Below are 40483 nucleotides of genomic sequence, written 5' to 3' on the forward strand. Positions count from 1 at the left end.
CCACATAGGGAACCCAATCATCAAACAAGCTCCAGACATTGAGCTTTGTGTTGGTGAGCAGTCTATCCACCTGCTTGACGGCGTGCTTTCGCTCAAGGCCGCTGGCCAAAGAGAGGCCATTGCCAATGGCATGGATGGCCAATGACCCCGACTCAATAACCCCGTGGGTTGCATTGGCGAGCGACAAGACACGCTTGGCATGCATGTCCTGTCCGAATATGTCATCAATGTGGTTAAGAATTATTTCGTGGTTAAGCATGGAGGCTGTCTGCTCGCTATTAGCTGGTCAAGAACGGAGATCATACCTCAGAAGCCTTGCCATGCCTTGCTCATATGAGGGGATGGCTAAGGGTCTTGGCCATTGGTTTGGCCTTTTTTGGTATCAATGCCCCGATATTTTATTTTCTATTGGTAGGATTGGTTATCCCTGTCGGTATTTCCGTTCGATTACACCAATTGAAAGAAAAAAGCCTGGTGGTGATCCCCAAAGAACTGTCTCAATGGACGGTCTATGTGCAGGGCATCCCGGTACAGGAAAACCGCAGTGTATTGACTAACCCCTGTTTTGCTATTCAAACACACCTGCAAGCATTTTTCTTTCGGGCCTTTATGGTTAAAGGGCTGATTCAGGGGGCTACATTGTTGATGCTGATTGCGCAACTTTTCCGCACCACTAATCCGTGGATCTTACCCATCGGCCTATTTGTTGCGGTGTGGCTAGTTCTTAAGTGTATTGATACAGGAAAAATATTGGTCGCTGTGGCACGCCAAACATGGTCACTGGAAGAAGTAACCAGCGAGACCGGCACCAGTTGGTATCGTGCAGGGTTCAGCAAACAACAGCAACCGACAACAGCATTAGAGAGATTGTTAGCGCTCTAGGTTTGGATGAGCCGCATTTATTTAGAGCAAGGCTACCACTTAAAAGATAAACCGATTTTTTATTTTTCAGATACCAATTAAAGAGAGTGTTATGATAAAAATGATAAAAAACTTAGGTGCATTAGGCCTAACATTTATATTAGTATTCTATAGCTATGATGCATCATCAAACACAGCACCTTATAACTTCAAATGGGGTGATAGTTATGAGGATGTTAGGAATAAGCCAATTTATTCATTAGAAGTTAGTGATATTCAATATACTGATAAAGACCCTAATTCAATAACAGCCACCATAGATACCTTAGAGCTAGGTATATCAGACTATGACAGTTTTGAATTATTCTTTGACAAAATTAAAGGGTTAAAAGGATTAGTGCTTGAAAAAAAATTCAGTGATGAAAGAGGAAAGGATAATGGAGCACTGCCGTTATCATTATATAATAAAGAGGTCAGCATCATGGATAAAATTTATGGGCAACCGATCACTAAAGAAGAGTTTATGGCAGATAAAAATAAATTTAGCCAAAGCCTTATGGATTGCATTGAAATGCAAAAGTCCTTGTCTATGAAGGAATTAGACCCTAATGATGCAAAAGAGTGTTCAAAGTGGCAGCGTAGTTATAAAAAAGGTCGCTTAATTGTGCTTCTTTACATTGAACCTAGCAGTATAATAAAGCAATATATCTATAAGTAAAAAAGGTGATTATATGATGTCAAAATCTTTAAGATTAACGTTAATTGCCGTTATAGCAATGTTTGGAAGCTATAAACTAGCAATAGGTGCAGATCTCTATCCTACTCAATACGCAGAGATTATCATTAGTCATCAGCGAGCGGTATCGGCATTACATGCAAATGATTTAAATGCTGCAAAATCCTTTATTACTGGCCGAGATTATATATATCGCACTCGCGAAATCAGGGGGGAAGAGTCTTGGGGAGAGCTACGGTATCGTGCAGCCAAAATAATAGCAACTGCTTATGAAAAGGGAGAGGATATTCCCAAAGATGTTTTATGGCTTGCTTTTGTTTCATTATTTAAAGCTAAAGAAGGTTTACCTGACCATCCAGAAATCATGTTAGAGTATATGCATAAAGCGGTTGCAATGCTAATAGCAGACCCCCAGTTACTCGATAATATTGATTCAAAGTATGTTAGCACTTCATTTACTGAGGACGAACTTCAGAAATATGCAATATGGCAATACTTAAGTGATGGGGGTGAAATAGACTGGAAACAAAAAGAAAAACAAAAAGAAAATTATAATGATGACTATACTATTGCCGGGGTAAATTATCGCATATGGAATATTCGCTTCAGGAAAACACTCTGGAATCGTGGGGATGTATACCTCAAGGGAAAGGAGTATGTTTACAATACAGTTCACCAGTCATTACAGCCACAAATCGCTTGCGTCGCACAACATAAAGGATGGAAGCTTACGCTACCAGATGGATATAATTTCCAGGACAATTATCTCGACACCGGTTTTAATATGAGCACCTGCTCTCTGAATGAATAAAAAATAGTATTTAATTTAATCATTCTTTATCCCAAGATTATTAGCCAGTGAAATCTGGCTAACTCCCTTTTCATTATTAAACAGGTAAATAGATTCGTTTCAATGGAACAAGGAGTTTCGTTTCAATATCAATCTGGTCGTAATTTTCTACTGGAATTTTGCTGGATGAGCGACTTTTTTCTTCCTGTCGATAAACGGAATTTGAAGCTAGTTTTATACCCAAAATTATTCGAGTTGCATGTAGGCCGCAAGGGAGCGACAAGTCGCTCAGGAACTGATTTGAACAGCGCTTGCCCTGCCCGACAGGGTGAACCTCATAAATGAGGTTCATTAATCCCCAGCATAGATAACTATATGGCTGGAGTGACAGAGCACAGCAAACACTCAAGTAATTTCAAGTATGCCGGGTATACTCAACAAACCCATAAGCCCCACTAATTTGAGTCGATGGGCAAAATCCCCCACTCCGTGCATCATATCGTTGGTGATTATCTCTGCGTACAGGTATTATTTTGCGATATACATTCCAAATAATTGCGTGTGCGCTGCTGCTAAATTTTTAGGGATCACCATGAACAACAATGAACAGCTCTTTCTTAATGAGCTGGATAACAAATTCTGGAAGGCCGCCGACAAGCTGCGCGCCAATATGGATGCCGCCAACTACAAGCATGTGGTGCTGGGGCTAATTTTCCTTAAGTATGTTTCTGATGCCTTTGAGGCCCGCCAGCAGGAGTTGCTCAAGTTGTTCCGCGAACAGGGCAACCCGGACAATATCTACACCATACAGCGTGACGATTACGCCTCTGATGAGGAATATGCGCAAGCATTGTGTGATGAGCTGGAAGTTGAAGACTATTACAGCGAAAAGAACGTGTTCTGGGTGCCAAAAGCGGCACGTTGGGAGACGCTGAAAAACAAAGCGGCACTGCCTATTGGGGCTGTGTTGTGGGCTGATGACGCTGGGCAGGACGTGAAGCTGCGCTCGGTTTCCTGGCTGATTGATAACGCGCTGGATGAGATCGAAAAGACCAACCCGAAACTGAAAGGCATTCTTAACCGCATCGGTCAGTACCAACTGGGTAATGAGGTGTTAATTGGCCTGATTAACACCTTCTCGGATGCTAACTTTAGCAACCCGGAATATAACGGCGAAAAACTGCCGCTTAAAAGCAAAGATATTCTCGGCCACGTTTACGAGTATTTCCTCGGTCAGTTTGCCTTGGCTGAGGGCAAGCAGGGTGGCCAATACTACACGCCAAAAAGCATCGTTACCCTGATTGTTGAAATGCTCCAGCCGTATAAAGGCCGGGTATACGACCCGGCGATGGGTTCCGGCGGTTTCTTTGTCTCCAGCGATCGTTTTATTGAGGAGCACGCGGGCGAGCAACACTACAATGCCGCCGAGCAGAAACGCAATATTTCGGTCTACGGCCAGGAGTCCAACCCGACCACCTGGAAGCTGGCGGCGATGAATATGGCGATCCGCGGTATCGATTTTAACTTTGGCAAAAAGAACGCCGATACCCTGTTAGACGATCAGCACCCGGATCTGCGTGCCGATTTTGTGATGGCCAACCCGCCGTTCAATATGAAGGAGTGGTGGAACGCCAAGCTGGAAAACGATGTGCGCTGGCAATATGGCATTCCGCCGCAGGGCAACGCCAACTTTGCCTGGATGCAGCATATGATCCATCACCTAGCCCCCAAAGGCTCGATGGCGCTGCTGTTAGCCAATGGCTCGATGAGTTCCAACACCAATAACGAAGGGGAGATCCGTAAGGCACTGCTGGAAGCTGATCTGGTGGAGTGCATGGTGGCATTGCCGGGGCAGTTATTTACCAATACCCAAATCCCGGCCTGCATCTGGTTGCTGACCAAAGATAAATCTGGCGGCAACGGCAAAGCACACCGCAAAGGCGAAGTGCTGTTTATTGATGCACGCCAGATTGGTTTTATGAAAGACCGGGTACTGCGCGATTTTACTAAAGAAGATATTGCCAAAATCGCCGATACCTTCCATGCCTGGCAGCAGGATAAAGAGTATCAGGACGAAGCCGGTTTCTGCTTTGCCGCTACGCTGGATGATATTAAGAAACATGATTATGTCCTGACGCCGGGGCGCTATGTGGGTGCTGCCGAGCAGGAAGAAGATAGCGAACCCTTTGCTGAGAAGATGGCCCGTTTAACCGAGCAGCTAAAAGTGCAACTGGCAGAAAGCGCAGAGCTGGAAAAGCAGATTAAGACGAATCTGGGGGGGCTGGGTTATGGGTTCTGAACAGTTTCCTTCTCACTGGCAAGTGCTACCAATAGCAGAAACTGTCGATGCACTGATCGATTACAGAGGAAAAACTCCGAAAAAAACGAATAGTGGCATCCCTTTGGTCACTGCAAAGATAGTTAAAGGTGGAACTGTTCTACCTGCTACAGAGTATATCGCAGAAGAAGATTATGATTCTTGGATGGTTCGAGGTTTTCCTCAGGCGGGAGATGTCGTAGTCACAACAGAAGCACCGTTAGGTGAGGTAGCTCAGCTTGATGACCCCAACGTAGCCCTTGCACAACGTATTGTTACTCTTCGAGGCGCAAAAGGACTCTTACTAAATGATTATCTAAGATATGTTATGCAGGGCTCATACGTTCAAAGCCAAATGGAATCGCGTGCCACTGGTTCTACAGTCAAAGGAATTAAACAGAGTGAGCTCCGGAAAGTACTTTTACCCATTCCGTCATTACAAGAACAAAGTGCTATAGCCTCTTGTTTAAAATATTTAGATAAAAAAATCCAACTAAACCAACAAGTCAACCAAACCCTCGAGCAAATGGCGCAAGCGCTATTTAAAAGCTGGTTTGTGGATTTTGAACCGGTAAAAGCCAAAATTACCGTTCTGGAAGCTGGCGGCACAGTAGAAGACGCCACGTTGGCGGCTATGACAGCGATTTCTGGCAAAGATACCTCTGCCTTAGCCGTTTTTGCCCGTGCACAGCCGGAACAATATGCTGAACTCAAAGCCACCGCAGAGTTATTTCCGGCTGCCATGCAGGGGAGTGAGTTGGGGGAGATTCCAAAGGGGTGGGAAGTTAGTTCTCTAGCAAAAAGAATTAAGTTAGTTGGTGGTGGGACACCTAAACGCTCGGAGCCTAACTACTGGGGAGGTGATATTTGTTGGTACTCAGTAAAAGACGCTCCAAGTGAAAGCGATATATTTGTAATCGACACTACCGAAAAAATCACCCCAGAAGGCTTAGCTAAAAGCTCGACCAAACTTCTGCCCATCGGTACAACAATAATTTCGGCCAGAGGAACTGTGGGTAAACTTGCACTGACAGCTGTAGAAACAGCCATGAACCAATCCTGCTATGGAATATCGGGAGGCAAGTACTCAGGACCTTTTCTAACATACCTAAAAGTTAAACAGTGCATCGACGTATTGAAGAGAAACACACATGGGGCGGTATTTGACACAATAACTACAAATACCTTTGATACAGTCAATATGCTTACTGCCCATGATGTAATCAATAGTGAATTTGAAAAATGCATCACGCCATTATTTGATGCAATTAAAGTTAATTTAATAAGTAATTCAGCTCTAAAACAACTCCGCGATACCCTGCTCCCCAAACTGCTTTCCGGTGAAATAACCTTGCCGGAAGCAGAGCAGGCTATAAACGAGGTGGAGCATGTATAAAGTTGATCAACCTACTAACAGCCTTCATTCGCTTCAGGAGGTATCTTTTAGTAGCCTGGGCTATACAGAGCGTAATCACCTGCAAGAGTGGCTGGCTAAAAACCCGCAGTCACTCACCCGAGAGAGTGATGATGAATTGCTGATTATCCAGAAAGAATTCGCCGGATTTGACGATACCAAAGAACGCCTCGATCTATTAGCGATCGATAAGAAAGGCAATTTGGTGATTATCGAAAACAAACTCGATGATTCAGGACGAGACGTGGTGTGGCAGGCACTGAAATATGCGGGTTATTGCGCTAATCTGCGTAAAGAGCAACTTATTGAAATATTTCAGCTTTATCTTGATAAAACGGAGCCAGAAGAAACACGCCCGGCAGCCGAAGTGATGGCGGAATTCCTGGAATATGAAAGTCTGGATGAAGTCATGATCAATCAGGCCCGCACTCAACGCGTAATGATGGTCGCTGCCACTTTTCGTAAAGAAGTCACCAACACGGCTCTCTGGTTGATGCAGTTTGGTATTCGAGCCCAATGCTTCAAAGTCACACCATACCGCTTCAATGAGGATGTATTTATTGATATCCGTCAGGTGATCCCAACACCAGAAGCTGAATCCTATATGATCGGCATGGCGCAGAAAGAAGCAGAAGAACAATCCACCAGCGGTGAACTAAAAAGCCGCCATCATATGCGCAAAGCATTCTGGACGCAGATGCTGGAGAAGCTCAGGCATAGTTCTTGTTCATTGTATAACAATATCAGCCCATCAACTGACCACTGGCTAAGTGCAGGTTCGGGTATTAGCGGTGTCTCTTACAACCTGATTTTCAGCAAAAAAGAGATACGTGTTGAGTTGTGGATTGCCAAATTCTCAGCTGAAAGTAATACCTTTGCTTACAACTGGCTTTATGAACATCGACAGTCAATCGAAAATACCTTTGGTCATGCACTTCTCTGGCAGCCTCTGCCAGGTAAAAAGTCTTGTCGAATTAGTTATGCAAAACCAATATCCAGCTTTGATCAGACGAACTGGCCGGAAATGATTGATTGGCTGCTGAAAAATATGACCGCATTTGAAAAAGCGATAGATCAGTTTATTACACCACTGAACATAGCGCTTAAAGAAGTATCGAACACACAGGAAGAAATCGAAGTGACTGACACCAAGGAAGCATAATGCTGAGCGAAGACGCGTTGGAACAACAATGCCTAACCTGGTTTGCCGAAACCGGCTGGGAAGTTCATCATGGCCCGGATATTGCGCCGGACGGCAGCGACCCGCAGCGCGGCTCTTATCATGATGTTTTCCTGCGTGGGATACTGACAGATAGCCTACGCACGATTAACCGACACTTGCACGCCGACGTCTTCGATCAGGTTATCTCCAAGGTCACTCACGCACAAAGCCCCGATTTGGTGGTCAGTAATCAAGCCTTCCACCATCTTCTGCTGGAAGGTGTGCCGGTGGAATATAAGAAAGGCGATAACGTTATTCACGATCACGCCTTCTTAATCGACTTTGCACATCCGGCCAATAACCGCTTTATGGTGGTTAACCAAATGACTATCACCGGCGCTAAACAGCCACGCCGCCCAGATGTTATCTGCTTTATCAACGGCCTACCGATAGCGGTAATAGAACTTAAAAGTCCGACGGAGGTTAACGCCGATATCTGGGCAGCATTCAACCAACTGCAAACCTATAAAAACGAACTCAGCGATCTGTTTATCTGTAATGAAGCGCTGGTGGTGAGTGATGGTTACCATGCCCGTATTGGCTCCCTTACCGCCGATCAAGAACGCTTTATGCCCTGGAAAACCCTAAGCCACGAGAACGACAAACCGTTGCTGGAATGGCAACTGGAAACCCTGGTAAAAGGTTTCTTCAACCGCGAATTGCTGCTTGATTACCTACGTTACTTCATTCTGTTTGAACGTGACGGCAAACATCTGATTAAAAAAATTGCCGCCTATCACCAGTTCCACGCGGTGCGTGAAGCGGTACGCGCCACCATCGTGGCGGCCACCGGTAAACATCTGGCACTGCACAGCAACATTCATCCCGGCAGCAAAAAAGCCGGGGTGGTGTGGCATACCCAAGGCTCCGGCAAAAGCATCTCGATGTGTTGCTATGCCGGTAAATTGTTGCAGCAGGCGGAAATGGATAACCCGACCATTGTGGTGGTCACCGATCGCAACGATCTGGATGGCCAACTGTTTACCACCTTCTGCCAGGCGCAGGATCTGCTTAAGCAGTTGCCAGAGCAGGCGGATGATCGTGAAAAGCTGCGTGAACTGCTCAACGCCCGCGAGTCTGGCGGCATTATCTTTACCACGGTGCAGAAGTTTACCCCGGAAAAGGGCGAGAAAGCACACCCGGCGCTTAACCTGCGCGGCAATATCGTGGTGATTTCCGACGAAGCCCACCGCAGCCAATATGGGCTCAACGCCACGCTGGATCGGGAAACCGGCGAATACAAATACGGTTATGCCAAGCATATGCGCGATGCGTTGCCGAACGCCTGCTTTATGGGTTTTACCGGCACACCGGTTTCTGCTGAAGATAAAGACACCCGCGCGGTATTTGGTGATTACGTCTCGATTTACGATATTCAGGATGCGGTGGACGACGGCGCAACGGTGCCGATCTTCTACGAATCCCGCCTCGCCAGGCTTGATCTCAACCATGAAGAACTGGAAGCCCTATCCGACCAGGTGGATGAACTGGTGGAAGATGAAGAGACCGAGCAGCAGGAGAAAACCAAAGGGGAGTGGAGCCGCCTGGAAAAACTGGTGGGTTCGACACCACGCCTGAAGCAGGTGGCAGAGGACTTAATCAAACACTTTGAGGCGCGCAACGCCACCATCAGCGGTAAAGCGATGGTGGTTGCCATGAGCCGGGATATCTGCGTGCGGCTTTACAAAGCGCTGGTGGATCTGCGCCCAGAATGGCATAGCGATGACGTTGAGAAAGGTGAGATCAAAATCATCATGACCGGTTCCGCCTCTGATAAAGCCCATTTGCAACCGCATATCTACAATAAGCAGACTAAAAAACGTTTGGAAGCGCGCTTTAAGGATGTGAATGATCCGCTGAAGATCGTGATTGTGCGCGATATGTGGCTGACCGGTTTCGATGCCCCTTGCTGCCACACCATGTATATCGACAAACCGATGCGTGGCCATAACCTGATGCAGGCTATCGCCCGCGTGAACCGGGTGTTTAAAGATAAACCGGGTGGGCTGGTGGTGGATTACATCGGCATTGCCAATGAGCTCAAGCTGGCACTCAAAACCTATACCGATTCGAAAGGCAAAGGGCAAACCACCATCAATACGCATGAAGCCTTCGCGCTATTGCTGGAAAAGCTGGACATCATTCATGGCATGTTTGCCAAAACCGCTACTTCACCGGGCTTTGACTATGCTGGCTTTGAAACTAACCCAACACCACTGTTGATTGGGGCGGCAAACCATATTCTAAGCCTGGATGAGGGCAAAAAGCGTTTCTCTGATACCGTTCTGGCGATGACCAAAGCTTGGTCGCTGTGCAGTACGCTGGATGAAGCCGAGCCGCTGAAGAGAGAGATCGCCTTTCTGTGTGCGATCAAAGTGGCAATCACCAAGTTTGGTACCCCCGATAAAAAACTCAGCGAAGCAGAAAAGAACTCGGTGCTGAGCCGCATTCTGGATAATGCTGTCGTTGCCAATGGCGTGGACGATGTGTTTGCTATGGCCGGTTTGGATAAGCCGAATATCGGCTTGTTGTCTGATGAGTTTTTGCAGGAAGTACGTGATATGCCCTACCGTAATCTGGCGGTGGAGTTGCTGCAAAAATTGCTTAACGATGGTATCTACGCTCGCAGCCAGAATAATGTGGTACAGACAAAAAAATACTCTGAACGTCTTCAAGCGGTACTCAACCGTTATAACAGCCGAGCCATTGAAACCGCACAAGTGATCGAAGAGTTGATCCAAATGGCGAAAGAGTTCCAGGCAGCGATGGCGCGAGATGAAGCGCTGGGGCTAAACCCGGATGAGATCGCCTTTTATGATGCGCTGGCAGAAAATGAAAGCGCAGTGCGTGAACTGGGTGACGAGGTGCTGAAAAAACTGGCGATAGAAGTAACCGAGAAATTACGTAAATCCACTACCGTCGACTGGCAGGTGCGCGAGAGCGTGCGGGCACGGTTGCGGATATTGGTGCGCCAGACGCTGCGCAAGTATAAGTATCCACCGGATAAAACCGCCGGGGCGGTGGAACTGATCCTCAAACAAGCAGAAGTGGTGTCGAATAGCTGGACGCTGTGACTGGAGCAGGACAGTATTAATAACCTGAATATCGGCTGGTTTTTCATTGTGTTCAGTAATATTTGTCCGGTGAGTCAGAAGGTCCAGGTTATCACCGAGCAGAATTGGTACGTTGAGTCGTCGTATTAATGAAAACTTTCAGACTCTGGAAAAAGTATTGTCGAGTTGGCGGCTTGGTAGAAGAACAAGGAGGTGTAAATGATAACTTTATCACCGGAAAGACTATTGAATTTTTTGGAACAATGGCAGCAGGTGAGACCCCCTGCTTTATTCCAAAATAAGCCAGCAATTAAACCTTTGGCTCCAGGCAAGTTAGCTGCATTTTGTAGTCTGTGGCAGCATTACCAACCTTTAGCTGCACAGAATGCGCTTTTTTTTGACCCTTGGGATATCGCTGGATTGGCACGTAAAGAAGTTCAAAATACAACCGTGCTGGCTTGGTTACTCAATCCTCTGGGTAGCCATGGCTTCGGGGACATCATGCTAAATACACTGATGGCTGAACTTTCGTTACGCTCTGCTGGCCAGCTACCTGCATATTACGGTGAATACTGTCGCGTTAACGTTGAAGTCTGCCCTTCGGGAGATACCAGTAATCGGGTTGATCTGGTTGTGGATGCTCATACGTTTTATCTGCTGGTGGAAGTTAAAATTGATGCAGCCGAACAATATGAACAGCTAAGCCGTTATGCGCAGGAGGCTAACATTTGTGCAGGCCAACGACCTTGGGCCGTTTTATTTCTGACGCCGCATGGCTGTGTGGGTTCTACTATTGGGGAATCAACAGAAAAAAATAGACATCTGTCCCTTTCTTGGTACGAATTATCACGGCTTCTATGGCCGGTACTACGGGGGTATCGGCAAGATATTCAATATAAATCTCCACAGCGTCACATGGCTGAGCAGTCAGCTACGTGTTTTATTCGTCGTATGATGCAGTTTTAAGGAGCCGTTCATGGAACAAAATAACGAAGCAGGTAAACTATTGCTGTTACAGCTAAAAACAGTCAATGAAGCAGCTGCCTATCTTGAACAGGTCATTATCCCTGAGTTTTGGCGGGGACTTGATGCATGTACCAATGCTTTTACCTGTCAATATGACTGGAAATATGATTGTAACATTGAAAATGAAGATATGTGGCTTGCACCGAAGTCGTGGCAACTCGATGAGCAGACAAAGAATTGGAGCCTCAGGTTTGAAAGCAAATGTACTGACGAGAGTAGTGATCATGATTATTTATTTGCTGTGATGACTGGCGTTGGTACACAGCCGGGAGAATGGGGGTTTGTATCCCGCATCAATATGGCCGAGTGCGGTGGCAGCCGCAAAGCAAATACTGCGATAAAATCCATTGATAATGATTTTATTGCTCGCATGCATGAGCTCGACTTCCGCTATCTAGGCAAAGGGGAATTCTTTTTACCGGTGAAGTTTGATTCAACTTTGTTAAGTGAAACGTGGATGACTTATGGGGAGTTCCCTGAACAGGATGATGCTTTTGAGCCATTACGGGTTGCATTAGAGAAATTGCGTTCAGCGGCTCCTATTCTGGATGATTTCATGAAAGCGTTGGCGAGTAAGCTATCTCAGTCATAACGGTACAGCGCAAATCACGCAGCTAAATAACCGGATTTACGCGGCACAATCACCGCAATTGATGCTTGAAATCGTCGATGGCAAGGTACTGAGAGGGAGCTATCTAAATTGAATCTTTGGGGTGTTACTTGATTGGGTCGTGCCAAGACATCGTGTGCCTAAAGTCGTGCCCTATAGCCTTACCGTGGTAACCAATCCGTTTCAGTACCTGATTGATACTCGCTTCACTCATCGGCTTTGTAATGTCGTTACGACCCGGAAAAACCAAGTTGTAACGGCCAGTCACCACTTGATTTGGGTATAACTGAGTTGACCTCGATAGAGCTCGTGACAGAAAAATTCAGTTGTATCAGGGAGTATAAAGGATAGAAATAGAATTCAGTAGAGTCTGGTTTACTTCAAAATGGTCCCTACAGGATTCGAATAGAAGCCTTAAACCCATTGTTATTACTAGTTTTTCATCTGTTCGAAAAACGCAGGAGCCCCCAATTAGGCCCCCAAACGTATTCCGCTGGGATTATGAGCTTAAGAGAAGCTCAGTTAAACCAAATAATTCTACCTCATCGACCTTTCCAACAACATTCCCTGGACTGCGCAGGGCGATTTTTATCATCTTGTCGATGAACCGGATTTGAACCTATTGTGCCTCACTACGGAAATGGAATATGCAAATGGCATAACTCGCGCCCTCGAAGCTTATGATTCTGGCACCCTGCCACCCTCAGCCAGTTCTCATTACGCTCGCGCCAAAACCGATACTCTAAATGCAGAACCTTTGGCCTGCTTCGCTTTTTGTACATGGTACGCAGCTGTACATCATCTTTTTCCCAGGGAAGGTAAACCGCCGGAGACAACAATCCTACGCCCGCCAATGTATTGGTCCATAATGTCTCGTGACTTGACACTTTTGGTTTTTTTACCCTTTGCCGTTACTTTCTTGTTTTTGCTGGATTTGCTTTTTGCAGCGATTCTTTTCTTGGCATGAGCAAGCAGAATAAGCCGCCCTGACATCAAACTCTGTCTCGAATCATCTGCAGCATCATAGCCATTCACGATGGTCACTATTTCTTTTTCAATTTCCGATAACGTTTTTTCAGCAACAAATTTTTCTATCACAGCAGAGTATTTTTTATCTAACTGTTGAGTTATCGCCCATTGATAGGAAATCGCGGTTATACAGTTTTTCTTGGAAGGGCTACTGCTGATGGAAAAAGTGCTTCGTCCCTCTGGGTGGACTTTACTTACATGCTTTTCTAATCTTTTCGCGTCCTTGAGAGAGACGTTACATACTGGACATTTACAGCTTTGAGGGTCAACCAGCGATGCTTCTACTAAGGGCTTAGCAAGATGAGCTGCCATCTTCCAGCCATGATTGGCTAGCAAATGACTGGACAGAACCGTCAGCTCGACTGCGGTATTACACAGACCACAGATGATTTTTTCCATATCCTATCCTCCCCCTCAAACGCTGGATGCTTCATGGCTTTTTGCCATGAAGATATTTATCACCGCAGAACAGAAAATCGAACTCGAACACCTACATGACTCCAACAGGGATAAGCACGTTTGTGATCGTATAAATGCAATTCTTCTCGCTTCTGAAGTCTCGCATTGATGTAGCTTACCGGTTCTGTATCACGCAGAAACGGTTAATCAGTGAAGGTATTCTCTAGTAAATGAAGCAGTACGCGCAAACGTTCATCCGCTATTCAGGCAGGCGCATCAGCAACGACTTTAACCATGCATAACGTTCCATGAGATAAGGTTGATCTTACCCACGAACAATGGACACACGGCTAAGCGAGGTTTTGGTTTTCAAATTGTTCCGGGCTAAGACCACCACAGGCACTGTGGCGACGCCAGCGATTGTAATCGCACTCGATATAATTAAACACGGTTGTTTGCATTATTTCCCGGCTGGCAAAGTGCTCGCCGTGGATACACTCCACTTTTAGTGAGTGGAAGAAGCTTTCAACACAGGCATTGTCGTAACAACAGCCTTTTGCGCTCATACTGCCACGCAGATTATGGCGTTTCAGTAAGGCCTGGTAATCCGCTGAACAGTACTGGCTGCCTCTGTCTGTATGAACAATGACATTTTCCGGGCGTTTACGCCGCCACAACGCCATTTGCAACGCATCGCACGCCAGTTGTGCCGTCATCCGCGAGGACATCGACCAGCCGATGACGGCTCGCGACCACAGGTCAATCACCACCGCCAGGTAAAGCCAGCCTTCATCTGTACGCAAGTAGGTAATGTCACCCGCCCATTTCTGATTCGGCCCACAGGCGGTAAAGTCTTGTTTCAACAGGTTTTCTGACACCGGCAAACCATGCTCACGGTAACTGACCGGCCTGAACCGGCGCGAGGCCTTTGCGCGCAGCCCCTGACGACGTAGGCTAGCGGCGATGGTTTTGACGTTGTACGCTGGAAGCTCATCAGTAAGACGTGGCGCACCATACCGCTGTTTTGCGTCACTGAATGCCTTTCCAACGGCCTCATCGCAGACAAGACGGAACTGCTGACGCGGGGTTATCTGATGATGACGTAGACGCCAGGCATACCAGCCACTGCGGGCGACACGGAGCACCCGACACATGGCTTTGATGCTGAACTCAGCCTGATGTTTTTCGATAAAGACATACTTCATTTCAGGCGCTTCGCGAAGTATGTCGCGGCCTTTTGGAGAATAGCCAACTCTTCATCACGTTCGGCTAATTGGCGCTTTAAGCGGGCATTTTCAGTAGCAAGAGTCTGTTCACGCTCAGAAGCAGATAGGTTTTGCTGTTGCTTAGTACGCCAAGCGTAGATTTGCGATTCATACAGACCGAGTTCTCGCGCAGCGGCGGCCACCCCAATACGTTGGGCGAGCTTAAGTGCTTCGTCACGAAAGGCGGGCGTATGTTGTTTACGGGGCTTGTTTTTCGTTGTTGATGTTTTAGTCATGAGTCACCTCTAGGTTAAGAGTTTACTCACTTAGTGCCGTGTCCACTATTGCTGGGTAAGATCAGGTCACAGCTAATACAACCTAACATGCACCGCTAGCCTATCCGTTCCGGCAATACGCCTGGGTAATGCTTGGCAATGATATCGTTCATCTTGTCCATCAACGCCGGTTTCTTAAATGTCAGATGCGCCGATCCCTTCATAAAGTATTTGATTGTAAAATACTCATCTTCATAAACCTCCGCCCTCTGCCGATTGGCACTGATATGATCATACAGCCGAGAGGTGACATCCCTCCGATTATCCGGTATCGCCTTGTCCTCCAACAGGAACAACATCCTCTCCAAATCCGCCAATTGGTCACGCCGGTAGTTATGATTTAGCGTAAATCCCCATTGGTTGTAACACACCAAACCGCTGACAATAATTTTCTTGCCAAATTTACAAGGATGATTGGTTTTGTAATTCCAGGATAATACTTTGAACAGGTTGATGACGCCACGCTCAAAGACTTCATCTTTATTTTTATGCAGTTGCTCAAAGGTACTGTAGATATTCTCTTCACTGATGGCTGGAATGTTATCCCCTTCCAGATTTCGATACCACTGGTCACGGGCCTGAGCATCCATCAAGCTGAGCATACCCGATTTTCCCATCAGGTCTCGCCATATCTCGCGGTCAAGATTGCGGGTAATGACTTTCATGGCGGTTTCTACTTTCTCCATCAGCCAACTACCGCAGCGGAAGTCTTGACGCATAGCCCAGTCTCTTGCAACACCACCGCCAATACTACTGGTCATGGTCGAGATATCTTCAAGCTGGTGGATAATGGCCTGAATTTGCGCCAGCGCGGCATTACGCCCAACAACGATACGTTCAATGTTGGTGGAGCAGATAACTTCGATATGGCCGGTTAACACTTCGGGTTCAGTGTGAGTGAGTGTCGACATGATTTTACTTCCTTTATTTAAGACAGAGATAAAAAAGCAAAACGCCACCCAGTGGGCAGCGTTGATGCTTGTTTAGGGGGAATACGTTATGGCGGTTGTTACGTTGACTAATTTGCCATGGACTGAAGGTTGAGAACCACGTTCAAGGCCTGTTCAACACAAGGCAACAGTTTGCTGGAGTCGGTCATCTTTTCATCGTTATCAAAGATGAGCGTTGAGTCACAATCAATATTGTCCTGCAACCAGTCAATGAGGATTTGTAGCCCTTCTGCAAGGGGTAATGAGCAAGGCGATGCCACACTGGCGTATTCGGGTTCACTGGTTTTCTGCAACGAATAACCGTGGTTATTGACCGCTTTAATCAACGCAGCCAGCTCGATACCATCCACGTCAACGGCTATCCTCCCCCTGTTCAGTCCCAGTACGAGGATACTGTCGGCTTCAATATTCAAGTCGATTTTCACGGATGTGTCCCCTGTCGTTGGTTTTTACCGTTGGTGATATGGGTGATGGCCTTGTAACCTCGGCGTTTCATCAAGCCTGTAGCCTGTCTGGCCCGGAGAATATCAATAGGCGTAATAAACGGTGATTGTTCGCGGATACTGAAACCAGTGCGGTCAATACGCACCAGTTCATATTTTTCCACGATACAATTCAGCGCATCCGCCAGAGAAATACCCGCATCAAGGTTTTCTTGAATGACTCCATCGTGACTAAAGGCGGTGTCTTCCAGTGTCAGACCATAGTGTTGTTGCAACAGATGGGTCAGCAACGCCTGCCAGATGGCGATAGGTGACGGGCAGGACCGAGCCGCCCGTTTCGGGGTAACCGATACAGTTTGCATGATTGTTATCCTGATAGAAGGTTGGGAGAAAACGTTAATGCCTGAGTGAGGTAACGCCGTTTTATGCGGTTGCCGCCGGTGTTGGATAAATGGCTATGTACACATAACCGCACGAGCCCAACGTATCGGCTTCGCAGGTCAGTCCGTTTGTATGAAGTGTGACGCAATGTTGTTGTCGGGGATTGAGTTCACCAGACATCAGCATCGACTCCAACTGCTGAAGCCAGAGCGGGAATTGTTGGTCGAGATGACGCAACTCGGCATCGCTGAACGTCCCCACGACATCTGCACGATCTCCCAGGTAATGCAGTTGGTGGCCTTGCTGTACCAGACGCGCCCCAAACTGTGGCGTGATGGCACGTTTTAACCCCCAGACTGGTGGGGTGATATCTGCCCCCTGGGAGGGGCTATCAGGTTCGATATTTGTCATCGCTAAGTTTCCTTGAAATAGACACGGCCCAGCAATGAAGCAGGGGTGTATCGTGGATGAGAAAGTAGATAAGGCTGGTTTTGGTGTAGTGAGTCATTACCAACCGAAGGTGGCAAAGTCGGGTAGCAGTTCACCCAGTGCATCAATATGCAGGTAGGTCAGTTGGTGTCGCTTCATCAGGGTGCTGACCAGATATCGGCAGGGTTTGGAGAGCCCCAGGCGTTTGAGTTGCAATATCGGGTGGGTCCACGCATCCAGACGGATCAGATAGCCAGTGCCCGAAAATGAGATCCACTCACCATCACTAAACTCATCGTGGCAATGAGAGACTCGATACAGCACGGTGTTGTCATCTTCAGTGATATGGGCCGAACTGCATTGCAGACCAAAGCGTAAAAGCGGTGTGGTTGTTGTCATCTTGTCCTCCTCACAACCAGCCACGTTCGGCAAATGAGACGATATCCAGGCCACCGACAACTAGGTGGTCCAGCACTCGCACATCTACCAATTCCAGTGCAGCCTTTATCCTGTCGGTGATTTGTCGGTCAGCCTGGCTGGGCTCGGCCAACTGGGACGGATGATTGTGGGCCAATACGGCTTTAGCGGCATTGTGCTTCAGAGCAGACTTCACCAACTCGCGCGGGTGGACGGTGGTACTGTTGATGGTGCCGGTAAACAGCGTCTCCTGAGCCAGTAGTCGGTTTTGATTATCGAGCCACAGCACAACGAAGACTTCACGCTCAAGCCCAGTCAGATGCAGGCGCAGCCAGTCACGGGTCACGCTGGTGGAGGTAAACGCTACGCCCGGTTCCCGCAACTGTTTAGCCAGCAGATTCAGGGCGCGTCGGACGGTCCGTTGTTCGCCAGGTGACATTTCAGCCACTATGGGGGATAAGGTGATTTTCATGGTGAGAGTCCCTTGTTGCTCAGTCAATCAGGGCGAAAATGGCTTTGCACTCTGAGTGAGTGAGAGCGTATTCACGCAATCGGTAGAAATGTTCGGTCATCGCCTCGCTTTCGGTACGGCAAGCGTGGTGGCTATAGGTCATTAGGCAAGCGGTAATACCGGCAGCCTCAGCACCCATTTCGGCACCATTGCCATTCATGTCGTTAAACAGTGACCACCGCTCATCGCTTTCTGGTGCCATAAAGGCCCCCCCATTGCTCAGCGTATAAAAGTGCCAGGAGCCCCCGTTGTAATCAGTACATAGGCGGTCAAGCCAGCCAAAGGCGTGCGGCTCCAGAATGAGCCATTGCGGTATGTTGCCAAAGTGCTGTGGCCAGAAACGGAGGCGCTGGCGGTTTGGCACAACAGTGGCGGTCACGCGTTGAGGTGTGGGTGATACATTGTTCATGGTTGAATAAACTCCTTGAGATGAAAGGCATAAAAGCAAAACAGGCCCCACCGGAAAACCGGAGGAGCCTGTTTGATGTGTGGAAAATATTTCCCTGGTGTTAACGCAAAAGATTCAATGGGTGAGGACTATTACTGCCCACCATGGGCGTTAGCAGAATAAGTATCTCCCAGTGCTTAATAGACCGGATAGACGGCAGTAACTTTTCCTTCAGAGGTGAACGTAACGGTATTATTTTCCAGTTTGATGGCAAAGTTCCTGTCATCACAGGTGCCGCTATCGATTTCTTTATAGGTTTTGAGTCTTTTGTTGACCAGATAGAAACTGCCGGCAGGACAACTGGTACCCGCATCCTGCCATATCACAGCATTGTCACCCTTTTCAGCGACAAGCTTGTCACTCACATCACCAAAATACGAATAGGTCTGATACTGATTACCAATATTATTCCAATGCTCAACCTCTGCCAAATTGACCTTGGCAGTGGCTACGCTCGAAAATACCCATGAGAAGCCGATAAGTAATACGCTGATTTTACGCATGATATTCTCCATTGATAAGCTAAGTGTATAGTTGTTTATCCGGGGCAGTTGAAAACCCGGTACCTGTTTTATTGTCAGTGAAATAAACATCGTCTCCCTGTATCGGGATGCGTGAGTTACCCACGTTGAGGGAACACGCGTTGGATGAGTGCATCTACCAATCCCCCCATCAGCAACGAGGTAACAAACAAAGCGCCAATCCGACCGACCCGCACCGCCCAAGGCGAGCAGGCGTCTTTACGCATTTGTTCAGCCATGGCCCCCTGAGCTTGGTAGACGCTAAACAAGGTCGCGATAATTCCTGTGGCTGTCGCAAGGTGACGAAATACAGACATGGTGATGCTCTCTTTAACCTTTAGGTGATATCTATTGACCCGATTCGGTTGCGGTCAACGCCTTGATATATTGAAAATGCGGTAATGCTGTTATGAACTTCTCTTCGCTAATGATGTTATTGATAGCCTCCTTTTTGACGAACGTGCTGATGGTCAGCGTGATATCGCTCAGGTGATGCATGTCAAACACCTGAATGATGTTGTTGATGGCAGCACACAGATACCAGTCCCCGGCAAAATAAATCAGTTTGTAGGGTTCTGCGGCTGAGTGTTTCAGGCCTTCGTAAACAAAGCGGATAATGCGGTTCTCCACAATGGCCTGGGTAATGACATAAAACCCGCCGAATAACGATGGCAACCGCTTGGGGGGCGCGTTATAGACGATGTAGGGCGAGTCTAGCTCTTTGTTGAGCAACACGGACAACAGCTTTCTATCCAGTGCGGGAAAGAACTGCTTCACGTCAGTAATGCTGGCAAACTGGATGATGTCCCTGTCGGTACGAAAGGGGCGCTGCGAGTCAGCCAAACGATAGCAGCCCTCACGGTGATCCATATCCAGACCGACCAGACGTGTGTTGAAATCCCGGTCCAGTGTACGTAACGAGACATTGAACTCCCGTGCCAACGCAGCCACGGAGAGGGATTCGCCATTGAAGAGCCGACTGATGATGGAGGCCAACCGGTAGGCGAGCCTGTCATGGCGACGTTCCTGTGCGGACATAATTGATTCCCTGAGTGAAAGGTTCCCCTGCACGACCGTACAGGGGCGCGGGTTATTGTTGTGCGAGGTGTTTCTGGCGTAGGTAGGCCACGATAATGCAAGCCGGTACGGTGACCCGGTAGGCAGGGCCAGTAACGTCGGCAATGAGCCAGGCAGAACTGAGCGTCAAGCCAATGGGGCCAGCCAGTACGGTCAGTGCACGTTGTGCAACAAAGTAGGCCCCTATCGTGGCAATTCCACCCAAGGTATTGATGATATTAATGGCCAGCAGTGTGGCCAGCTCCAGCGCAGCCATGCCGGAGGTGCGAATGGCCGCCTGTAGCGCCATCAACACCAGTTGAGGTGTGGGCTTGGACAGATTGAGCTGCATGTCATGAGATAACTGCTGCAGTTCCTCTTCGGTCATTTCTGCCAGGCTTTTCTCCATCACTTTCAACAGCATGTTCAGTTCTATCGTTTCAATGGAGCTCTCCTTGCTGAAGTTGACCTTGAGCTTTTTACACGCATCCGTCAGCAACTCTCGGTAGAGCACGCCTTTGTTGAGTCGAGTCAGTGTCGCCAGACTGTTGGCCCCAAAGGCCTGCAGTTCGGCACCGATGGCCGTCCAATACTTCTGGTGGTCGGGGTAAAACAGCGTGTATTCCGGGGTGCTGGTCAGGCTTTCTGACCAGCGCTTTTTGCCGTCTTTGGTATCGTGGGTGAGCACGGAGACCAGTGCGCTCAGGTCGTCGTTAGAGCACTGCCCTAAAAATGTCAGGTCGGGGTCGATGCGGTAGGTCGCCATGGTATTTCTCCTGTGTTGGCCGTATATCGTGAACTGGCGACTACTGTAACGGAGGGGCCTGACAGGGTATGGCGGTCAAAACGGTGATTTTCCTGACACCGAGGGGCTGAATTGGACAGGGTGTGACGCGGCAGGTAAGGAAAAAGTGGCTCAGTCCTTGTGCAAAAAGGCGGCGCAGGCCAATGCGCCCGCTGACCGTACTGCCAGATAATCCAAGCTACCGCTGACCACGCCACTCAGCAGTGGCACGAGATGGCTCGCATGGGCAGTCGGGAGACGGCCAGCCAGTCGAGTGGTCAGGTGTGTGGCGGTTTTTTCGGTCACCTGCTCAAGGGCCTGTGCTGAAATCTGTTGGAACAGATAGGTACCATATGCCTGCAAGCCATCTTTAGCGACAGTGCCGCCGAGGCAGAGATAAACCAGATGGCGGGTATGCAAGTCGTGGACATCCTGCCCACCCAGTAAAGCGATGGCAGCAATCAACCTGAGCTGTAGCAACAGTGGCCCAACCAGGCTGGCAGGTAGCGTAATGGGAAGTGTTACTATGCCTCCCACACCCAGCATAAATCCGCTGGTAGCCGCTTTGGCTGATTCCCAGCGAACCAGACTCAGGGCGGCGCTTTGTGGGGTTGAGAAGGTATTGCGGTACTGCTCTGCCAATTGATAGGCGGAACTGATGCCAGGGCCACCTTGTAGGGCTTTGGTGTATAAAGCCTCCAGCCAGCGAGATATCGGCGGAGGGGATGATGTCTCATCGTGCATGATAGGACCTGTTTCATTGAGTGGAAAACACACGCTACGGTTAATACTGTGGCGTAATTCCCTTCAGTGATATAGGTGTGAAAATGTGTTGGTTTAGCACTCAGGTATTAAATAATTGCGAACCAGTATTTGACCTGGTTTTATCTTGGTAGCATCTATGTCACCACCAGATTGTAGGCGGTTTTTCATACTCAAAAATGAGCAAGCTATAAAAAACCTCTTCCCTAAAAAATAGCTTTATCGCGAACAGTTAAAACTTCATCATCTGGTCATAATAGAAGCCTATTGCTTCACTCAAAATGCCCTCTTCATTGACATCAAATTTCATTGCTATTTCACGAAGTAATTTAGCATCAGATTCACTGAGAACGGGAAGCGTATGATTCTGTGCTTTTTTTACAGTTTTCTTTGGCGCTTTGCGTGCTTTATGCTGCGACCAAGCCTTTAATAGCAAATTCATCCTGCCAGGGAAATCGGCATTTTCTAGACACTCAAGATAGATATGCGTGATTAATGCAGGCCGGTTGTCATGATGCGTGATTGGCATTAACCCATTTCTTTTCACCGTCCCTTTCTTTCTAAGATAATCAAGTGAAAAGACTATTAATTCATCGCTTTTTGTCAGGTTCTTTATATTTATTTTATGTCGACACTCTTCTTTTGTGTTTTTATAATCCTCGAAAATAGAATCCAGATAGTTGATGCCTATTTCACTTGGGAAAGGTAGTTTTTCAAAAAATCTCACCAATGAAAAATAGCGGTTTAAGTGATCTGGTGAAAAATCGCGAACCCCAAGCAAGTCGATTGCTGCCATTTCATTTCCATCACCAACCTTGTAATTATAACTATTATAGAGATCCACTGGCTTTGATGACAGAATATCTTTCCACTTTATATTTATAATGAGTACCCATAGGTAATAGCAAGCCTCTTTGTCTTTTTTTAACCATGCCATTTTATTTTTCGGGAAAACATCTTCTGTTAACTTTGTATTTAACTCTATGAGTTTATCCAGAGACTTATCTTTGTATGTTCTGTACATCTCATTGGCGACACAAAACGCCATACTTTCTATTGATCTTACCATTTTAGCGAAATTCATAGCTACGCATTTTTCTTTTAGTGAAAACATTACCTTAGACAATGTCATGTGGTTAAATGTTGCTGCAACTCGTTTAAGTACATCAATGCGATTAGCCGCGTTTTCATTAAATAAAAACTCTTTTTTATATTCAAGAAAACCTACCTTTGCTCGGCCCCTCATCTCACTGAATGTCATAGCTTCCACCTGTTAATCAATGCTCAATCCCCAAAATGACTTTATATCAAAGAAGGTCACGTGTCGATTCAGTTGTTAAAAAATGAAATAATCCAGAGATTTTTAGTGGTTTTTATGTATTAAAAGTAATGATTTTTAGTAGATAAATCGTGGTTTTTATCATTTAAAAACCCCATAAGAATGGCTGATTACATGCATTTAAACATGAACTAAACTCTAAATAATTCGCTTTACAGAAAAATGGAGGCAACATAGTTCTCCATGAACCAGCTCAAACAAGTGACCAAGAGGGGGGTGAGGCTTGAGTTATGATGGGGATATAAACAGAAAATGAGTTGATAAAATTTCAACAGAAATGTACTGGTTGTATGGGTGTACATATATCCACCCTATCATTTTTAATGAAATCGCAACCAGGCCATTAAGCAATTCAGGTTATTTTTTACTTGGCTGACTGATGTGATAGAGAACTTTGTGGCGCACTGGCATAAATCAAAATGCCAACTGACGTTGCCGCAGTCCGTTCTCCATTCACTCATCACCATGGAGAAAAATAACATGTCATCCCCTATCAAAAGTCTGTTGAATGACCAGTTTGTCGATATGGCGTTTATCGTTGCCCATACCGGCATGACGGATAAATGGTTTTATAAATTGATTGCTCTTGGGCGCTTTCCGCCTGCCATAAAATTTGGCCGTCGTTCACGCTGGCTGAAAAGTGAAGTGTTAGCCTGGGAAGTAGAAAGAATAAGAGAATCACGTCCGGACTATATTCCTCCAGACTATCAAGAATTGCCTACTGTCGGCCTGTAATCATCAACCTCACCTTCTGTATTTTCCAACTCCGGATTTTCGTTAATATTTCCAGCAAGAAAGCACACTAACTTACCATGCTGATTCTTTTTTGTTTTCTCTTGCCATAGGGTAAAGGATATTGCTAAAGGATATCCATTGACCCTAAGTGATGGTGTGGTTATTTAGGGATTCTATATTATTGAATTGATATTGATTGAGTTATGCCATTGGATTGGTAATTACATTGGCACTATTGGATTAACATTTATTCAGTTATTCAACCCATCCAATTAACCCTTGAACGAGTGAAACCGTCAGACTGAGTCAAGTCATTAAACTTGGGTTAAACTCAATCAGAGCGCGAAGCACCTTGCGAATTAAATCAGCCCTAATCTCTCACCAATGGTTGTAAATTTAATCTGCACTGCCTGCCTATACAGACAGTCGTCAGAATAGCATGTCACCTTATAACGCAGAGTGACTGGTGATATTTTTTAATACACAACCCACCATCCACTTCAGCAATAACGCAGAGTCGCTCATGACTCTGCTTTCCACTCATGACTCTTGGGATATATAAACATGACCATGAATTATGAAACATACCTGACACTGTCGACCAGCATCAATGAAGACGAGGCATCGTCTATACACGTCACCCACGATGTCAATTATCTTGAGGAGCTACTTTATCTCTTCAATGAAACACAATACATCGCCAAATCAGACCGAGATGAATTCAGCGTACATGTCGTTCCATCCGCCCAGTACGCATCATTAAAGCCTACTGCAACAGGAAAGCGGATATTACTCGCTCTGAAGCGATTGCTATCACTGAATGCTTTAAACGATGAATGGCGTGAGCCTCACCCCACCTTGACGTTATTCCATCAACTGGCGAGTCAGCACAACATTCAACAGCATCTGGCCATGACTGATAACACACCAGAAGCGATAACACAGTTGGCAGAGCGCTTGAATACCTTTATTCGACAATTCAGGTCTGGGCTGAAGACACCGTCACACAAGCGTCAATCTCGCCAATACCAACGTGCAGCCAGTAAAAATCTGTGCGGTGCCCTTCGGTACACTGACGCCCTGTTTGAACAGCACGCCAGATTGCTGATTGTCCGGGTTGACCTGTCTTATCGCAACGAGACCAAAACGACAATCACCACCGAATTGGCCCGTCAGCATCGCCAGCGTTTCTTCAAGAACCTGCAGGCACATCGCCTGTTTCAGGCCTGTGTGGGGTATGTCTGGAAGCTTGAATACGGACGCTACAGGGGCTTTCACTATCACCTCCTGGTGTTCTATGACGGGGCCCGGGTCCGGCAGGACGTGACGCTGGCACGGTTGCTGGGCGAATACTGGCGTGATGTCATTACCGCAGGGGCTGGGCATTACCACAACTGTAATGCTGATAAGGCACGTTATCGCTTCCCGGGCATTGGCCTGCTTCACTATACCGACACAGCCAAGCGGCAGGGATTGAACATCGCGGTTCGCTACCTGTGCAAAGTCGATACCTACGCCCGCCTGGCGTTGCCAAACGGTGCCAGGTCCTTTGGGCGGGGGGAGATGGCTCAACCCTCAGCCGTTCGTCGTGGGCGTCCCCGTTCGTCCTGAGCATTAACCGGCGACCGCCACCTGCAGCAACTACCGCATTCCAGTTAATTTTTATCTCCATGACCACGGATATGAGAAACACCTTCTTCACCCTTCGTGTTGCTGGATACTCCACCCCTCAATGAAGTACCCAGCGCACATTCACCACAAATCTGCCTGACAGGCCCCTTACAGGCATAAATCATGAGCGCCTTTATGGATAATCAATATCAGAAACATTTTAAAACCGATAAGTACCATGCCCATTTGCAGCTCGCCACCTCACTACTGCAAACACAGGAGTCAGGCTCTGAAACCCTATTACCCACCCACGACTACGACACTCTGGACAATATTTACGGACGACTACAGGCACTCCAGCGCCTGGTCCAGCAAACGTCGCTAACCACCTTTCCCAATCACGACTCATTAGCCTGCTCTAATGCCTTAAAATGCAATTTGAGGTTAACAACCCCAGGACAAGCCGCTCTGTTGGCAGAAAATCTGCCACCCTACCGTAGACTTCACCCCACACTGGACCGCTTCATCCAGATGGCAAAGCGATGCCACGATAGCTACCTGCAGCACAATGATAACTGCGCCATTTATCACCAGGACACCGCTGAGCAGGCTAATTGGCTGAAGCGCTTATTCTACGACTTTCGGGAAAGCATCGAGACGGTGAGGCACCTGTATCAAGTACAACAGTTCTTGATGAAAAACGAATTCCATCGGCAAAAAGCGCGGCGCGTGATTGATTCGCTACTGCATCAATACAAATCACTGATGATGGTGGGGCTTGACCTGAGCTACGCACAAGCAGTCAAAGACAACATTTCACCGGAGCAGGTTCGCCAACACCGACGCCAGTTGTTGGCCATGCTGCACAGCCATCCGCACTTTCGCCATTGCGCAGGATATACCTGGAAGCTTGAACACGGCCCTATCAAAGGATTCAGCTATCAGTTGCTGTGCTTTTTCAACGCCGCGCAGGTGGACCTCCAGACCCGTATCGGCGTGGATATCGGTACCTGCTGGCAGGCTGTTACTCAGAAAACAGGGCAATCCTTCTGCCGAAGAGACCTTCAGGACGATTACGCCTATCCAGGATTAATGATGTTTTATCAGAGCGACACTGCAGCACCGGAAAAACTGTACCGGATACTCGATAACATGACACAGACAGACACCTACGCCAGTCTGAACCTACCCAATCAGTGGCGTACCTTTAGCAGTGCAATGGTGGTACGGTCGATAACAACACCGCGACCACCATCGGTGATGCCTGAAAAGCCCTCCGCCCCTTTATCATTGACACAGCCCAAAGCTGAACCTATCCCGCTGCCACCGCCAACGGTAGATACAGTTTTGGGGATTAATCAAACACCGTCAGCACAATACGGCATTCTCGGCGAAGCCAATGGCAAGACCATCGGTGTGGACCTGAACCATCCTCAAACCATCTGCGCTTTCGGTCTGCAGGGAAGTGGTAAAAGCTATACGCTGGGCTCGCTCATCGAGATGACCCTGGCCAGTATCGACAATATCAATACCCTGCCCGCCCCACGGGCAGGGGTTATCTTCCACTACAGTACAACACAGGATTACGCTCCCGAGTTTACCTCCATGGGGCAAGCAAACTCGGTAGAGGCGGATATTGCGCGGCTGAGAGAGCAATACCGGGCTACACCACAAGCACTGAAGGATGTGCTGATTCTGACACCGGCCAGCAAGGTGGCGCAGCGACGGGAGGAACACCCAGACATTCCCGTTCTCCCCATCGCGTTTTCTGCTGCTGAACTCAATGCATCACATTGGAAATTTTTAATGGGTACGGTGGGCAACCCAAGTCTGTATGTGCGTCAAATCAACGGTCTAATGCGCACACTGCGTGGTGAGCTCACACTTGAGACATTACGTGAGGCCGTGAACGAGTCCGAACTTGGCACGCAGAAGAAAAAAATGGCACAACAGCGCCTGAATTTTGCCAGTGAGTATATTGATGACACTCAGCGTCTGCAGACGCTGTTACGACCAGGGCGACTGATTATTGTCGACCTACGTGACGAGTACATCGAGAAGGCCGAGGCGTTGGGTCTGTTTGTCGTAATGCTGCAAATATTTGCTGAAGCCACCTGGCAGGGTGAGACCTTCAGCAAGCTGGTGGTATTCGATGAAGCTCACAAGTACATCAGCGATGACGGTCTGGTAGCGGGCCTTGTAGAAATTGTTCGTGAGATGCGCCACAAGGCTACCAGTATTCTGGTGGCATCACAGGACCCGCCGTCCGTTCCCGTGGCACTGATAGAGCTGTCGACACAGCTCTATCTCCACCGCTTCAACTCGCCCGCCTGGCTGAAACACATCCAGAAGGCCAATTCCGCCCTGCGGCACCTGGAGCCTGAAGACTTGAGCCGCTTAGCACCTGGTGAAGCCTTCGTGTGGGCAAGCAGGGCAACCGATGCGGCCTTCACGCGGAGCACCGTCAAGGTCAACTGTCGCCCGCGGGTTACTCTGCACGGTGGTGGTACTCGTACAGCTACTGGCATATGATTTAGGTTATCACCATTTACGTTGCAAATTAGTATCAACTGACACCACACTGGTAGGCTTTGCGACGATGTGGTGTCAGTTGTACTAAATTTCTTGAGCCTTACGCGGTTCTCTAAAATTCCCAACATAAAGCTCCATTAAATTTAGCCCTTTACTGAGATAACCTAGTACAAGCTCCCCTCAGTGTCAGCATAGTTGTTACCCCCTTCTAAACATAGATCCAGAGGGCGACGGAGTGACAAGTGAAACGAATTTCTTCAGAACGTAAAGTCAGCGTGTTGGCAAAATTACTGCCCCCTTACAATATGACCGTCGCAGCTGTTGCACAGATGGAAGGGATATCGGAAGCTACTCTCTACAATTGGCGTAATCAGGCTAAAACAGAGGGGAAACCGGTGCCCGGTGCAGAGAAAAACAGTGAACAGTGGCCTGCCGAAGCGCGGCTGGTGGTTATCGTGGAAACCGCCACATTGAGTGAAACGGAAATCGCAGAATATTGCCGTAAAAAGGGGCTTTACCCTGCACAGGTAGTGCAATGGAAACAGGCCTTTTTGCAGGTTCCTTCTCTTGATGATAAAGCCGCCCTCAAGCAAAGCCAGAAAGAAAACAAGCAGTAGAAAAAAGAACTGTAGTTGCTAGTCTCCTTTCGCCGAGAGTTTCGTCTCCAATAAACCCAATACTATCACCAACAGTGCACAGCCATCTCTTTGTATTTTATTACATTTTATAAAAAGTTGGTACATAATGAAACTAAGTGTCGCTTATAGTCTGTACTGAAAAACCAATTATCTAAGAATTTCTGCCTTGGAAGATATCTTCATCTAAGAAAAAAATTAGATATTTCACTTCTTGATTTCATCATAATTTTTATGTAAAAATCATGAAGTGATTATTTTAAAGGGTTCCATCTATGAGCGTTCCACAATGCAGGACCTTTTCTCCGCAGGATTCCCAGGCTTGCTTGACGAAAATGGGGATTGATGAACAAGACATTATTGATGCTCTAACCTCAGCGCTTTACGAGAGGCGTCGCACAACCAAACTACACCCTGTTATTGATGGTGGTTTTCGATTCTGGAGTGAGTTGGTCGCATCAATGCGCAGCGTATTAATTTCCAAAGATTGCGGTTGGACAATGGTACGTCAGAATCGCATGGAACTCGTATCCAACCCGACACATGGCGTCAATCTGATCATCACATCAGGGGATAAAGATACAGGGCTAGCTGATGGATGGCCGAAAACTAAAAATGCGAAAGGTGAAGCAACAATGAGTATCGTGAGCAGTAACTCCGATACGATTGAAATGTTCCCGTCAGAACATCCTATGCACTCAACAGATGGCCTAGCTCTGCTGCCAGTTTCTTCTGCTGACAGCACTAGAACATATATCGTGCTTTACTACTACGATGCAGGCAAGCAAGAAATCCGCTGTGAGATTTCTTTCCCCGTAGGCATGAAGATGGTGAATGGTTTCGCGAAAGTTAATTACTGGAGCGAGAGGTTAATTATCAATCCACTACCATTTGATGGCGCTGACATCTTCCCAGAAGAAGATTTCACGGATGATGTTTCTATTTCTATTGAAATGAAATGAAATGAAATGAAATGAATACAAACGATAAAGAAAACAGGCGTCTGTTTAATCCTTCCAGACTAAAACTGGCACGTATCCGGAGAAAGTTAACCCTGAAAGAGCTTGCCGAAGTAACTGGATTATCTTCACGCATCATCATTGAATATGAAAAATCATATTGTCTGTATGAACCCACTCCAGCCACTGTAGCTGCTTACTCAAAAGCACTGCATTATCCAGAGTCGTTTTTCTTCGGTGATGACCTTGAAAGTATAGATCCATCTACGGTGTCATTTCGCTCGTTACGTAGGACTAAAGCTGTCGATCAACATGCAGCAATTGGTGCTGGAGGCCTCGGGGTTATTGTTGCGACTTATTTTAACACCAGATTCAATTTACCAGTTCCTTGTCTCCCTGACATGAGAGGCACAGCTCCAGAGGCTGCGGCTGAAGCTCTGAGGGAAGAGTGGCATCTTGGGAAGAAAAGTGTTCCTAACATGGTTCATCTCCTGGAAAAGAATGGCGTTAAGGTATTTTTCTTGTCAGAGAACACAGCTGATATCGATGCATTTTCATTCTGGAAAGACAGTATTCCTTACATTTTCCTGAATACAAAAAAAACAGGTGAAAGAAGTCGTTTTGATGCAGCTCATGAACTTGGGCATTTGGTCATGCATCGCCATGGTGTATTGCAAGGAGCTGACATTGAGAAAGAGGCTGATGCATTTGCTTCCGCATTCCTTATGCCAAAAGAGAACGTACTTGCAGTTAAAATGGCTGTCCCAACATTGGATAAGATTATACAGCTTAAATCGAATTGGCTCGTCTCAGCTATTGCGCTTATCGTTCGTATGCGGAACCTTTGTGGTTTATCAGAGTGGCAGTACAACAGCCTCATGAGAGATGCTTCTGCCAGAGGTTACCGTTATGGAGAGCCAGGTGGAATCGAAAGGGAAAGATCGCTCATCATTGATAGAGTTTTATCAATGCTTCAGGCTGAAGGTGTAACATTGCCTGTGATTGCCAAAAAACTAAATATTCCGCTGGATGAGCTATCTAGCCTGTTATTTGGTGTTGCGGCTGTCGAGGGTGGCGGGTATTCTTCACCTGCTGCGAAACCAACCCTCAAACTTGTATAACCTTTTCAGGCCCAGTAGGGCCTACAATATTTCAACTAAAGCTATATGAAACAGTTCTCAGGGTTGCGGGAGAGCCGGTAAAGGCCCTCCTATTAAGTCATAAAAGAATAATTCCTATAATCCAGATTAGAGGTATATCCTTCTTGCATTGATAATAACTCTACTAGTCATCACTTAATTCCACTAGTAGAGTACAAAGCTCAGATATCTTTGCAAACGCCTGTTGAGGTGTGCCGCAGTAGTACACATAATTATCATCGTTACAATCCCAATCGGCTTGATTAAAACCCTCTAATTCATTAAGAACAGTAAAGTCGCAAAAGCGCAGAGTACTCTGCAATTCATATGGAAAAGGGGATGACCCATCGCGATAGAACAAAAGGCAATATTGGTTGCGACTGTAGGATATCTCTAACTCAAACTCCTGCTCATTTAAAAATAAGCCGTTGAAGGCCAAAAAAGATATATCCTCACCACTACGAACACTTTTATATTCTATTTTTTTGAAAGGTGCAGTATTTATTCTGCTATCTCTCAGCTCCAACTCTAGGAATTTGGAGTAAAGCTCGCTATGGTAGTGATTCCGTTGAGACTGGTGTAACAGAATGACTTCATCAGAAGTCCTCACAATAAAACCCTGATTGCTAAGCCCTATTAGTTTAGGCTTAGCAATCAACATGAAACGCCAACCAAATGGGCATTCGGTCAACGCCTTAGTACAAATAGCTTCTAGTCCCCCTCTTAAGTCAGATGGATCAAAAGCGGGATCATCAAGCACATCTTTGACATACTGTTGTTGCTGATTCCACGAGTCATTAGGCTGCAAAGAGAGCCTCATAAATCGTCGCCAAGAATTGTCACGAGCCATGTTATTGTTAAATGTACGAGTACTGAGCAGATTAAATCGATTTGCACTGGATCTTGTGAGATAATCACCTTTTGAAAGAACAGCTCTTTCCCAAGCATAATTAATAATACTTCTACGGAGTCCAATTTCAGTAAAAACTACAGAACCACACATGGCGTAGTATTTGAATTTCTGAAAGTAGCTTTCATTAGCATCCTGCCATTCAACATTACCCTGTTCATAAAAATAGTCGACAATTCCACTAAATTTTAATGCAAAACCAATCTGCCCCCTGAAAAACTCATGACATTCCAGTTCAATAATAGCTGTACTCCACTCAGAGGTTTTCATAATTAGATGAGCTTTCAGTCTCTCTTCAAATATTTGAACAGTAAGGAAACCTTTTATTTGCACATCATTAATTAGCAAATTCAAAATATTGCCATCCATTTTGGCCAACTCACTGATAGACAGCAATGCCTTATGGTAATCATCTATAGTGTTAAAAATAGTGTTCTCAGTGAGGTTGAAAACGACTCGCATCCAAGACAATAATTCAGAGCCCATTTTACCATTACCCACCCCGGCATAAAAAGCATGAAATCTCAGTTTTTCTGCAAAGCTTGAGTTGTTGGTGATAATTTTCTTGAATATAGCATCTTCATCGTAGTACTTATTTTTTTCCAGATACCTCGATACACCTGAGCATAAAGTGGAATTACCCTGCAAAACATCCAATTGTGCTATTAAATTAATGATTAGTTGTTGGGATAGATCCCCATTTTGCTCATACTCCATCAGGGATAATTGATTGACTCTACCGCCTAAACCAAATAGCCGTTGCTGCAAAATATAACTTCCTCTTGAATCCTTCAGCATCAGAAAGTTGGCAACACTCAGGGCAATAAAGTTCATCAGTTCATCATCGAACGTGTCATCTTTCGTTGCAACGTTTCGGTAGCACCAGAACAAATCCGTCCAATCCGTATCAATCTTATGAATGAAATACTCATAGCAAGATACAGGCGCATCCTTAAAACACAATCGATACTCCGGCCATTCCCCGGTAAATGACTTAATTATTTTTTCCAGTCTCGCCTTAAAATTTTCAAAATCCGTCAGAGGTTTTCCTCTAGCATTCATTTTTATGTAGAGATCATCCGTAAGTTTAAACTCAGCAAGATTCAGAAATCGAAATGTAATGATTGGGTATTCTCTATCTGTCAGCTTGTCAAAATAATCTGTGTTCTCAGAAAATTGGCGATGAATCGCATCCAGCATCGTCAACATTGAACGAATAGTAGGATCATTTTCCCATGACAAATAAAACCACGCCTTGTCTTTGATCGTTTTACTCAAACACTCGGCACCGTACTCCCTTAATAACGTACTGAAATCGATATCATTAGTGACCAACGCATTACAAAACTCTCTCGAACTGCTCCGCGTTTCATAGGTAAAGTGGGAGCATCCTCCCGTACTCAATACCTGCCGGAATGACTCTACCTGATCGGAAATTTGTGCAAGATACCAGTGTAGTAAGAAAAGTGTCGTCAATCTTTGCTGACCGTCCAACGGTATAAAGCAATCCCGACCATTAACATTATCAGTCACACTTCCATAAACAAAATCCAAATCCCTGAAAGGTTCTCCCTTCTCCAGATAGTCGTGCAAAGCCTGCAGAAAAGTTTCCCGAACCTCTTGGGCTTCGCCTCTCCCTTGAGCATAATCCCGTTGGATAATAGGGATCTCTACCTTCATGTTCTTTTGTTCAAACAACTGATAAAAACTGAGTCGTTCACCCGAGCTTGTATTGTTTTTTTCATCACTCATTTTCTTCTCCTTCAGGTAAATACTCCTTCAAGACTCGACATATTTCCATCAGATAATCCTTAGCATCCAACTCTGTCCAGTGCATAAACTCGGTTACAGACTGACTGTAATATTTTAAAAAGACGTTCTTAGTACAAATAGGGACAAAAATCCCATGCTTATCATTGTCTATGATGCGTTCACGTTTGATCGTAAACAGCGCATTTTTGTAGCTTCGGTTGGTTGAATGGTCTAACAGAGCTAGGTTGCCTAGTTGGTTTACCCAAGATACTTCACCTTGCTCGAAGTAACTGACAACTTCAGTGTAGAATGTGCCAAATTCATCATCACCGATACGATCCTGAGCTAACAGTTCAACTGCCTTGACAGCATACTTTTTCTCCTTTTCCAATGAAGCATCTTTAAAACGGCTTCCATTAAAATAATTTTTAATATCCGTTAGCCATTCCAAGCGAGCAGTACCAGTAGGAGTCAAGCCGGTTTGCGATCTAATATGTTCAATATCCCATTTTTCTTGCTTATAACGATCAAAAGGAAAACGAATGTCAGCTTCTTTAGTAGACAATAATGTTTGAATATTGAATAACAGGAGCAACTTTTTGATGCGTAAGTCGCTATACTCAAGCTCTTCCAATGTAGTGGCACAATTAACTTGTCGGCGGATGCGATCTTTTAAATAGTTTTTGAAATCCGTTTTCGTTGAACCCAAACGTTCCGATTCAGCCTTTAACTCAGCAACTTTTTCACCGCAATCCACTAAGAAACCGATCAAGTGGTACAGCTCTCGGTCATGAAACCATTCATCAAAGGTTAGGAAATAACGTTTAACCCCTTGCCAAAGATTTTCAATAACGACCGTACCAGCTTTGAAATCTTCATGAAATTTATGGAATGTGAAAAATGCCTCGTCACTAGACTTTTTCCTCTTCATTAAATCGAAGATGTATTCAATCCGAGTTGAATAACGCTTGCTTGAATCGCTGATAAAATACCAGAATGCAGGCTCCTGCAGCCTCTTTTCTATAGCATCCCATTCAGTTGCAATCTGCAACTGCTTCAATCTCGCTTGGTCACTATAAAAGTGGTTTTGTTGCAAAAATAGTGCTTTAACCAACTCAGCATTGGTCAGAGGAATCTTACCAATATTAATACGGGAAAAAACATCAATGGCATAATCATTATTAGCGCACTCTTCACTTAAGTCATACCAAATCACCTTTACGGAGCGTTCATCAGGCGACTTGGCCAATAACGTCGCTAGCAACTTGTTATTGTCATTATAATCTTTTTCAGAGAACCAATTTTGAATAGCTTGGTATGCCTGAGCCATATGAAAAAAATCAATATTGTCAGTATCGGACTGCTCATGAATACTCTGTAAAAATGCTTCACATTTAGGGCGTGTCTCATAATGCAACGTATACAAGTTTTTTTTGTAAGCATCAGCCAAAGGCCGTCTTAGGTGCTCTTGCTCTAAAAAATACAAAATAAGATAAAGCGTAGTTAACCTTTGCTGTCCGTCCACAACCTGCCAACGATCTTCCTCTCGAACCACAATCACAGGCTGAAGACAATAAAATGTAGAGTCGTTACCCCCAGCCAGTTGACTGAACTCCCAAATATCATCCAGTAGTTCCTTCACCTGGATAGCACCCCAGCGATACCCTCGCTGATAAGCGGGGATGTAAAACGCTTCCCCTAAAACTTCATAGATGTTGCGGAGGCAAAGCTTCTCAGATGGTTGTGTCCTATCCATTTCGGTTAAACTTCCCAGTATGTGGTTGCCAAAGTATTTAGCACTATAGCAGAGCGAATTCACGTTGGTACCGTCGACTGTTTCTACATCATAAAAAACCTATCGGTCAGTAAAGTATTGGCTTGAAAATGGTGCAATCGATCTTTTTCCCTATAACAGGGACATCTTTTTGTGGTGCGTCGAAGCTCGGGCAGATAACAGCGACTGACATCGTACCCTGAGGTCAGCAAACATCCGTTTGAGACGCCGATTTTCATCCTCAAGGTCCCAACCTAAATCTAACGAGCTCAAAAGTAAGAGCCAATTCATCTGTTAATGAAACGCCACGTATTGCTCAGCAGTGGGCTGAAGTCATCGAAGAGTGCCGTCAGGTTAGGGCTGGAAGTGCCGAGCGTCTGCGTATCGCCTTGTTGTTACCAACAATGCAAAGCTGGGTCTTCCGCAACCTAGGTGGAAGAAAAACAATGAAACTTTTTAGTTAACAAGGATCTAAGCTGTTTTAAGTTATGGATAACGAGATGCCCTCACTTAAGACACTTTTGCAGCTACCTTGTGGATGGCAATCCAGCCGACAAATTATTAGCTCTGATGGGCTCACCCTACATCTCCGTGCCACGCGTAAAACAGCGCAATGCCCTGAATGTCTTCAGCGCAGCAGCTCTGTTCATAGTTGCCGTCGACGACGGAGACAGCATCTTCCATGCTCAGGCCAGACACTCTGGTTAATCTTTACCGTCCGGCACTGGTACTGTCGTAACCCATCCTGTTCACGCAAGATCTTTGCTGAATCGCTGGCTCCCTTTGCTGGCCCACAACAGCAGTCTTCGACATTACTGCAAAATATGCAGCATCAGTTGGGATTAATTGCCGGCGGAGAAGCAGGAAGACGAGCGGCAGTGGCATCAGGGATGCAGAATTGCGCAAAACGATGGGCTGGCTACCGGCACCGATTGCAACCAAATCCTGGTACTGCGTGTTGTGCCAGAGACACTACCAGGGTAAAAAACACTGCACACAGTAAAAAGGTAGCGTCGAATATATGCGTGGTGTGAAATGATGTATAGTGATGCATAATGGTGCCAACAAAAAAACTGACGGAGACTAATTCATGGCTCGCATCCCCATCAACGCTGACAAGAAATCTGTCAGAACCTCAGTTATGCTATCTGAAGATGTTCATTCACAAGTACAAGCGCTAGCTGAGGCTAACCAGGTTTCGTCTGCATGGATCATACGCATGGCTGTACAATGTTTTCTAAATGAACATCATGGGAAATCACAGCTACTGTTACTTCGGTCCATCCGACAAGGTTCAGAATCACAATGAGTAATGACATCATCCTTCGTAAGCTGGAACGACTGCAGACTTCGGCAAAACCTCGTGTTTTGGACCTTTTTGCTGGCTGTGGTGGGCTATCCCTTGGCTTCGAAGCCGCTGGTTTCGAAATTCGCGGAGCAGTGGAGTTTGATCCCGAAGCAGCAAAGTCCCATGGCATAAATTTTCACAATGGCGCTGAAGAACATAGTACTCCTATCGATATTACAAAAACTTCACCGACTGAGTTATGTTCTCAACTGGAGCTCGGTACTGTTTCAGATGCATTTGATGTAGTTATAGGGGGCCCGCCATGCCAAGCTTTTGCCCGTGTTGGCCGTTCTAAGTTACGTGAAATAGAAGAGCATCCAGAGGCATTTATTCATGATCCTCGAGCTCAGTTATATAAAAAATATTTAGAGTATGTTGATGCTTTCCAACCATTAGCTGTCCTCATGGAAAATGTACCCGATATACTGAATCATGGCGGACAAAACATTGCAGAAGAGACCTGCGAAGTTTTAGAAGCAAAAGGCTACATCTGTGGCTACACATTACTGAACGCCGCGTTTTATGGTGTTCCTCAGATGCGTGAACGTATGTTCTTGATTGCATATAGAAAAGAAATTTCTAGTGAAGTTTCTTTCCCAAAACCGACGAACTGGTTAGTGCTACCACCAGGGTATGAAGGCTCTCGCTCTGTTGCCCTTAAAACATTACGCGGCCGCTTAGATGCAACACATTCATATATAGAACCGCCCGCAGCTTTAGATGATCTACCTTCAGTGGTTACCGCAAAAGATGCATTAGGTGACTTACCAGAAATTAATGCTCGTGAATTACTAGCAACTGGGGCCATTTCACGTGGAGCTCGCCGTTTCGATACACCTGTCGACTATAGTACCAAGAAAGCATCCGCATATGCTGATCTAATGCGAAATTGGCCAGGGCATGAAGCCCCCACTGATGGTATAAGAGATCATGTAATTCGTTTTTTACCTCGAGATTATGAGTTATTTTCCCGGATGAGTCAGGGTGATCAGTATCCTGAAGCTTATGCACATGCTGTTAATATGTTTAAAGAACGTTTAGCTGCTGTGCAAACCAATGGAAAAAAACTCATAGAGGGAACTGCCGAATACAAAGCATTATGGGACTCAATTGTTCCGCCTTATGATGCTAGCAAATTTCCAAACAAATGGCGCAAAATGTGGGATAACCAACCAGCACGAACACTTATGGCTCACTTAGGTAAAGACGGTTATAGTCACATTCACTATGATAGCAAGCAAGCACGAACGATCTCCGTACGCGAAGCGGCTCGTTTACAGTCGTTCCCTGATGGGTTCCGTTTCAGCGGTACAATGAACCCTGCATTCAAACAGATTGGAAATGCTGTTCCACCTTTACTAGCTAAGGCATTAGCTATGCACATGATGAAAACACTTAAAAATAAAGAAAAAGGTGCATCAGATGAGTCTTGAAGAACGACAACAAAAATTCCTAAGTGAAGTACAAAAACACTTTGGAGCTACAAAGGCTACCCGCACTAATAAGCTTTTCGGAGTATCTAATAGTGCAAAGATCGTTGAAGGGGGAATGCAGATTGGAGTGGCAAACCTTCAAGCAGTCCGAGATGATGCTGAAGCTTTCATTATTGCGAGTGTTATGAAGTTTCCTCCAGAGGATGAGGTTTATTTTGCAATTCTCGTTCGTAAAGACAAAGCCAATTTTCTTACCCGTCTTGCCGATATGAAACGCCTAGGATTAGCTTGTAAAGCTACAGGTAAAGGGCAGGATGATGATAGTCAGGAGGAATCAGACTCAAGCGAATCAGATAAAACTTTTAAATATAGTGACAGAAACAACTTAGTGTCGCTCTACTTAGCACAGGATGGGCAACTCTGGATGCGTAATGCTGGCTTCTGGAACAGTCTAAATTTTGATCTTTCTCAATACGAACCCGCTGTAACAATAGATGAGATTGTTATTGCTCTGCATCCCCCTACAGCTTCTGCTAGACGTAGTTTACTAGCAAGAGAATTTATCGGATGGCTCGGTACACTTGTAGGTAGGGGAAAAATTCGCGAACTAACAGTATGGCATGATGTAGTGGCATTGAAACCTTCAATGCTCCGCATGCCTTCATCCGTGTCAATCAACGAGATCGAGGACTCTGTTAAAACTCTAGGAGGACACTATCCGAATGGAGAAGTAAGGCGCTTTCATGCAGCACTAAACTTCCTCGATCATAAACATTTCGTAATACTTTCTGGTTTGTCAGGCACAGGGAAAACACAACTTGCATTGAAATATGCAAGAGCTGTTCATGGACTAAAAAATAGTGAAGATATTGACCCTTTGCTCTTTGAATGCCCAATTCGACCGGAATGGACTGATCCTACAGGTCTAACAGGTTATTACGACGTACTGACAAACCGATATGTTGTGCCGACCTTTCTTGAGGCAGTTTTAGTTGCGACTGCACATCGTGAATCCCCAGTATTTGTTGTACTTGATGAGATGAACTTAGCCCGAATAGAATATTATTTCTCCGATGTACTATCCTGCATGGAAACTGGAGGGAGCCTTCAGTTACATTCTAATAATGTCCCCCTGGAAGGCAGCACAGGAACTAGCATCCGTGCGGAATTACCGTTGCCAACAAATCTTTTCATAATTGGTACCATTAATGTTGATGAAACAACTAACCCAATTAGTGACAAGGTATTGGATAGGGCATCTGTAATCGATATGTCTACTGTAGATACTTCGGGTTTCTTAACACTACTAGCGACTCGTTATCCAAATCTTCGCACTGCATGTGCGATATCGGAACCTAAACTAACAGAAATCCATGAAATAATGCAGCAGTATGGGCTTGGATTTGGCTACCGACTCATAGAGGAATTCGTTCGTTATCACGCATTTAACATTGAACATATTAAGATAGAATCTTCAGATGTTACAGACCAGCTCTTAGTACAAAAAGTTCTAGTTAAATTACGTGGAGCCGAACGGCAACGCCAACTACTCAAAAGCCTCGAGAAAATTTGCGAAGGATTGCCTCAAGCACAATCCTATATTCGAAAATTATTAAGTGATCTAGACGATTTTGGCTCTTTCCAAGCGATGTGATCTTACCCAGCAATAGTGGACACGGCACTAAGTGAGTAAACTCTTAACCCAGAGGTGACTCATGACTAAAACATCAACAACGAAAAACAAGCCCCGTAAACAACATACGCCCGCCTTTCGTGACGAAGCACTTAAGCTCGCCCAACGTATTGGGGTGGCCGCCGCTGCGCGAGAACTCGGTCTGTATGAATCGCAAATCTACGCTTGGCGTACTAAGCAACAGCAAAACCTATCTGCTTCTGAGCGTGAACAGACTCTTGCTACTGAAAATGCCCGCTTAAAGCGCCAATTAGCCGAACGTGATGAAGAGTTGGCTATTCTCCAAAAGGCCGCGACATACTTCGCGAAGCGCCTGAAATGAAGTATGTCTTTATCGAAAAACATCAGGCTGAGTTCAGCATCAAAGCCATGTGTCGGGTGCTCCGTGTCGCCCGCAGTGGCTGGTATGCCTGGCGTCTACGTCATCATCAGATAACCCCGCGTCAGCAGTTCCGTCTTGTCTGCGATGAGGCCGTTGGAAAGGCATTCAGTGACGCAAAACAGCGGTATGGTGCGCCACGTCTTACTGATGAGCTTCCAGCGTACAACGTCAAAACCATCGCCGCTAGCCTACGTCGTCAGGGGCTGCGCGCAAAGGCCTCGCGCCGGTTCAGGCCGGTCAGTTACCGTGAGCATGGTTTGCCGGTGTCAGAAAACCTGTTGAAACAAGACTTTACCGCCTGTGGGCCGAATCAGAAATGGGCGGGTGACATTACCTACTTGCGTACAGATGAAGGCTGGCTTTACCTGGCGGTGGTGATTGACCTGTGGTCGCGAGCCGTCATCGGCTGGGCGATGTCCTCGCGGATGACGGCACAACTGGCGTGCGATGCGTTGCAAATGGCGTTGTGGCGGCGTAAACGCCCGGAAAATGTCATTGTTCATACAGACAGAGGCAGCCAGTACTGTTCAGCGGATTACCAG

At 46.2% G+C, this 40483-nt stretch carries 35 protein-coding genes and 6 pseudogenes; 21 read left to right on the forward strand and 20 right to left on the reverse strand.

Annotation, left to right across the window (positions count from 1 at the left end; genetic code table 11):
• A pseudogene (locus IO95_RS05885) lies at window positions 1–259 on the reverse strand (IS4 family transposase); the annotation flags it as partial.
• 95 nt (window positions 260–354) lie between these two features.
• On the opposite strand from IO95_RS05885, the gene IO95_RS05890 reads away from it, so the two are divergent.
• The 3 genes from IO95_RS05890 to IO95_RS05900 all read left to right on the forward strand — a co-directional run bounded on the left by IO95_RS05890 (window position 355) and on the right by IO95_RS05900 (window position 2408).
• Entirely contained in the window at window positions 355–882 is a 528-nt protein-coding gene (locus tag IO95_RS05890) for a hypothetical protein (protein ID WP_235186736.1), read from the forward strand.
• Window positions 883–973: 91 nt separating this feature from the next.
• The gene (locus IO95_RS05895; RefSeq protein WP_051791124.1) at window positions 974–1579 is read left to right on the forward strand and encodes a hypothetical protein; all 606 of its coding nucleotides are present in this window, start codon (window positions 974–976) and stop codon (window positions 1577–1579) included.
• Window positions 1580–1592: 13 nt separating this feature from the next.
• A complete protein-coding gene (locus tag IO95_RS05900) occupies window positions 1593–2408 on the forward strand; it encodes a transcriptional regulator (protein WP_235186737.1) in 816 nt (271 codons plus the stop codon).
• 76 nt (window positions 2409–2484) lie between these two features.
• Here IO95_RS05900 and IO95_RS26410 read toward each other — a convergent pair.
• Window positions 2485–2559, reverse strand: a pseudogene (locus IO95_RS26410) (restriction endonuclease); the annotation flags it as partial.
• 420 nt (window positions 2560–2979) lie between these two features.
• Here IO95_RS26410 and IO95_RS05905 point away from each other — a divergent pair.
• The 6 genes from IO95_RS05905 (at window position 2980) to IO95_RS05930 (ending at window position 12011) form a co-directional block, all read left to right on the forward strand.
• Window positions 2980–4686, forward strand: a complete 1707-nt coding sequence (locus IO95_RS05905; protein ID WP_023492856.1) for a class I SAM-dependent DNA methyltransferase — start codon at window positions 2980–2982, stop codon at window positions 4684–4686.
• A complete protein-coding gene (locus IO95_RS05910; RefSeq protein ID WP_037384295.1) occupies window positions 4676–6100 on the forward strand; it encodes a restriction endonuclease subunit S in 1425 nt (474 codons plus the stop codon). Before IO95_RS05905 ends, IO95_RS05910 begins: the two co-directional genes overlap by 11 nt.
• Window positions 6093–7280, forward strand: a complete 1188-nt coding sequence (locus IO95_RS05915; protein ID WP_037384298.1) for a DUF4268 domain-containing protein — start codon at window positions 6093–6095, stop codon at window positions 7278–7280. Before IO95_RS05910 ends, IO95_RS05915 begins: the two co-directional genes overlap by 8 nt.
• A complete protein-coding gene (locus IO95_RS05920) occupies window positions 7280–10414 on the forward strand; it encodes a type I restriction endonuclease subunit R (protein WP_023492273.1) in 3135 nt (1044 codons plus the stop codon). The genes IO95_RS05915 and IO95_RS05920 overlap by 1 nt, the downstream gene beginning before the upstream one ends.
• A 234-nt stretch (window positions 10415–10648) precedes the next feature.
• Entirely contained in the window at window positions 10649–11359 is a 711-nt protein-coding gene (locus IO95_RS05925) for a PD-(D/E)XK nuclease family protein (protein WP_160165609.1), read from the forward strand.
• A gap of 10 nt (window positions 11360–11369) precedes the next feature.
• Complete coding sequence (locus tag IO95_RS05930) at window positions 11370–12011, forward strand: hypothetical protein (protein ID WP_023492276.1); 642 nt, start codon at window positions 11370–11372, stop codon at window positions 12009–12011.
• A gap of 145 nt (window positions 12012–12156) precedes the next feature.
• Here the strand turns inward: IO95_RS05930 and IO95_RS25980 are convergent.
• A pseudogene (locus tag IO95_RS25980) lies at window positions 12157–12303 on the reverse strand (integrase); the annotation flags it as partial.
• Between the two features lie 524 nt (window positions 12304–12827).
• Window positions 12828–13457 (reverse strand): hypothetical protein, encoded by a 630-nt coding sequence (locus IO95_RS05935; protein WP_023492278.1) that lies wholly within the window; start codon window positions 13455–13457, stop codon window positions 12828–12830.
• A 46-nt stretch (window positions 13458–13503) separates the two neighbouring features.
• Here IO95_RS05935 and IO95_RS25065 point away from each other — a divergent pair.
• Window positions 13504–13614 (forward strand): annotated as a pseudogene (locus tag IO95_RS25065) (IS630 family transposase); the annotation flags it as partial.
• 193 nt (window positions 13615–13807) lie between these two features.
• On the opposite strand, the gene IO95_RS05940 reads toward IO95_RS25065, so the two are convergent.
• The 14 genes from IO95_RS05940 to IO95_RS06010 all read right to left on the reverse strand — a co-directional run bounded on the left by IO95_RS05940 (window position 13808) and on the right by IO95_RS06010 (window position 22960).
• A protein-coding gene (locus IO95_RS05940) for an IS3 family transposase (RefSeq protein WP_369794329.1) occupies window positions 13808–14958 on the reverse strand; the annotation gives its coding sequence in 2 pieces (ribosomal slippage) (window positions 13808–14697 and window positions 14697–14958; 1152 coding nt in all).
• A 95-nt stretch (window positions 14959–15053) separates the two neighbouring features.
• Window positions 15054–15908, reverse strand: a complete 855-nt coding sequence (locus tag IO95_RS05950) for a DUF4942 domain-containing protein (protein ID WP_023491174.1) — start codon at window positions 15906–15908, stop codon at window positions 15054–15056.
• A 107-nt stretch (window positions 15909–16015) separates the two neighbouring features.
• Window positions 16016–16372 carry a DUF5983 family protein gene (locus IO95_RS26300; protein WP_023491175.1) on the reverse strand — a complete coding sequence of 119 codons (357 nt, stop codon included), beginning with the start codon at window positions 16370–16372 and terminating at the stop codon, window positions 16016–16018.
• Window positions 16369–16752 (reverse strand): TA system toxin CbtA family protein, encoded by a 384-nt coding sequence (locus IO95_RS05960; RefSeq protein ID WP_023491176.1) that lies wholly within the window; start codon window positions 16750–16752, stop codon window positions 16369–16371. Before IO95_RS05960 ends, IO95_RS26300 begins: the two co-directional genes overlap by 4 nt.
• A 61-nt stretch (window positions 16753–16813) precedes the next feature.
• Window positions 16814–17182: a type IV toxin-antitoxin system YeeU family antitoxin gene (locus IO95_RS05965; protein WP_023491177.1), complete on the reverse strand. Its 369-nt coding sequence runs from the start codon at window positions 17180–17182 to the stop codon at window positions 16814–16816.
• A gap of 96 nt (window positions 17183–17278) precedes the next feature.
• Entirely contained in the window at window positions 17279–17599 is a 321-nt protein-coding gene (locus IO95_RS05970; RefSeq protein ID WP_023491178.1) for a DUF5983 family protein, read from the reverse strand.
• Between the two features lie 10 nt (window positions 17600–17609).
• On the reverse strand, window positions 17610–18089 hold the full coding sequence (gene radC, locus IO95_RS05975) for a DNA repair protein RadC (RefSeq protein WP_023491179.1): 480 nt from the start codon (window positions 18087–18089) through the stop codon (window positions 17610–17612).
• Between the two features lie 19 nt (window positions 18090–18108).
• Window positions 18109–18537 carry an antirestriction protein gene (locus IO95_RS05980; protein WP_023491180.1) on the reverse strand — a complete coding sequence of 143 codons (429 nt, stop codon included), beginning with the start codon at window positions 18535–18537 and terminating at the stop codon, window positions 18109–18111.
• 176 nt (window positions 18538–18713) lie between these two features.
• Window positions 18714–19079: a hypothetical protein gene (locus IO95_RS05985; RefSeq protein WP_023491181.1), complete on the reverse strand. Its 366-nt coding sequence runs from the start codon at window positions 19077–19079 to the stop codon at window positions 18714–18716.
• Window positions 19080–19195: 116 nt separating this feature from the next.
• Window positions 19196–19414, reverse strand: a complete 219-nt coding sequence (locus IO95_RS05990; protein ID WP_023491182.1) for a hypothetical protein — start codon at window positions 19412–19414, stop codon at window positions 19196–19198.
• A 31-nt stretch (window positions 19415–19445) separates the two neighbouring features.
• Window positions 19446–20135, reverse strand: a complete 690-nt coding sequence (locus tag IO95_RS05995; protein ID WP_023491184.1) for a YafY family protein — start codon at window positions 20133–20135, stop codon at window positions 19446–19448.
• Between the two features lie 52 nt (window positions 20136–20187).
• A complete protein-coding gene (locus tag IO95_RS06000) occupies window positions 20188–20919 on the reverse strand; it encodes a DUF3944 domain-containing protein (protein WP_023491185.1) in 732 nt (243 codons plus the stop codon).
• A gap of 150 nt (window positions 20920–21069) precedes the next feature.
• Window positions 21070–21681, reverse strand: a complete 612-nt coding sequence (locus IO95_RS06005) for an EcsC family protein (RefSeq protein WP_023491186.1) — start codon at window positions 21679–21681, stop codon at window positions 21070–21072.
• Window positions 21682–21931: 250 nt separating this feature from the next.
• Window positions 21932–22960, reverse strand: a complete 1029-nt coding sequence (locus tag IO95_RS06010; protein WP_037383999.1) for a hypothetical protein — start codon at window positions 22958–22960, stop codon at window positions 21932–21934.
• Between the two features lie 558 nt (window positions 22961–23518).
• Between IO95_RS06010 and IO95_RS06015 the strand changes: the two genes are divergently transcribed.
• The 6 genes from IO95_RS06015 (at window position 23519) to IO95_RS06040 (ending at window position 30631) form a co-directional block, all read left to right on the forward strand.
• A complete protein-coding gene (locus IO95_RS06015; RefSeq protein ID WP_023492888.1) occupies window positions 23519–23773 on the forward strand; it encodes an AlpA family transcriptional regulator in 255 nt (84 codons plus the stop codon).
• Between the two features lie 564 nt (window positions 23774–24337).
• On the forward strand, window positions 24338–25384 hold the full coding sequence (locus tag IO95_RS06020; RefSeq protein WP_081878512.1) for an inovirus-type Gp2 protein: 1047 nt from the start codon (window positions 24338–24340) through the stop codon (window positions 25382–25384).
• A 183-nt stretch (window positions 25385–25567) separates the two neighbouring features.
• Window positions 25568–27916, forward strand: coding sequence for an inovirus-type Gp2 protein (locus IO95_RS06025; protein ID WP_023491999.1), 2349 nt, complete (start codon window positions 25568–25570; stop codon window positions 27914–27916).
• A gap of 242 nt (window positions 27917–28158) precedes the next feature.
• The gene (locus IO95_RS06030) at window positions 28159–28533 is read left to right on the forward strand and encodes a transposase (RefSeq protein ID WP_037384028.1); all 375 of its coding nucleotides are present in this window, start codon (window positions 28159–28161) and stop codon (window positions 28531–28533) included.
• Between the two features lie 293 nt (window positions 28534–28826).
• Window positions 28827–29513, forward strand: coding sequence for a hypothetical protein (locus IO95_RS06035; protein ID WP_037383996.1), 687 nt, complete (start codon window positions 28827–28829; stop codon window positions 29511–29513).
• 11 nt (window positions 29514–29524) lie between these two features.
• Entirely contained in the window at window positions 29525–30631 is a 1107-nt protein-coding gene (locus tag IO95_RS06040) for an ImmA/IrrE family metallo-endopeptidase (RefSeq protein WP_023492399.1), read from the forward strand.
• Between the two features lie 163 nt (window positions 30632–30794).
• On the opposite strand, the gene IO95_RS06045 is transcribed toward IO95_RS06040, so the two are convergent.
• Both IO95_RS06045 and IO95_RS06050 read right to left on the reverse strand, forming a co-directional pair.
• A complete protein-coding gene (locus IO95_RS06045; protein WP_037383993.1) occupies window positions 30795–33311 on the reverse strand; it encodes a DUF262 domain-containing protein in 2517 nt (838 codons plus the stop codon).
• A complete protein-coding gene (locus tag IO95_RS06050; protein WP_037383990.1) occupies window positions 33304–35067 on the reverse strand; it encodes a DUF262 domain-containing protein in 1764 nt (587 codons plus the stop codon). Before IO95_RS06050 ends, IO95_RS06045 begins: the two co-directional genes overlap by 8 nt.
• 506 nt (window positions 35068–35573) lie before the next feature.
• On the opposite strand from IO95_RS06050, the pseudogene IO95_RS24690 reads away from it, so the two are divergent.
• The 5 genes and pseudogenes from IO95_RS24690 to IO95_RS06075 all read left to right on the forward strand — a co-directional run.
• A pseudogene (locus tag IO95_RS24690) lies at window positions 35574–35981 on the forward strand (transposase family protein); the annotation flags it as partial.
• A 245-nt stretch (window positions 35982–36226) separates the two neighbouring features.
• On the forward strand, window positions 36227–36394 hold the full coding sequence (locus IO95_RS26415) for a CopG family transcriptional regulator (protein WP_152554896.1): 168 nt from the start codon (window positions 36227–36229) through the stop codon (window positions 36392–36394).
• Window positions 36391–37866, forward strand: a complete 1476-nt coding sequence (locus IO95_RS06060) for a DNA cytosine methyltransferase (RefSeq protein WP_037383987.1) — start codon at window positions 36391–36393, stop codon at window positions 37864–37866. Before IO95_RS26415 ends, IO95_RS06060 begins: the two co-directional genes overlap by 4 nt.
• Window positions 37856–39520 (forward strand): McrB family protein, encoded by a 1665-nt coding sequence (locus IO95_RS06065; RefSeq protein WP_037383983.1) that lies wholly within the window; start codon window positions 37856–37858, stop codon window positions 39518–39520. Before IO95_RS06060 ends, IO95_RS06065 begins: the two co-directional genes overlap by 11 nt.
• 61 nt (window positions 39521–39581) lie before the next feature.
• A pseudogene (locus tag IO95_RS06075) lies at window positions 39582–40483 on the forward strand (IS3 family transposase); the annotation flags it as partial.

This window comes from Serratia sp. DD3 (assembly GCF_000496755.2).

Bases quoted from the DNA above. Each gene is read 5' to 3' on its own strand.
- IO95_RS05895 (WP_051791124.1), top strand. From the start codon at position 974: ATGATAAAAATGATAAAAAACTTAGGTGCATTAGGCCTAACATTTATA.
- IO95_RS05900 (WP_235186737.1), top strand. From the start codon at position 1,593: ATGATGTCAAAATCTTTAAGATTAACGTTAATTGCCGTTATAGCAATG.
- IO95_RS05905 (WP_023492856.1), top strand. From the start codon at position 2,980: ATGAACAACAATGAACAGCTCTTTCTTAATGAGCTGGATAACAAATTC.
- IO95_RS05910 (WP_037384295.1), top strand. From the start codon at position 4,676: ATGGGTTCTGAACAGTTTCCTTCTCACTGGCAAGTGCTACCAATAGCA.
- IO95_RS05915 (WP_037384298.1), top strand. From the start codon at position 6,093: ATGTATAAAGTTGATCAACCTACTAACAGCCTTCATTCGCTTCAGGAG.
- IO95_RS05920 (WP_023492273.1), top strand. From the start codon at position 7,280: ATGCTGAGCGAAGACGCGTTGGAACAACAATGCCTAACCTGGTTTGCC.
- IO95_RS05930 (WP_023492276.1), top strand. From the start codon at position 11,370: ATGGAACAAAATAACGAAGCAGGTAAACTATTGCTGTTACAGCTAAAA.
- IO95_RS05935 (WP_023492278.1), bottom strand. From the start codon at position 13,457: ATGGAAAAAATCATCTGTGGTCTGTGTAATACCGCAGTCGAGCTGACG.
- IO95_RS05950 (WP_023491174.1), bottom strand. From the start codon at position 15,908: ATGTCGACACTCACTCACACTGAACCCGAAGTGTTAACCGGCCATATC.
- IO95_RS05960 (WP_023491176.1), bottom strand. From the start codon at position 16,752: ATGCAAACTGTATCGGTTACCCCGAAACGGGCGGCTCGGTCCTGCCCG.
- IO95_RS05965 (WP_023491177.1), bottom strand. From the start codon at position 17,182: ATGACAAATATCGAACCTGATAGCCCCTCCCAGGGGGCAGATATCACC.
- IO95_RS05970 (WP_023491178.1), bottom strand. From the start codon at position 17,599: ATGACAACAACCACACCGCTTTTACGCTTTGGTCTGCAATGCAGTTCG.
- radC (WP_023491179.1), bottom strand. From the start codon at position 18,089: ATGAAAATCACCTTATCCCCCATAGTGGCTGAAATGTCACCTGGCGAA.
- IO95_RS05980 (WP_023491180.1), bottom strand. From the start codon at position 18,537: ATGAACAATGTATCACCCACACCTCAACGCGTGACCGCCACTGTTGTG.
- IO95_RS05985 (WP_023491181.1), bottom strand. From the start codon at position 19,079: ATGCGTAAAATCAGCGTATTACTTATCGGCTTCTCATGGGTATTTTCG.
- IO95_RS05990 (WP_023491182.1), bottom strand. From the start codon at position 19,414: ATGTCTGTATTTCGTCACCTTGCGACAGCCACAGGAATTATCGCGACC.
- IO95_RS05995 (WP_023491184.1), bottom strand. From the start codon at position 20,135: ATGTCCGCACAGGAACGTCGCCATGACAGGCTCGCCTACCGGTTGGCC.
- IO95_RS06000 (WP_023491185.1), bottom strand. From the start codon at position 20,919: ATGGCGACCTACCGCATCGACCCCGACCTGACATTTTTAGGGCAGTGC.
- IO95_RS06005 (WP_023491186.1), bottom strand. From the start codon at position 21,681: ATGCACGATGAGACATCATCCCCTCCGCCGATATCTCGCTGGCTGGAG.
- IO95_RS06010 (WP_037383999.1), bottom strand. From the start codon at position 22,960: ATGACATTCAGTGAGATGAGGGGCCGAGCAAAGGTAGGTTTTCTTGAA.
- IO95_RS06015 (WP_023492888.1), top strand. From the start codon at position 23,519: ATGTCATCCCCTATCAAAAGTCTGTTGAATGACCAGTTTGTCGATATG.
- IO95_RS06020 (WP_081878512.1), top strand. From the start codon at position 24,338: ATGACCATGAATTATGAAACATACCTGACACTGTCGACCAGCATCAAT.
- IO95_RS06025 (WP_023491999.1), top strand. From the start codon at position 25,568: ATGAGCGCCTTTATGGATAATCAATATCAGAAACATTTTAAAACCGAT.
- IO95_RS06035 (WP_037383996.1), top strand. From the start codon at position 28,827: ATGAGCGTTCCACAATGCAGGACCTTTTCTCCGCAGGATTCCCAGGCT.
- IO95_RS06040 (WP_023492399.1), top strand. From the start codon at position 29,525: ATGAATACAAACGATAAAGAAAACAGGCGTCTGTTTAATCCTTCCAGA.
- IO95_RS06045 (WP_037383993.1), bottom strand. From the start codon at position 33,311: ATGAGTGATGAAAAAAACAATACAAGCTCGGGTGAACGACTCAGTTTT.
- IO95_RS06050 (WP_037383990.1), bottom strand. From the start codon at position 35,067: ATGGATAGGACACAACCATCTGAGAAGCTTTGCCTCCGCAACATCTAT.
- IO95_RS26415 (WP_152554896.1), top strand. From the start codon at position 36,227: ATGCTATCTGAAGATGTTCATTCACAAGTACAAGCGCTAGCTGAGGCT.
- IO95_RS06060 (WP_037383987.1), top strand. From the start codon at position 36,391: ATGAGTAATGACATCATCCTTCGTAAGCTGGAACGACTGCAGACTTCG.
- IO95_RS06065 (WP_037383983.1), top strand. From the start codon at position 37,856: ATGAGTCTTGAAGAACGACAACAAAAATTCCTAAGTGAAGTACAAAAA.